Consider the following 56,721-nt stretch of genomic DNA (forward strand, 5'->3'; position numbering starts at 1 on the left):
CCTACGAACAGAGTAGGTATATATGTACAGGACCTGATCAGCATTTCAGAAAAACTGAAATTCATGGCAGGCATACGTTACTCTTACCTGCAAACAGAATCGCCGGTAGCTTACGACTTCAAAGGTGGTAAAACAGTGGGAAAATCAAGATATGATCAGGCATTTTCTCCACGTCTGGGATTAGTGTACAAGCCTATTGCCACAACTGCTGTATTTGCCAGTTACTCTACGTCTTTTACACCCAACAGCGGACAGGATATATATGGTCAGAATCTGCAACCATCTCTCATCACACAATATGAAGCAGGTGTTAAAAACGATTTCCTGAAAGGGCTGTTGTCTGTAAATGTAACTGCTTACCGCATCAGGAACAGTAACTATACGCAAACAGCACCATTTGACAAAAACGGCGCTCCAAACAATAATACCAACTTTAAAGCATTGATCGRCGAAACACTGAGTCAGGGTGTTGAAGTAGATATCGCAGGTCATCCTTTGCCAGGACTGGATGTAATCGCGGGTTATAGCTATAATAGCATGACTATCGAAAACACACCAGGTGTAAAAGGTAGCTCTGTAGAAGGAGAGCGCCTGGTAGGAAACCCTAATCACACCGCTAACGCAAGCGTATTCTATACCCTGCAGCAAACAAAGCTGAAAGGCCTGAAAGTGGGTGCGGGTTATTATTACCTGGGTCAACGTTTTTCAGGATGGAACAACACCATCGGTCAAACACAGACTTATAACCGCCTCATCTCCGTACCTGGTTTCTCTACTCTCGATCTGAGTGCCGGCTACAACTTCAAACGCTTTGGTGTAATGGCGAAAGTATCCAACGTTACCAACACCTACAACTATTACGTACACGAAAACTATAGCGTTAACCCAATACCGCCTACCCAGTTCACCGGAACGGTATCCTATAAGTTTTAAGTTGTCATGTTATTCATAAAGGCAGCAGCCGGCTCTCAAAAGGGGCCGGCTGTTCTTTTTGTATCACTCAAATCCCGATTTGAGTGATAGGTTTTTATGCGGGTTGCTGCATTCACCGCAGTTTTGCAGGTATAAAAATTTCGCATGAGAAAACGGATGCTATCATTGTTATTATGCCTGTTTACATGGATATACGTACACGCACAAACGAACCTCTCCCAACAACTTGACCCGGTTTTATCTGCCGCTATCCCACCACTTGATCCCGGTGTAGCCGTATTGGTGGCCAAAAAAGGAAAGGTCATTTATGAAGCGGCTTTCGGTAGCGCCAACCTGGAACTGCAGGTACCACTGAAACCCGATATGGTGTTCCAGATAGGTTCTGTTACCAAACAGTTTACCGCTGTAGGCATTCTCCAACTTGCGGAGCAGGGGAAAATATCCCTGCAGGATAGTGTACAGCAATATGTAAAAGACTTCCCGGCTAAAGGCGCTGCTATTACTATAGAAAACTTATTAACGCATAGTTCCGGCCTCACGGAGTATGCCTCTATTGAGAGCAACGAGCCTTTTATTGAAAGAAGGGATTTTACCCCGGAGTTTATCATCAACTATTTTAAACAGGCACCACTGGAGTTTATTCCGGGCAGCCGTTACGGATATTCCAATTCCAACTATGTCCTGCTGGCGTATATCATCGAAAAAGTAACCGGGATATCTTATCACCAGTATATCACGGAAAAGGTGATCAAAGCTGCAGGTTTGGAGACTACCCGTTTTGCTGAAGAAAAAACCGTTGTACCGCTGCGGGTGACTGGTTATACCAGGGATAATGGTTTTTATGAACACTGCGCCTATCAAACCCTTTCCATGGGTTATGGCTGCGGGGATCTGCTTTCTACTGCGCAGGACCTCAACAAATGGAACGAGGCGCTGCTGGCAGGGAAGTTAATCCGTGCTGCTACCCTGGAAAAAGCATATACGCCATACCGGCTCACCAATGGCACCTTTTCTTCCTACGGTTATGGATGGTTTATTGACCAGGAAGCGGGTAAAAAATGTATTCACCATGAAGGACAAACCAGCGGGTTTATTAGCATGGAAAAATATTTTCCCTCACAAGAGATGTACATCGTTATTTTAACCAACGTGAAATCGGGGGAAGATAAAACTGATTTCAGTGACCGTCGCTTCAAACTGTTTGCACAAATCACTGCATTGGCACTCGGCGAAGAAGTACCGTCCGCCATTAATGTAGGCAGCCAACAGCTTGACAGCTACACCGGTACCTACCAGGCAGGAAAGCAAACAATAGACATCCGTAATAAGAAAGGGATACTTTTCTGTCATGCATCGATGGAGGGTAGTTTTAAACTGTTGCCGGTGGGACCGGATAAATTTATTATCCCGGGCGTAAATCCGGTTTCCGGCATTGAGTTTATAAAAGATAAGGAAGGCAATGTAGTGGAACTGATTTCTTTACAGCAAGCTACGTTTGACTGGTGGAAGGTAACAGGCGATGATGCCGTGGTCAATGAATCATTGCAGGCATATGTAGGCAAATACCAATTGCCAACAATGAGGAATACCTTTACTACCATTACCATTCATGATAATAAACTGATGGCATCTTCCACCACGCCTTTGCCGGATGCGGAATTATTACCGGTGGCTCCGGATAAGTTTAAATATAATACTCCCGGAATTGATTTTCAATTGGAGTTTGTAAGACAGCCTGACGGGAAGGTACAAATGGTACGGATTACGCAGGGACCGGTTCATTGTAAGAAGATCCGGTAAGCATTTATCAGGCTCCGGATCATCCGGAGCCTGATGAAAATATTATTTACACGCGCCTTCTTCCAGCGGAATACTATCAAATTTCAACTGGCTATCGTCAATAGGGAATACCGGAAAGCCTTGCTGATCGATACTTTCTGGTACTGCTTCAAATGCCTGTTCTTTGGTGACTTTAAATATCACCCGTCTGCTGCTTTCCACGCCTTCGCTGAAGAAAGTGTATTTACCACGGATAATACCATGATGAACAATCCCCCTGAATTCGCCGGTATTTTTATCTTTCTCGAAGAAATTATACACCAGTTTACCGGAAGCTACACTGTCCTGGTAGGAGAGGGTGAGCTGTATGGTATCTCTGCCCAGGACTTTTTCATAGCAGTTTACCTTTTTTTCGGTTTCTGCCGGTAATGAATCTGTTACTACACTATTTTGTTGTTGTTGCCCCTGCTGATGGCAGGATACGAGGATACCAGTCCCCAGCGCCAGTACTATATAAGGTATTTTCATGTACTGAAATTAAACAAAAAGCAGCATACTGCTTTTGCCGGAGGTCCCTTTTTATTTCGAAAAAAAGATTGTAATTATGTGTGATCACAGTGAAGCGTGAGTTAACAATCAATTAATTTCCGAATAAAAGCTATTGTAGGTTACTTTGTGAACAATGTAATTATTGCTAATTGTTGTTTTGAACAAATCAGACCACATACAACCAGGATCCACGGCCGCTTTTGAAAAGATGTATTACGAGTTTCATGAAAAACTGTATTACTATTTTCTTAAACGCACCGGTTCCGCAGACTTTACGCAGGAGCTGGTACAGCTTACCTTTATTAAGGTATGGCGGTACTTTGGTCATCTCGATGAAAATATTCCCCTCTCCCGGCAGCTTTTCCGGATTGCCCGGACTACATTAATAGATGTACTCAGACAAAAGGCCCAGCAGAAAATGGTACCGGTAGATCCGGAAATGCCATCAGCCGAGCCGGATATGTCTACTGCACTCATTCACCGTGATAACATGCAATTGATCCATCGTGCCATGGAATCGTTGCCGGCAGAAAGGAAAAAAATATTCCAATACCGGATTAATGGTCTCACGAATAAAGAAATTGCCGAACAACTATCCCTTTCCGTTAAAACGGTGGAAAACCAGGTCAACCGCGCTATCAAGCAAATCAAAGAGGTGCTGGTGCTACTGCTTATTATCTCCCAGTTATAACACCCCCAAAATTATTTTAGGGTGATGCGTGGGTACAACGCTTTTTTCAAACGTAATATATACTGAACTGCCTGATATTTTTGAATATGGAAATAACTCCCGCCCTGATCCGGCGTTTCTTAGCGAATGATTGTACTGCTGCGGAGGCGGCCGCAGTAGCCGGTTACCTGGAACAGCATCCGGAAGTGCTGGAACAATGGATGCCGGAAGAGGAGTTCGAGGAATTTGAAACAACGGAACATCTTTCACCTGCCCTCAGCGAGGCCATGCTGCAGGAGGTGAAACGGGAAATGCCCGTAGCGCCGGTAAGAAGGATGTATACAAAAATAGGATGGGTTGCTGCGGCCGTGGTAGCCGGTTTGCTGACGTTTGTTTTCTGGCCTTCCGGTAAAGAAAAGCGTACGTCCCGTGAATCTGCTGCTGAGATAGCGTCTACAGCACTCCCGCCGGAAAGGGTAATAGTAAATAAAGATCAGGACAATGTTCATGTATTGTTGGAAGACGGCTCTATCGTGGAACTGGGGCGCAACAGCGAACTGAAATGGCGGCCCGGCCAACGGAAGGTACACCTGGAAGGGATGGCGCGTTTTACTGTTACCGCCAGCGCCGCACATCCTTTTGTCGTGTATACGCAACAAGTCACCACTACGGTACTGGGTACGGTGTTTGAAATCAATGCCCGCACAGCCACCCATATCAAACTGGTATCGGGAAAAGTCATGATCCAGCCGGCAGCAGATACGTCCATGGCAAATATTGTTTACCTGGAACCCGGTCAGGCAGCAGATTTCAGGGCAGCAGCAAAAACCTTTGATGTACAACGCCATAAAACGGAACCAACGCCTGCGCCTGCACCCATCATGGGTACTGTGGAAGAAACAAGTGATGCATTTGTATATACTAAAGTGCCACTGCCACAACTGCTGGCAGGATTAGAGAAACAATATAATATCCATATTAACTATTCATCCGCCCGGTTGAAGAAATATTATTTCTCCGGACAACTATTGAAAACAGAATCACCGGCCAATATTTTAAATACTATCGGATTATTGAATAAACTCAGTGTAACGCAAGACAGTACTGGATTCCATATTTATAAGTAAACTTTTCTTCTACATTTTTCAACAAACATGCTTCATCAGCCAATGATGAAATTAAAAACGTATTGCCTAAAACCTGGTATATGATCACCGCTAAAAAGCAAACTATTTTTCTTTATCTGACCCTGGTATGGATGCTCCTGACTATTCCTTACTTATCCCTGCAGGCACAGTCACACGTGAGCGTAACTGGTATCGTGAAAGATGAAAAAGGCGAAGCACTCCCCGGTGTAACCGTGGCCGTTAGGTTAAACGGTAACGCCACTACGAAAGGAATGCAGACAGACGAAAAAGGGCTCTTCCATTTTAACAACCTGGAAGCCGGCGGCCCTTACAGTTTTATATTTACCTATGTTGGCTATGAGCCTCAAACACTGGCAGGATACCAGCTCAAACAAGGCGAGCAGTTATCACTCGTAGTGAAAATGAAAGAAATTCCTACTGCCCTGAACCAGGTAGTTGTAGTGGGATATGGTACACAGAAACAGGTAAATCTTACCGGCGCCATCTCTACGCTGGATATGCGCACCAAAGAAAATACACCTGTTACTTCCGCCAGCCAGGCACTGCACGGCGTATCCGGACTATGGGTAAATCAGGCCGGTGGCAAACCCGGACAAGATGGCGCGACCATCCGCGTAAGGGGAGTAGGTACCCTCAACAACAACAACCCACTCGTGCTGGTAGATGGTGTGGAATATGATATCAATGAGATTAATCCCGACTTCATTGATAACATCACGGTGCTCAAAGATGCCTCTGCTGCTATTTACGGCTCCAGAGCTGCTAACGGCGTGGTGTTGATCACCACCAAAAGTGGTAAGAAAGGAAAGATGGAAGTGAACTACAGCTACTCCTATGGCATTCAAAACCCTACCGCCCTGCCGGATGTAGTATGGGATCCTATACAGTATATGCAGATGAAAGACCAGGCCCTCCTCAATGAAGGGAAGTCTCCTGCCGCAGTAGATTACACGCCCGCGCAGATAGAAGAATATAAGAACGGCATGGCCACTAACCCATACGCCTATCCGAATATTAACTGGTTCGACCTGGTATTGAAAAATGGTAACCTGCAGCAACATAATCTGCGCTTCTCCGGCGGCTCGGATAATGTGCTGTATAGTATTGCGCTGGGCTATATGGACCAGGATGGCGTACTCATTGCCGCGAATCACGCTAATCGCTATACGCTGGATGTAAATGTGTCTGCCAACGTATCCAAAAGATTACATGTGGGTACCAGCATCATCGGTAATTACCGCACTTATACAGAACCTCCTTTCGGCGGCAGTGATGCCACCGGTTATTATTTTACCCGTCTGACCCGCGTACTGCCTATTTTTTCTCCCTATACAAAAGATGGAAAATATGGAAGCAGTGTTTTTACTACCCCTGGCAGAAATACCATTGAAAATCCGCTGATGCTGCTGAAAGAAGGAAGTAATTATCATGCGCCACAACGTATGCTGGCAAAGGTGTATGCAGACTACCAGCTCCCTTTTAATATCACCTATAACATTAATTTCGGGGTAGATAAACTGGATGGCTACGCACGTAGCTTTGTGCCTTACCTGGTGACCTATAATCCTAAAACAGGTGCGCCTAATAATTATAATATCAATCCTTCTTCGAATAGCTATGACGACAATAATCTCAATATTTCCTTTTACCAGACACTGAACTGGCAACATGATTTCCGCAGCAAGCATCACCTGAATGTGATGGCCGGTACCAGTTATAACCGTTTCGACAATGCCGGTACCACTGCGCACATCGAAGGCTATTTCGATAATACACTCACCGACCTCGATGCCRGTTCGCTGAATCCCACTGCCAACGGCAGGGTGACCCGCGATGTGCTCGCGTCTTATTTCGGCAGGGTGAATTATAATTTCGCGGATAAATATTTACTGGAAGCCACCGTACGTTATGATGGATCTTCCCGCTTTGCACCCGGCAACCGCTGGGGGCTGTATCCCGCTGTATCTGCCGGCTGGCGCATTGATAAAGAAGCTTTCTTTGGACAGTCCCGTATCATCGATCTATTGAAGCTCCGCGCTTCCTACGGTAAACTGGGTAACCAGGGCAACCAGGGAAATGATGCAGCAGATTTATACGGCTATATGAGTACGGTGAACCTGGGCCAGGATTATTCTTTTAATAATACCGTCAACCCCGGTGCGGCGGTGACCAAATTCAGCGACCCTAATATTTCCTGGGAAACCACCACCGCCTATAATGTGGGTGCAGATGCCAGCGCCTGGAATGGTAAACTGGCAGTCAGCGCAGATGTTTTTAAAAGACGTACAGAAGACATCCTGCGCCCGGTGCAGATCGCGCAACAGGGTGGTGGACTGGCCGGCCCTGTTACCAATGTGGGCACCGTGAATAATACCGGTTATGAAGTAACCGTTACACACCGCAATGATATCGGCGCATTCAATTATAGTATATCCGCTAACGTTAGTTATGTGCAGAATAAAGTGATTAGCCTGAATGGAGAATCTATTATCGGCACCCGCAGAATTACCAAGGCAGGAGCGCCTATTGATGCATACTACCTGTACCAGGCCATCGGTATTTATCAGTCGCAGGAGGAAGTGGACAACAGCGCCAAAATCAGTAATGCGGTAAAACCCGGCTATGTGAAGTATGCGGACCTGAGCGGACCAGATGGCAAACCCGATGGTAAAATAGATGCTTATGACCGTATCATTGCCGGTAGCTCTATTCCTAAATACAATTATAGCTTTAACATCAACCTCGGATATAAAGGGATTACGCTGAACGCATTTTTCCAGGGCGTGCAGGGCATCAACCTGTATCCTACGGTGAACCTGGCCATGCCCTTTAACAACGGCGCCGGCGTTACCAAAGAATGGGTAGACAACTCCTGGACACCGCAAAATCCGAATGCATCGCTGCCCATCCTTACCACCGCCACCGGTGCAACGGAAAATTTTCAACCCTCTACTTTCTGGTTGAAGAACGGATCTTATCTGCGCATGAAAAACCTGCAGTTGAAATATGAACTGCCACAAGGTTGGCTCAGCAGGCTGAAAATAAAGCGTGCGGCGGTATTTGCCAACGGTGAAAATCTGCTCACGTTTACGCCATTCAAAAATTTTGATCCGGAGAAAAATATCAAAGGAGATACTTTTTATGAGTACCCTTCTTTGAAAACGTACAGCTTCGGCGTAAACCTAACTTTTTAATCCAACCTGTAAATTATAGCCGATGAAACAACTGATTTTGATAGCAACAGGTATAATGCTGCTGGCAGCATGCTCGGACAAGGCATTGGATACCATGCCTAACGACCGTTATACGGATGATAGCTACTGGACTTCTGAAAAAAATGTGACTGCTGCATTAACGGGTTGTTATGCTGCATTAAGACTGGAAGGTGTATTGGGAGGAGATGCTACCGTGTTGTGGGAAGAAACCGCCACGCCTAACGCTTATAACTATGATGATTCCAGGGGATTTAACTCCATTGCGCTCGGTACGCAAACACCTACTAATGCTACTATCATCAATGCCCGTTGGCGTGATTGCAATGTGGGTATAGGGAGATGTAATAATTTCCTGGCCAGATCTCCGGCGGTACCAATGGATAGCGCCTTAAAAGCGCGTATGACGGGAGAAGCGAAATTTTTAAGAGCACTTTATTACGGCATGTTGTCCACCTATTATGGTGGAGTACCGCTCATACTGGATGCCCCCGATCCTGCTAAACAAGGTAAGCTGCCCCGTGATACCCGCGCCGCCGTAGTACAACAAGTGCTGAAAGATCTGGACGAAGCGGCTGCGGCCCTGCCGGTGAAATACAGTGGCGGGGATATTGGCCGTGCTACCAAAGGTGCTGCCATGGCGCTGAAAGCAAAGGTATTGCTGTTTGATGCCAGTCCGCTGAATAACCCTTCAGGTAACATCGCCAGCTGGAAGCTGGCCGCCGATGCTGCCAAAGCAGTGATGGACCTGGCTGGGACCGGCTATGGGCTATTTGCCGATTACAGAAGCCTGTTTTTGCCTGCCAACGAAAATAGCCAGGAATGTATTTTCGATATAGGTGCAAAAATTCCGGAACTGGGTAACTCTTTCGATCTGATCGATCGCCAATACAATACCAACGCACCTTTGCGCGATATTGTAGATGCCTATGATATGAAAGATGGTGCATCCAAAGAAGTGTCTCCGTTGTACAACCCGGCAAAGCCTTATGAAAACCGCGACCCGCGCTTCTATAAGAGCATGGTATTTCCGGGAGATACCTATATTGGATCGGTAACTACTCCCACGGCGCCTTTTAAGATCACCGGCTATGGTGTGAAGAAATACAGCATTTATGATAAAGAAGCCACTACTAACCTGATTAACCAGGCGCTAAGATCAGAAACAAACTATATGTATATTCGTTTTGCGGATGTATTGTTGATGTACGCAGAAGCACAGAATGAAGTGTCTGGTCCGGATGCCAATGTGTATGAAGCCATAAACCGGGTGCGTCAGCGCGGGGGACTGGTGCCATATGAAATACCCGCTACGCAAACACAAGCCAGCATGCGGCAACTGATCCGGCATGAAAGACGTATTGAATTTGCTTTTGAAGGCAGCTATTATACAGATATCCGCCGTTGGAAACTGGCGGAAACAGTAATGAATGCGGCCATTTTTAATTCTGAAAATCAACAGATCGTAAAAAGAACCTTTAACAAGCAAAGAGATTATTGGTGGCCCATTCCGCAAACACAGCGTGACCTGAACCCCAATCTTGCGCAAAACGATAATTACTGATGATGAAAAAACTATGGTATATATTCTCGGGTGTGAGCCTCCTGGCTATCGCCTGTTCCGGCAAAAGCAATGTAGCGCCGTCACCAGTGGTGAAAACAGATACGCCCGCTACGGTGGCCGCCTGCAGCAAATGTATGGTCGTGGCAGAGCAATCGCAGAACCGGATTGTGATAGCAGATATCAACTCCGGGGCGGTGATCTGGGAATGGAAACCTGAAAACTCCAATGTAAAACCGGAACATGTAAAGTGGTTTAGCAACCCCAGCGACGCAAAAGCCGTATACAATAATCAATATATCCTGACTAACGCCTCCGGTGGAGGCGTGGCCCTGATCAGGATAGCAGATAAAAAAACGGTGTTCTATGCCTATGCCGGTGGAAACACCCACTCCGCTGAACTATTGCCCGATGGCAATATTGTCAGCGCTTCCAGTACAGGAAATTACCTGATGCTGTTTAAAACAGATACGCTTCACTTCCCTGATGGCGTATATACGAAAAAAGTGCCCATTGACTTCGGGCATAACGTAGTTTGGGATGCCGGGCAGCAACGACTTTGGTCTGCTGCCATGGCTACCATCCGGTCGTTCAGGTATAATTTCAATTGTGCTGCCCCCGATCTGATACCAGATACCATCATTAACATCCCCGGTACGGAAGCACATGACCTGTTCCCGGTATATGGTGAAAATAACTTATGGCTGACCAATACCACCAACGTATATACGTTTAATGTGATCAGTAAACAACTGACGCAGGCTAATGTGCTGCAAGCCAATATTAAGAGTGTTTCTTCCGCCGGGAGCGGTTTTCCGGCACTCCTGGTAAGACCCAAAGAATCGTGGTGGACGGACGAAGTATTGGATGCGAAAGGGAACAGTATCTTCTCCCGAAAAGGGTGGAAAATTTATAAAGCAAGATGGGTAATACCCAATACCTTCAGCTATCCGGCCAATGATCAGATGCACCTGTGCCGGTAAAGCAGGCGGAGATTTGTCTTACCCGAACCCCCATCGGGTAAGACAAAATCCGTAAAAGGCAGGCCGCCTGCCGCCGGCCAAATTTAATTTTCGTACTTTTGCCCCCAAATGCAAAAAGAAAAATACTCATTAGGTAATATCCTTACCAATCTCAAGATCGATTCACTCAATGAAATGCAGCAGGCATCGGTGGACGCGAACAAGCAACACGCTGATGTAATTCTGTTGTCAGCTACCGGTTCCGGTAAAACGCTGGCATTTCTGCTGCCTATACTGGAACAACTGGACCCTGCCAATAAAAATACGCAGGCGCTTATAGTAGTACCTTCCCGCGAACTGGCCCTTCAGATAGAGAAGGTGTTCAAACTCATGGGAACCGGTTATAAAATCACTGCCTGTTATGGCGGGCACCTGAGGGAAACAGAAGAAAATAACCTCATACAGCCGCCAGCGGTGATTGTTGGAACACCAGGCCGCCTGGGTGATCATATCCGCAGGGAAAATATCACCGTAGCCGCTGTTGAAACGCTGATACTGGACGAATTCGATAAAACACTGGAACTCGGTTTCCAGGAGGAAGTGTCATTCATTATTGAATCCCTTCCCAATGTTAAAAAACGTATCCTGACCTCCGCTACCGAATCAGTGGAAATACCGGAATTCCTGGCCCTCAACGAGCCACAGAAGCTGGATTATCTCCCCGAAGAAGGCACGCCGGCAGCCAGACTGACCATTAAAGAAGTACTGTCGCCGGAAAATGATAAGGTAGAAACCCTGTTTCGCCTCATCTGCTCCCTGGGCAACCGCTCTACCATTGTATTCTGCAATCACCGCGAAGCAGTAGAACGTACCAGCAAAATGCTGTCTGAAAAAAGTATTATCAACACCTTCTACCATGGCGCCATGGAACAGCAGGAACGCGATGCGGCCCTCTGCAAATTCCGCAATGGCTCTGTAAACGTACTGGTAACGACTGATCTTGCTGCACGCGGTCTTGATATTCCGAATATCCGTTATATCGTACACTTCCACCTGCCACATACAGAAGATAGCTGGACACACCGTAATGGCCGTACCGCCAGAATGGAAGCCAGTGGTACTGCCATCGTGATTCTTTCTCCGGATGAGAAACTGATGCCTTACCTCGCAGACGAAATCGTGGAAAAGATTGAATTGCCAGCCACTTCCACTTTACCGGATAAACCAAAATGGACTACCATTTTCATCGGCGCCGGTAAAAAAGATAAAGTGAATAAAGTAGATATAGTAGGATTCCTCTCCAAGAGAGCGCACCTGAAACAGGAAGATATCGGCTTAATTGAAGTGAAAGATTTCTTCTCCTTTGTAGCAGTGGTGAAATCCAAAGTAGGACATGCACTGGAGCAAATCAAGAATGAAAGGATTAAGAATAAGAAAGTGAAGATTGATATCGCTAGATAACTATCTGTTTATATAATTGGAAAGCAGCGATCGATTGGTCGCTGCTTTTTTAATTTCCGGCAAAAAGAATTGGATAATTTGTTTTCTTTTTTACGACATTGGATATCGTAAGAATGCCCTTTTTTGTTAACTATTGATTTGTTATATTATTTATTCCGTTAGCCTTTATGAAAACAATGATCCTTATCCCGGTGCTGCAGATGTCTTGTTGTTTGAGGTTCATAGTGGATGATAGTCCTGATCGACATTGGCTATAATTTTCTAGTGACTGTTGTTTTAAATGCTTAAAGCAACGTGTCCCTGTACCAGCAATTGTGATAGGCCACCCCAAGGGCCTGTTAATTCCTTAAGACATTAAGACCAGATACAGTATGATAAAAAGTTTACTCCGTGCAGTAGTAGGTATAATGGCAATGGCTTTATATGTTGAAAGTGGACTTGCGCAATCTACGCCCCCCGAAATTTCGGCCATTCTGCCTCCGGTGACCCCTCCGTCGCCAAATGCAGCCTCTCTTGGTACATTTGGACAAGTACCTGTTTCTCTTTTCAATGGATTGCCTCAAATCTCCATTCCACTTGGCAATGTTACACTTGACGAGGTAAATGTGGATATCAGCCTAAGTTATCATGGTGGGGGCATTAATCCGGAGCAACATCCTGGCTGGGTGGGCCTGGGATGGAATCTAAATGCTGGTGGCGCCATTACCCGTAGAGTAAATGGAAGGGTGGATGAAAGCCTGGATCCCAATCCTCCGGAAACAAAATTCAATTATTACAATAACTTCAATCAACTAGATATCAGTAATTGGTATACATCCAATAATCTGAACCTATACGGGCCTTATAACCCCACAATTTTAGGCGATCCGGCTCCGGATGAGTTTATGTTCAATTTTGGGAACTACTCTGGTTCTTTTTACTATGATCATAAAGGAAAATGGCAGGTAAAATCGGAGAGCCCGGTGTACATGAAAGTAGAAGAAGTACTGGGCACTGACTTTATTTTAAAGGCATTAGAAACAACCATTTCCAGTGACCTTTCCATAAAACGTATTTTCTATAAATTTACCCTTACCACACCTGATGGTACTCAGTATATTTTTGGAGGAGATAAGGATGCCATCGAGTTTACCAGGAACGTGAACCCCTCTGGCGACGGGCTTTATCACAATAATGTTGTTGCCACCACCTGGTACCTGACACAGATCATTACTAAAGTCGGGCGGAAAATAAATTTCAAATATAAGCGGGAAGATATTATTGCTTCACAATCTTCTTCTTCGGTCATCTTTTCGTATAACGAAAACGGCGCCAATGTGAAAAGCTCTACTAATCCATCCGCCAAAAGCATTAGTGTCATCAACCCTTGTTATCTCAATGAAATAACGGCGCCTTCACAGAGAGTTGCTTTTGAAATGGACCACAGTATAGAATTACCATACAATTTTGAACAGGCAACACTGGATCTTTTAAAAGGATATGAGGATTTTAAAAATACCCGTGTCAATGTAAATACCCTATTTAAATGGAAGCAATTGGAGATCATAGAATTTTATTCTACTGGTAATACGTTGCTGAAATCAGCGATCCTCCGGTTTTCCAACGATGCAAATTCCCGCCTGATGTTAAAAGGCGTTGATAAGACCAATACCCATTACGATGCAGTGGAATCCTATCAGTTTGATTATGACACCACATCGCTGCCACCCTATAATGCGCAAAAAAATGATCACTGGGGATATTATAACGGCGTGAATTTCTTCAATAGTAAGCCCAATACGTATACCTATACGAAAGCAGATATACCAGATTATATTGCCAGCAGAGCACCGAATGCTACACTGATGAAGGCAGGTGTATTAACAGGTATCAGATATCCCACAGGAGGCTATACGAAGTTTGAGTACGAACCTCATGCCTATCATCTCGTTGCAAAGCGTTACCCCTTTACTGTTGATAGTGTGAACGGCAACCTGCCATGCGGGGGATTGAGAATTCGAAAAATAACAGATACCGCATTTCCTGGTAGTGTACCGGTTGTAAAAGAATACTTCTACGTAAAGGATTATAACCTGGGAGGAAACGTATCCAGTGGTATTTTGGCAGGCAACCCGGTGTACCTGGATGAAGGAAGTAAAATAGTCAATGGTAAAACCATCAGCTATTGGTACTGGTATGATTATGCCATACAGCCATTAAGTAACACCAATGGTAACCACATTACTTATAGTGAAGTAGTGGAGAAATCGGCAGATGGGAGTTATGTTATCAATAACTACGCTAATCATGATCAGGCCCAATATCTGGATCAAGCTATGTTAGGTGGCATTTATCCAATATCGGATGTATGGAACCTGGATCCCAATACCAGCATGTCACTAGATAGAGGGAAGGTGCTAAGAAAGCGGTATTTTAAAGCGAACAAAACATTGATAAAAGATACTAAGTATGAATATGATGAGTCAGCCGCCCGGTATAATAATAATGTACGTATTATAAATCTGTCTCTCCGGAATTACGGATTTGCACGCGATTTCAGAGCCACCGCTTACCTGATTTACACGTTCCCAAGATACCTGACAAAGGAAACTGATATTACCTACGACCAGAATGGCGCCAACCAGGTAAGTACAGTCAACAGCTATACATACGATAACCTGTACCGGTTGCTGAAATCGTCTACGCTGGTTGATAGTAAAGGTCATAGCCGGACAAATGTCTATAATTATCCACCTGATTATGCCCCTCTTCAATCAGATAATCCCACCGTTTATACAGAGATGTTGAATCGGAATATGATATCAACTCCTATAGAAACGAGTAGTGCTGTTAATTATAGCGGAAGCAATAAAGTAACGGCGGCCCGGTTACAGTTGTTTGCAAAAGATGCCGTATCAGGGGATATTCTTCCGGCAAAAATATTGTCGTTGAATATCAGCAATCCGATTACGGATTATACGCCAACAAGCATCAATACCTATACAGAAGTAATAAACGGAGTGACCAAAAAAACAGAGAAACTGGTATACGATAACCGGTTTGACACGATCATATACTTTGATAAATATGATACCAGCGGCAATCTGCTACAGATGCACAAATCAGGAGACCAGAACATTTCTTTTTTATGGGGATACAATGGACTATATCCTGTTGCAAAAGTAAGCGGAAGCGATTATACCACTATAAGCGGGATGGTGAATAGTGATACGCTGCAAAACCCTCCGGGAGATCTGGTACTGAGAGATAAACTGAATAATATACGTAAGAATATACCTGCGCCGGCCATGGTATTCACTTACACGTACGCTCCGATCACCGGCGTAACCAGTGAAACAGATCCTGCTGGTAAAACCACCTATTATGAGTATGATAACTATCAACGATTAAAGCGGATAAAGGATCACGATGGGAAAATCCTGAAAGAATATGATTATCAATACCAGGCCACATTGACTCCCAACTGGAAAACTACCGGCAGAAAAAACTGTATAACAGGAACGGGCGGATATTTAACCGGTGAACAGCAGCAGGAAGAGCAGGATATTAATCCATATAGCTATACTTATGACTCTCTTCGATGGACAAAGAAAGCCAGTCCTGATTGCCCGGTGGTGGCTGATTGGCGTGCTACAGGCGTTAAACGCTGCGCGACGGATGGATTTGATCATTATACAGGAGAGGAACTGGCAGAACAAAAAGACCTGAATCCTTACAGTCCCACCTATAATACCACTAAATGGCTCAGTAATGGTCAAACTGCTGCCTGTAACATTACGCCCAACTGGCAGCCCACAGGTAACTACAGTTGTTTACTGGACGCCTGGGGAAGCAATACGGGCAATCAATCCGTACAGCAAAAAGACATGAATCCTTTAAGTGTTACCTACAACACTACCCAGTGGGTGACCAAACCCGGGGGTAGTACCTGTCCTGTAATACAGGGATGTGTGGGATTAGGCTACAGAGCAATAAAGAATGTCTGCGAACATGGTACCGTCACCGTCAGTGGTACTATTATCCAGGATGTTCCAAGAAAATGGAAATGCACATTTACTATAAAGTATAGCTATGGCCCTAATGAAACGGTAGAAACCTTCAGTTCCGATGAATGCAGGGTAATAGAAGACTAAATGCATGATATTATCATTCATCGTATTTAAGGCTAATTCGTTATAGAAAACATTATAAAGTATTTGGTATGTCAGGAAATAAGATATCCGCTTTATTTATAATTATCTTGCTGCTGCCTGCCAGGTTGTTGGCGCAGCAACCCAGTACTACTCCCCGTGTCACAGGTGTGCCGGTAACTGCACCGGCAGCCTATACTAATATGGTTCTTAACTATGTGCGTGTTTGGGAACCCAGTATGCCAACCGCCGACCCGGATGCAGTAGAACAGGCAAATGATATTAAGAAGGTGAAGCAAACGACTCAGTTTTTTGACGGTCTGGGACGCCTGATACAAACTGTTAGTAAAGGAGTTAGTATCAGTGGTAAAGATCTGGTGAGTCCTGTCGTATACGATTCGTTGGGCAGAGAACAGTTTAAGTACCTGCCTTACATACCACAAAGCGACAGTAGCAGCGATGGAAGGTTTAAAAACAATCCCTTTGTTCGTCAACAGCAGTTTTATCAAAATAAGACTTTGATGCCCGGTGTCGACGGTGAATCTGTTTATTATAGTCGTATTGATTATGAAGCATCCCCCTTAAATCGTGTGATGAAAACATATGCGCCTGGTAACAGTTGGGCAAAAAATGATTTGTCTACCGTAGAAAGAGGAGGGAATCATCCGGTTGAAAACCAGTATATGGTTAATACCGCAGCAGATTCCGTAAGACTGTGGGATCTGTCAGCCACTGGCCTTATTCCCACCAGCGACAGCATATACCGGCCAGGAACATTGTATAAAAATATCCTGATTGACGAAGCGGGAAATCAGATAGTTGAGTTTAAAGACAGGGAGGGTAAGATACTATTAAAGAAAGTACAGTTGGTGACTACGCCTGGCGCTGCCCATGCAGGATGGTTGTGCACCTATTATACATATGATGATATGGGGAATCTCCGTTTTGTCATTCCCCCCAGGGCGGTAGAAGCCATATGGAGCAATTGGATAATCAGCAACGCTATTGCTGCAGAACTTTGCTTTATTTACCGTTATGATGGTCGTGGACGAATGACGATAAAAAAAGTGCCGGGAGCAGATTCTACAGAAATGGTATATGATCGGAGAGACCGGCTGGTATTCTCCAGAGATGGTAACATGAGATGGCAGAATAATTGGATGACCACCTTCTATGACGATGCCAACCGGCCTGTGATGACAGCATTATATAAGGCGCCAGGCAGTACCCGTAGCAGCTTACAAACAACCATGAACACAGCCGCTGCCGCAACACAATCTATCCCCTATACTTTGCCAGGCGTAGCAGATCTGGCATTGAACGCCTATGATGGAAAGCCTCTTTACGAGGCTACCAACAGCATTGTTTTACAGGATGGATTTGATACAGGCACAGGGGCCGAAACAGTCCTGCAGATTAACACCAGTCTGAAAGGAGGAGTCATTACCGTGGCTGCTACCAATCCCTTACCTAATATTCCCCCTGCCGCTTTAACGCCACTTAGCTATACCTTTTATGATAATTATAGCTATTGGGGCAAATTAAACTATGATAATAGTGATATTGCTAAAGTGCAGGCCGGTAGTAATCCTTATCCTGAACCACTACCTGCCGTGGAAAGCAACATGACCAAAGGCAGGGTTACCGGAGGAAAGGTGTATGTGATGGGAGTCAATCAATGGTTAACCACCTCTACTTACTATAATGACAAAGGCAGGGTTATACAAACGTTATCTGATAATCTTGGTGGAGGAAAAGATGTTTCGAATACGCTCTATGATTTCAATGGAAAAGTGTTAAGTACCTATCTACGGCATAAAAACCCGCGTAGTGCCGGTACGCCACAAATTACCCTGTTGACCATGCTGCATTATGATGCAGCCGGCAGAATGGATTCCGTTAAAAAAAGAATCAACGACCAGGATAGCTTACTGAGAACCATCGCATTGAATAGCTATGATGAGCTGGGGCAGCTTAACAGTAAGCGTTTGGGAGTTAACGCGGGTGCTGAGATGGAAACCCTGAGTTATGAATACAATATACGCGGTTGGCTGAAAGGAATCAATAAAGGGTATGTGAATACGTCAAACAGCAGCAGCAATTGGTTCGGGGAAGATTTGAATTACGATTATGGATTTACCGCGGACCAATTTAACGGCAATATAGCTGGTGCAAAATGGAAAACTCCTTCCAGCGGTATTGCACGTGCCTACGGTTATAGTTATGATAAAGCCAACAGGTTGACAGTGGCAGATTTCTACCAGAATACCAGTGGAACTGTTTGGGACAGAAATGTGATAGATTTTTCTGTGAGTAATCTTACTTATGATGCCAATGGAAATATTCGTAGCATGACCCAGAAAGGAATGATTGGCACCAGCTCCAGTGTCATTGATCAACTTAGCTATACTTATGCGGCTAATAGTAACAAATTAACAACGGTATCTGATCCCACCAATACCGCCTCAGAAAAACTGGGTGATTTTATTGATGGCAATAAAACGGGTGCCGATTATCGTTATGATACCGTCGGAAATCTTATTCAGGACCTGAATAAAAGTATTAATAGTATCACCTATAATCATTTAAGTCTGCCGGATAGCATTCTTATTACCGGTAAAGGAAAGGTGAGTTATTTGTACGATGCAACAGGTCGAAAGCTGAGAAAGACGGTTACAGACAATACCGGCTCCCAGCCCAAAGTAACCACCACCGATTATATAAATGAAATGGTATACAGCAATGATACCCTGCAATTTATAAATCATGAAGAAGGACGTATCAGGACAGTGATGAGTACAGGGAAACCAGTTGGTTATGCCTATGATTACTTTATAAAAGATCACCTGGGGAATGTTCGAATGGTGCTGACAGAGCAAAAGAATCTCAGCATTTATACTGCCTCCATGGAGCCTGCCAAAGCTCCTGTGGAAACAGCGTTGTTTAGTAATGTGACAGAAACACGGGTAAACAAACCGGTAGGATATCCCTCAGATAATACTACCGGACAGAATGAATTCGTAGCCAAACTGAATGCCAGGTCAGACAGTAAAAAAATCGGCCCTTCCCTGGTATTGCGCGTAATGGCAGGAGATACTGTCCAAATAGGAGCCAAGGCCTTTTATAAATCCGCCGGTCCACAAAATGAGAATGCTTCTTTAGTGCCGGCAGAGGCTATGCTGGCAGACCTGCTACAGACATTTTCCAGTGGTATTCAGTCTGGATCAGATCATGGCGCTACCTCCGCGGATGCCCAAACACCCTTCAACAGTAATTTCTACAATAATGACTACCAACGCCTTAAGGACAAAGATCCAGACAAGCAAAGAACCGATAAACCTAAAGCATACCTTAATTTTGTTTTGTTCGATGATGAGTTTAAATTAGTAGAACAGAACAGCGGTGTTAAACAGGTAAAAGGAGAACCGGATCAGTTACAAACACTGGCTCAAGATAAAATGGCGATTACCAAAACGGGCTTTCTGTATGTATATACCAGTAATGAAAGCACACAGGATGTATTCTTTGACGATGTAACGGTAATGGATATCCCAAGCCCGCTTCTGGAGGAGACGCATTATTATCCGTTTGGGCTGACCATGGCTGGGATTAGTTCCAATGCGTTGAAGGGAGCGAATTATGCGGAGAATAAATATAAGTTTAACAAAGGATCAGAATTGCAGAGTAAGGAATTCTCGGATGGTGCTGGTCTGGAACTGTATGCAACGCCGTTGAGAAGTCTTGATCCTCAGTTGGGTCGGTGGTGGCAAATTGATTCCAAGCCTGATTATGCACAAAGTGTTTACTCGGCTATGAGTAATAATCCAATTTTGTTGAACGATCCATTGGGTGATTCGTCAGTCATTCCCTGGTCAGCGAAAGCCAGCCAATCGCCTGTTAATTTATTGAAACCTTTAGGGACAGGGAATAGCATAGTTAAGAATGGAGCAAACGAGGAGAATAAAGCAACTATCCGCACTAATAATAGTGGAACGATTGGTAAAGATGTTTCAACAACCGTGAAGCAAACCGGGGATGATGGCAGACCTTTAATAGGCAATACAACCACACATAAGGTGGTAACCAAGGAGGCAACTTTGTCATCTGGCATACTTGGGGATAAATTTACATATGCCCATTCAGGGGGGATGGTTTCTGGTAAGGATGGACGTATTTTTTCGACGGACTTGTCTACCAATAAGGGGGCACCGGATGGGGCCTCTATGACCTTATTCAGTACAGTTACGCTGGGCGCGAGTACTGATCTTTCACTTTCAGCAGGGGTCAGTGTTCTAGGATATGAGGCACATTTGAGCATTGGTGTGGGCGTTGGCTTAGGGCAAATAGGAGGCGGGGCAAGCCATACAGACGAGAATAATTTTGTTTCTGGTGGAGATTTAACGTTGCGTCCAGGTTTGGGGACTTTAGGCGCAATATTTCTTGTGCCAAAATTTGTTTTTTAAATGAAAACTGATTGATATTTTATGTTGAAAAATAAAAGAGACGTTGTCCGTGCGATAGCAATTGTGCTCGGAATTTGCTTTTTAGGCTTTGCTATATTTAATCTTATAATGAAAGTCGAACACTCATCTGCAGATAATCCTGTGCATACATATTCAATTAAACCCAAAGATTATGATTTAGTCAACAATAAGTACGTGAGCGGGTTGCAAGGAGGTATAGCTTATCAAAGTAGCAATAGAAATCCAGTTACTCTCATCCCTTTTGGTAAATCTTATTCTTTAATTAGCTATAAGATTGATTTGATTAAAGGTACATCATGGAGCAATGTATTGGATGTTACTTTAAAAAGTGTAGAGCGTACTAATATGGAAGTATATACAGTAATTAGCGAAAATATTTTTTACCGCTTTGAGTATCATGATGCACCGACAAAATCGGTTTCCAAAGTTTATTTAACTCTTTCAGGAGATTCATTGCGGACTGTGGTGACAAATGACAGTATAGTAAGTTATCATTTGTTATGCAATAATTTCTCGATAAAATATAGTGAAAATGAAGCTGTTGATATTTTTGTAGTTGGGAATGAGAAAGCGTTTGGTGCTACAACTGTTATTCCTATGGATCTATTATTCCTGAAACGGGATAATGCAGTATATTTAATGATTATGACTCCGAATGACCCTAAGTCAGTCATATCACCTGAGCTATTGTATAATCTTGTTACAGGAAAAGGATAATCTTTATTCGAGGAGCCGCTATTATTATCCGTTTGGACTGACGATGGCGGGGATTAGTTCATTACAAATTTTAAAGTGATGAAAGTTTTTAAATGGCTTATTCTAGCTCTAATTCTATTTATTATAGGCGTAAATTTTTATTTAACGATTATTGGGAATAGACCCTTTGATAAAATCGGATTCCTAGTATTGTTATTGATTATGATTGTGATTGTGTTGCAGAGAAGAGGAGGGGTTTATTGGTGGTTAGGTTTTTTAATATGTTTTTACGGGCTATATAATTTAATGTTTATAAGCGTTAAGGCAGCAGAAGCAACTTCTATGGAGTTTACAGCATCATTGAATTATTTAATCTTCAAAAATAAGATGGGTTTTTTAGTGCGCCATGTAATTAGGCTAATACCCTTGTTTTTTTATTGTTCATTTTTACTTTTTTTATTGTGTAAGCCTGGGAGGAGGTATTATTTTGATAAATCTATTACATCCTAATGATTTACGCGCGGAACGAGAGCGAAATAAATGTGGTTTGCAACAAAAAAAAGGAGAACTGATAATCCAATAAGATTTATGGCTCCTTGGTTTCAAGAAAGTAGCTTACTGCATCATATTTTCTCTTTGTAATAAGACTGTGTTACCTCAATCACACCCACAATATGATCATTGAACTCCTCCAGTTCTTCTGCAGGTACCCATAATTCATTATGTATTTCTCCGCCTACATTTTCAACGGCATAACGTTGCAGGAAATCACTGTCTACCGAAAACTTCGTAACAAAGCCTGCATCATACGCCGGTACATTCCATTCCACAGATATCTGTATGGCATATGCCTCATTCATAACGGGATAGAAAATGGGCTGATCCGGTCTTCTGGGAGGAAATCGCTTCCAGCCTGATTGTTCTATTAACACCAGTTCATCTGGTCCTACGGGTCGGTAAAGGGTGGTTAACTTCATTGGTATATTTTGTCTAATTTTAAAGACGAATATAGGCAAATGAGCACAAAAATCAGTAAACCCGAGATCCCGCAGTATGTGTTGAACGACTTCCGTCACCTGCACCGTAAGGAAGACGATACTTCTGACTTCGGGTATAATAACCTGGAAGCAGCCAAACGTATTCCGGGATTTGAAGTGTATTCCAGCGAAGGATTGCGGCCTGCATTGGGGCCGCTCAAATCCGATTTTTACCGGATCAGTATTACATTAAGTGGTAGCGTGGATGTACAGTTGGGACTGGAAAAGTTTCAGCACAGGGCGGGCACGTTGAGTTTTACCTTTCCGGGGCAGGTATTCAGCAAGGATAATATCAGTGCAGATACTTTTGGCTACTATATTTTATTTAATGCCGATTTCCTGCAAGACATTATTCCTGCCGGTAAAATAYCGGTAGAATTTCCATTTTTCGACTATTCCGGTGTGCCTTTTATACAGTTGGATAAGGCCGCCATTACAGCAGTAGCGGATTTTGTAGGTAAGATAAATGAAGAATTACGGCATCATAAATCCGGATGCGAAAAGGCGGTGCGGATGTACCTGTACCTGTTGCTGCTGGAAGTAAAAAGGAGCTATGTAGCGCAGGAGTTGCACCTAACGGCTACAGATACACGAAATACCTACCTGGTGCCCCGGTTTAAGAAACTGGTCAGCCAGCATTTTCTCGCTAAGAAAAAGGTAGCAGATTACGCGGCTTTGCTGGGCGTTACCCCAAATCACCTGAACCGTACGGTGAAAGAGGTAACCGGGCATACGGCATCTGCTGCCATTGCGGATATGCTGGTGCAGGAGGCCAAAGCGGTATTGCGGTATACAGATATCGCCATTTCAGAAATCTCCTATCAACTGAACTTCAGTGACCCTGCGGGTTTCAACCGGTTTTTCCGGGAGCAGACAGGACAAACCCCGTTGTCGTACCGTAAAAATGCATAATTGGGTTAATACAATGCATAATACAGATAACATCGCATCGGCTTTTATGCCCCAACTTTGTGTACATAAAAGATAACAATATGTCTACCACATTTGAAAGTAAGAAAGTAATTATTGCAGGCGGTTCTACCGGCATAGGGCTGGCTACCGCTGCATTACTGGCCAACGAAAAAGCGAATGTAACTGTTACCGGTCGCTCTGCCGCCAAGCTGGCAGATGCAGCCAAAGCGAATCCCGGCATACAGACTGCGGCGATGGATAGTAATAACCGGAAAGAGCTGGATGCGTTTTTTAGTGCGCAGGGAGGTATTGATCACCTGGTGATTGCGTTGAGTGGCGCTAAAGGAGCAGGTAAATTTGCAGACCTGTCTTTGAAAGATTTACGCGAAGGCTTTGAAGGCAAGTTCTGGCCACAACTGAATACCCTGCAGGCGGCGTTGCCTTATATCAATAAGGGCGGCAGTATTACCCTGATTACGGCTATTTCAGCGATATCACAGGCGCCGGGCGTATCCGGTCTGGCGGCGATTAATGGTGCGTTGGAATTAATGATCCCTTCTATTGCCAAAGAAATCCAACCCTTACGTATCAACGCCGTTTCTCCCGGGGTCGTTAATACCGGCTGGTGGGATTTTCTGCCGGCAGATGCCAAAGCAGATACCTTTGAAACCTATGCTTCCCAAACACCGGTAGGCAGGGTAGGAGAGCCTGGAGATGTAGCAGATACGATCCTGTTCCTGATGCGGAATGGTAATATAACAGGTACGGTAATACGTTGTGATGGTGGGTTAGCGTTGTAAAAATTACCAGGTTACTTCTGCATAATCTTTATATAGTTTTCCAAAGCTGGGTTCACCATTTATCGCCTGCAGAATAGGATCATAAATTCTTGCTGCGGCATCATCCAGCATCAATGGCGGCAAAAAGCCTCTTTGTTCCAGTCTCGATTTCTTTTCAATCGGGTTACCGGTAGATACCCATCCCACATCTACGCTGTTCATATAAATATGTTGCGTTGCATAGTCAACAGCGCTGGTGCGTGTCATCATATTAAGTGCCGCCTTGGTCATGTTGGTATGCGGGTGATAAATGGTTTTCTGGGCATAACTGAATTGTCCTTCCGAAGAAGTAACGTTGATAATGAATTTATCGGGGAAAGAGGATTGCAGCATCAACGGCTTTAACCGGCTGTTCAGCATAAAGGGGGATATGTTATTCACCAGGTTGGCAGACAACACCTCTGCCGTATCTACTTCGTCCAGCTTCATGACCCAACTGTTGCTGCTTCTCAGGTCCAGTGGCTGATTAAAGAAATCAAGCTGTCCGGCAGGAAATAATTCATTGTTGCCAATGAGTGTGGGTTGTACTGGTGCGGGAGCTACAATTCTTGCCCGGTCTGCCTCCGGCAGTAGCGGAAGTTGCGCCGCCTTCTCCACTAAGGGCTGGTAATATTCCTGCGGATAATGAATCGTTTGTGCGGCATTGTTGATGATGATATCCAGTGCCGGCAATGTTTGGTAGAGGTATTGAATAAATTGTTCTACCTGTGGTAAACTGATAAGATCGAGTTCGTATATGGTGAGCCGGTCTTTCCATAAGGCATAATCCGGTTCTTTGGTATAATGCAGCAATGCATCCGCAGCAAAGCGGGTAGTAGCAATCACTGTGGCGCCATCCCGTAGTAGGCGCAGTGCGGTTGCATACCCGATTTTCATGCGGGCGCCGGTAACAATAGCTGTTCTACCGGTTAAGGATACACGCTGTGCCTTCTTTTCCAGGTGAATTTGTGCGCAGGTGGGACAAAGCCGGTGATAGTGATAATGTACGGTCGTATATGGTTGCCGGCATGAATAGCAGATACATGCATTTTCCAGTTCCTGCTGTACGGGCAAATAAATGGTGTCGGTGATGGTGTGATTTATGGAAGACTTTAGGCCCTGCTGAAACACAACGGTGTTCTGCAGCTTCTGCTGATCGGCCTGGTAGCGGCGTTCGCTTTCTGTTTGCCTGATTTCTTTGCGGGCGGTTTTGTAGATTTTTGTAACCAGTCCTTTTAAACGCTCGGTGTCAGGAGAATCAAAGGGATGTCTGCTGAGAAATTGTAATACCTCGTAAAATTTGTCCCAGTCGGCTGCTGAAAACTCCTGCATGATCTTATCGGTTAAATAGAAAGAAAGGCGGCAGTAATCAGACTCGAACTGATAACTCCCTACTGGCAGTCGGGTGCTTTTCCAATTAAACCATACTGCTGCCGCAGCGAAAGTAATAAATCAGGCGTATATACGGAAACGTTATGGGGGAAGAAGATAAATTGGCAAAAGTGACCGGAGTCGAACCAGTGACCTCAAGCTGTGGGGCAAGTGCTCTTCCATCTGAGCTACACTTTTACCGCGGCGAAGATAATGAAATTATATACGTTGCAGTTATAATAAAATTGGTAAAAGCGACCGGGATCGAACCGGTGCCCCCTTGCGTGCAGGGCAAGTGCTCTTCCATCTGAGCTACACTTCTACCGCTGCGAAGATAATATATACATTACCATTATACTCTCAAAGATTTCATGACAAGTTGAAAGGTTTGTTTCAGCTTGTCATCGCTGAGCGTGAAAGGTGCTCCCGACATAGTGGAATTATCCAGGTGAAATTTGATAAGGGTATAAAAAGTGCCATAGGCTACAGCCCAGAAAATTTCTGTGGGCAATGATACAATTTCTCCTTTTTGCTCTGCATTCAAAATAAACTGCAGCATGGCTTTTTTGAAGGCATGCTCCTCCAAAAAATTCTGCTTTTCCACGAGGGGAGAGTTCCGGAACAATTCCCAGAAGCGATGATGCAGCGGATACCGCAGAATATACTGATAGCGGTTATGCCACTGTTGCCATAACCCCGCTTCAAAATCCATATCAGGACTAAACCCTTTCATCATTTGTTGCATGAAAAGATTGCCGGTTTCTACATATAATTGATTCAGCAGGTCCTCCCGGTTTTTAAAATAGGTATAGATGGTAGAGACAGATATTTTGGCCGCTTTGGCCAGTTTATGCATACTCATACCATCAAATCCTTCCTGAACAATCATCTCCATAGCTTTCTCCCGGATGACGAAGGCTTTATTTTCATCTTTTGCACGCATGTGGCAAAGATAAAAGAATGATTGTTCTTTTAAAGGATTGGGTTACATTTTTATTTCAGGGTGCTGAGGGAACTACCGGCTGGCAGTTCATACGGCTCTTTGCCCACTTCAAAAATGCGGGCGCTCAAATTGCCTTGCAGTGTTAAGTGGGTATCATGTGCGTAGATCCAGCTACCTTCTCTCAGTCCCAATACCGGCGTAGTGTTTTGAGTAAGATATTCCCTGATACGGGTTTCCCTGGTTTCTCCCATATGTTGGGAACCTGCTATCGGATCGAGGTAATGGGGATTCAGGTTAAAAGGGATCAGCCCCATGGTGTCGAAACTGGCCGGATATACAATGGGCATATCATTGGTGTTTTTCATGGTTACACCACCTATATTGCTCCCTGCACTGCATCCCATATATGGTGCGCCGCCATTCACGGCATCACGTAATATAAACATCAGTCCCTGGTCATGTAGTGTTTTTACCAGCAGAAAAGTATTGCCTCCCCCGGTAAAAAAGCCCTTCGCATTTTTAATGGCTGTTGCCGGATCATCAAATGTATGCAGTCCCCTTACTTTTATGCCGATAGCTCCAAATGCTTCCGCTGCCTTGCTGGTATAGTCATCATGGGAAATACCACCCGGACGGGCAAACGGAATAAATATGATTTCATCTACGCCTGCGTACAATACTTTCATGGCCGGTTGCAGATAAGCCAGATAGGTTTCTCCAAACAAGGTGGAGGTACTTGCCAATATAAAATGYTTCATAGTCCCAAAAAATTACAGCGCAAATGTAGGTCATCTCCCTAAAAATATAAATGATGCTGTTTCTGATTATAAATTAGCAGATACTGATCCTTATTTGTCATCTCTATGTCGATGTTGCGTCAAAAGAAATGCTTTGTATAATTTCCTGTGTCATATAATTATCACGTTTTGTTTTGGGAATATGACGTAGCAACTACGCTTATTACTTTGTGGATGATAGTGGACAACAATGAAACAATAGTTTAGTATTCAACCAAATTTCAAAAGCATTTATTAGAACCAGAATCGTAACGCACTGAAGATTTCCCTGTAAACAAATAATGATCGGTTTGACTGAGAGATGAATATCTTTTTTGTTTGGCTGTAATCCGTGTATACCCGATGTTTTTTGCTTTGATGGACCCTGTTTGTCTACCGGCGGAGCTATGATCTTAAACGGCTTATTTCTCATATAAACACACGAACAATGAAAAATTTATACCAGTATTCCACGGGAAGGGACCTTCCTATGCGTAATTTTTACGGCCATTTTTAAACAGATTTTATTAGCAACAAATAGCTGAAATAACGGCGGTATTCTGTTTGTGCACAGACATTGAAAAATGCCTGAACGGAATGCTATTGCCCGGAATGAATCACTTCAAATATTAATGAACAATGAGAGATCATCTATCCACGCGGTTGTCCGGAAAAAAGCGGCGCTGGATCCTTTCGCTGATAGCAGCCTGCTGTACTATGCATGTTACCTTATGCATTGGCTCGCCACACGCTATGGCAGCGGATTACGGCAAGCCTTTTTTAGCATTGGATTCTGTTCCCAACGAAGAAAAAGATACCACCGTTATTTCCGAGTATGATGTGATCAACACCATCAACAGGAAATGGGTAAATGCAGCATTTAAAAATAATGATACCCTGAACGTACAGCATGTTGCCCTGTTTCCTTATACTTCGCTGCAGCAAATGGTGAAAGGTAGCATCAGGGGCCTTTATACACAGGAGCCCAGCGGAGAACCCGGCACCGAACAGTTCATGTATATACGTGGTTTGTCTATGCCACTGCTGTCAAAAAAAGATGTTAGCCAGGTACAACCCGCCGTGTATTTAAATGGCGTGCCCATGATCCAGGACAATAGCCTGGTGTATGATATCCAGAACTCCGATCAAACCAGGCTGGGACCAGCTACCAACCTGCTTTCTATCGTTAACCTGGATAATGTGGAAGAAGTACAGGTATTCAAAGATGCCGCCGCTATCAGTTTGTTTGGACCGAGGGGCGCCAATGGCGTGATTAATATCATCACTAAAAATGCTACTTCAGGTAAACGAAAAATCAGCGTGAACAGTTACTTCGGTGTCAACCTGTTTGATCCGGTTTATACTACCAATGCACAGTATGAAAACCGCTTCCGCAGGCCATTCTATCAGCAGTACGCCACTACAGCAGATTCACTCAGTTTCCCATCTTACCTGCGTGATTCCTCTAACCAGGGATATTTCGGTAACGCCAACTGGAGCGATCTGTACTTCCACAATACTACACAACACAGCATTAACGCCAGTATTTCCGGCGGTTCTGAAAGAGCCAATTTCCGTTTCTTTGGCGATAAAACACAGGCAAATGGTATTGCAGATAATACCCGCCTCGATAAATACACCGGCTCCTTTATTGTAAATATGTCGCCCATTAAATGGCTCATGGCTTCTGCTATGATCAATGCCAACAGAATGGATCGTGTCAGAAATACTTCCATGCAGGACCGCTTTCTGGAAACAGCATATATCCCTGACCTGTCAAACCCGCTATCCCCCGGTAAGGACGCGTATGGCCAGTATCGGGATGCCTTCCGTAAAGGGTTCGACAGAAACCATGTAAACAGTATACAGGGAACATTCTCGCTTGTATTTGCGTTTAGGCAACTACGTTATACCACGCGCCTGTTATACGATTACAATGAAAATCTAAGAGATGTCTTTTATCCCTCTACCTTAATGGATGGCGCCAACTACGCATCCAATTATTTTGGTAACAATCAGCGTACTGGTTTTGAAAACGTCATAGACTATGCCTGGGCTCCTTCCAGTGATCATCATTTTAATTTTGAAGCAGGACAGTCATTCCAGGCCGATCTCCAAAAGTATAACTACGAGCGCGCATATAAAGGTATCAGCGACCGCGTAAAGGTGAATATTGTGGAGAGCGATGCGGGTAAAGGCAACTACTTATCACCACTGTATTTTGCCAACCAGTTGGTGTACCGTTTTATTGATGCGGAGAAACAGCGGCTGTTGTCTTTCTATGGTAATGTAAAATATAATTACCGGGATATTTATCGCGTCACGCTAACATTACGCAATGATGCCTCTTCGCTGGTAGCGCCATCCAAACGTTGGTTACTTACACCTTCGGTTAGCGGAGAGTGGAACCTGAAAAATCAGTTTATAACGCATACGCCTATACTTAGTGACTGGACATTGCATGCTTCCTGGGGACGTATTGGCAGGATGTATGGTGACGATCGTTTCGCTGCCGGCCCGCAATATAAAGTGGATATGGGCTGGTCTGGTAACCCCAACGCCTACTCGTATACCGGCGTTGCCGGTTTGTCCAGACCCTATTCCTATGGTTGGGTAGGAGACGATATTGGTTGGTCTTATACAGATATACTTACGATCGGTACCGATGCTGCTTTCTTTCATAACCGGTTGCGTATTTCAGCAGATTATTATTCAAAAGATGATCGCAATATGCTGCTGCCGATGCCGGTAGTAGCGGAATCTGGTTACGCCAGCGCATATATGAGTGGCTTGCATGTAAATAACCGTGGTATTGAAGCGGGCGTGTCGGGCGATGTGATCCGCACGGCAAAGTTCCAGTGGACCCCATCGATCAGCGGCGCATGGAATGTAAATACCCTGAAGGCTTTACCTGGCGGTGTGCAGTCATTCGTTACCGGTGATCGCAGGTTTGAAGTAGGCAAGGCCGTGGACCAGTTCTGGGTGTATGAAAATACAGGCGGATACAGCAAAGTGGCAGACATTCCCATCAACCCAAAAAACAACGAACCACTTAATTTCAAAGGCGTAGCATTTAAACCCGGTGATCCGGCATGGAAAGACAGGAACGGCGATTTTATTGTAGACGACAAGGATAAAGTAATGAAGGGACACAGTATGCCTGTATATACCGGTAGTTTCGATAACAACTTCCGGTATGGCAATTTAAATCTGTCCTTCAGCTTTTATTTTGCCGGCGGCATGAATATCCTGAACAGCAAAACTGCGGTGCGTTACGATTTTGTAAACCACGACGGACAATCCAACCTGGAGTCTGTAAAAGATATCACTTACTGGCAGCATCCTGAAAATATGAAAACATATCCGCAGTATAATCCATGGAGCGCTGTGATTCCGTATCGTGCGGATCAGGACCTGTTCCTGGAAGACGGCTCTTTTGTAAAACTGCGCACCGTATCCCTGGGCTATGATCTGGCGGGTACCAGGTGGATGAAGCGACTGGCGCCGGGCATCAGCAGGTGTTATGTATATGCTACCGGTAACAACCTGCTTACGTTTACTGCTTATACCGGCGGAGATCCTGAACTGACTTATTACAATGGCTATGATAACGGTTATGCGATACCCATTCCCAAAACATACACCATTGGATTGAAACTGGATTTATAATCATTTGTCATTTCATTAAGCATGAATAATATATTTCGATTAGTAACAAAAAAGGCGCTGGTGTTGGCTTTGATCACCATGTGCATGTCCTGCAGTAAAATGCTGGATGTAAAATCCACGAGGCTGGTGACAGACAAGGATTACTGGTCATCTGTGGAAGATGCCCGTAGCTCCCTGATAGGGGTGTATGGACTTACCCGCGCTGCGCTCACGGATAATGCTGCGTTCTGGATGTATGGGGAGTTCCGCAAGGGTGACTTCCTGCCTACCTCCCGTGCCGATCTGAAAGCAGTTGTAAATAATGAATTAAATGTTTCTTTCCCGCAACTGCAATCGCTTAAAAGCTGGCGCAGATTTTATGCGGCCATCAATGCGGCCAACCTGTTCATAGAAAGATCGGGTGACATACTCGGGAAAGATGCCTATTATACCAGGTTAAATCATCAGTTAGATGTGGCGCAGGCAAGGGCTTTGCGCGCATTCCTTTATTTCTATATTGTTCGTATATGGGGTGATGTGCCGCTGATCGTATCTTCTTATGATGGACAATTCCCGCAGTTGCCGCGTACACCACAGGCAAAGGTGCTCGATTTTGCAGAGAAAGAATTGATAGCTGCTGCAAAGGACCTGCCTTTCATTTATAACAGTACTGATCCGCAAAGTCCCGGTTTTTATTTTAACCAGGGATACAGTTTCTGGGCCGGTACCTTGTTTAATAAGATCAGCGCATATGCTGTGTTGTCACATATTGCAGCCTGGCAGCAACACTATACGGACGTAATGTCTTACACCCGTTTTATCCTCGATAACTACACGCGTGCGGATGCTTCCTTTACACCGGAAACGGATATACTCTGTGCCAGCGATAGCGGCTTTTTTGCGCGCAGAGGACCGAGTCAGATCCTGAATTTTTCATTCGATTATCTGAATGCAGAAGGCATTACCGCCGGTCACCTGGAAGAATATACACTGGCGCAGCCCATTACCAGCAACCAGTTGCCGGCTATGTATATTCCAAGGGATTCTATTCTTAAATATTTCGAATGGAACGGGGATGAACGCTTCAGTATTGATCTGACCACAGGTTACCCGCTAACAACTTATTACTTCTCCAATTACACCACCAATACACCGGTGTTCAGCAAGATCAAAGTGATTGAAGATGGGAAAGCTGACAAAGGTACTTTCCGGTTGTACAATGGCACCATGATGTTCTCCCGCCTGGAAGAGCTGGCGCTGTTAAGAGCGGAAGCTGCCACCGTATTAAATGATCCGAATGAAGCTATGCAGTGGTTGTCTACTGTAATGGTGAGCAGGGGGATCGTAAGTCCTTCTTTTAAGGGCAAAGATCTGTTGGTAGAAATTTTTAAGGAGAGAAGAAGAGAGTTGATGGGAGAAGGCTGGCGATGGTACGACCAGGTACGGTTTGCCCGCCTGCGTCCTGGCAGCAGTGAGCTGGGACCATTGCTGCGCAACGGAGGTATCTACTGGCCGATTGCGGATGAAGTGCTCAGCGCCAATCATCAGCTTGTTCAAAATGCTTACTGGAATAAATAATAGCAGCTATGAAAAAGATACATGCTTATACCCGAATATATTGCCTTCTGTTGTTAATGGCTGGTGCATTTTTTACCGGCTGCCAGAAGGATGGAGGATATAAATCATACACCAAGGGTGCTACCCAGATAGATGCCAACATGTACGATTATCTTAAAAGCCAGGTGGGCGTTTTTGATTCTATGGTGGTGGTCATCGACCGGCTTGGCTTAAAGCGGGTAATGAGTAATACACAGCTTACTTTATTTGCGGTCACCAATACCAGTTTTAAAACAGCCATGCGTAACCTCAATGTATTGCGGGAAAAGGAAGGACTGGCCTCCTTATCCCTGGCCGATCTGGATCAGAAAAACCTGGATACGTTGTTTTGCCGTTACGTGGTGCCGGGTGTATATCCAACCGATAGTTTGTTGTTATACCCCGATGGCCGCGGCATCAACTCCATCAAATACAGCCGTGAAGTAAACCTGCAGCTATATACCCAAACTGCTTCGGGTTATACAGGCGGCGGACCGGCATACATCATCTACAGTGATACAAAAGGTTCCTTTTACATCAGCAAATGGATAAGGGCCAATACCATGTCGATGGATACTTATTTGAGGAACGGTGTGATGCACATCCTGGCCGAAGACCATGAATTTGGATTTAATGAATTCATCAACAGATTTAACAAATAGCTTTTAGCTGAAGCCGATAAATAATTGTACAATGAAAAGATCATTTCAGTTGCTGACAGTTTTGGCCGCCTCCGGATTACTACTGTATGCCTGCGTAAAAGTGCCGGCTGACGTGGATTTTATCAGTTCAGGAGCTAACTACACCCAAACTACGTTTGAACCGGTGCTGGGAAGAACTTCCCTGTTGCCGCAAGATCCTGCCACCAATATTTTCAACGCAGACAACTCTACCAGTCCACTCACTTTTAAAATCATGAATATGAGAAGTGTGGATGGCGGATCCGCGGACATCTTTAATAAAACTTTCCCGGTACTGGTATGGAAAGAAGCTTATACCGGTCTGGAAACCACCCGTGAAGAAATAGAAAAGAAGCGTACCATTGAACAGCACCACCTGTTTGAAGTACGGGAGCACTCCGGGCAATTTGTTATGTGGGCGCCTACCGATCTGCAATACCTGAACGCTATCAAAATGCAGCCGGATTCCGGGTATAAATTTGATGTGGAAGTATCCAACAGCGGCGGTAGTAAAATGATCCGCAACCTGGCATTGAAGCCGCTTCGCCCGCAGCCATATGCACCCAGCTCTATTGATCCGGTAACCGRTAACGCCAACGGATATACCTATGCTTACCTGGTATCTGGTGTAAAGAACTATAACGATGAAAGTTACATTGGTAACTCAGGGGTAATAACGGTATTCTACAAAGATCCGAATGCCACCGGTAACTCCCTCACATTTGAATTCCGCGATTCTTCCTATAATCCTATCAACCCTGCGTTGTTTAAACATACTAAATGGGAAGACGTAGTGCATCACTTCGGGCAGCCAAAATTTACCCCGGAAGGAGTAACCTATGACGTGGCGTATCCTATCCCGCTGGCTTTACGGCAAACAAAATATACCAATGGCATTGGAGATCGTGCAGTAGCCACTTTTAGCTATGATCGTGTTTCCAATGGCGCATTGAGAGTAACCGCGCAGGTAGGAACACAATTCGCCATCTATCAGCCGGGCGTCTGGAAAATTGTATTCTGGTTCTGGAAAGGAAATCCCGATTTCAGAGATAACTGATCAAAACAGATGTCATTGGCAGGAAAATAAAATCATCAAATGAAAAAATCAAACCTTCATGTATAAGTATAACACTATACCAGGGAAGATAAAACCACTTATCGCGCTGTTGATAGCTGTAATGCTCGCTGTTACAGCTTCGGCGCAGGATCAGACGGTAACGGTAAAAGGAATCGTGTATGAGAAAGGCGGCAACTCTCCTGTACCGGGCGTGGTCATATTCAGCGGTAAGCCACCTAAAGGAGTAGGCGCCAGCGCAGGGGACGGCAGTTTTTCTGTAACTGTACCGGCAGGAGCCGATATCAGCTTCCAGGCATTGGGCTTTAATACCATTGTCCAAAAAGCCAAAACTGGTGAACTGATGCGGATATATCTCACGGTAAAAGAAAATAAACTGAATGAAACGGTGGTGATCGGGTATCAGAAAAAAACAAAAGAAACCACTACCGGATCTACTGTGTTAATCAGTGGTAAACAATTGCAGGATGTACCGGTATCCAACGTACTGGAATTGTTGCAGGGTAAAGTAGCGGGTTTGAATATCCAGAATAATACCGGCGCACCAGGTTATGCAGGTACTATCCAAATGAGGGGGTTGTCTACACTGAGCATCACCGGTTCCGGCAGCAATGCTTTCCTGGCACCTACCTCGCCATTGTTTGTGATCGATGGTATCCCCGTTGATGCCAATTCCAATTACCAGTATGGATTTAATCAGGCAGGCCCGGGTTTGAATCCGTTATCACTGATTCCACCCGAAGACATTGAAAGTGTACAGATTCTGAAAGATGCCCAGGCTACTGCATTGTATGGATCGCGTGGCGCTTACGGCGTTATGCTGATCAATACCAAACGCGGTAAATCAAAAGTGCCTATCGTACAATATTCAGGTAATTTCTTCGTAAGTATTCCGCCTACCCTGCGGGAAGTAATCGGCGGTAACGGCGAAAGGCAGCAACGTATTTCGCAGATCCTTACTTATACGGATTCATTAAAGTACGCACAGGCTGATATCAATGCCACGCCTTTCCTGGCAGACAGCCTCAATCCTTACTATAACAATTCTACCAACTGGCAGGGATTGTTCTATAAATACACCTATAACCAAACGCATAACGTCACCGTTTCCGGTGGTGATGACCGCTTTAACTATAAAGCCAATCTCGGTTATTATAATGAAGAAGGAGTAGTAAAGAACACTGACTTTAACCGTTATACTCTCAGCACCAACATGCAATACCGGCCCACACCACGGCTGAAGATTTACGGTGCGGTGACTACCAGTCTCGGACAAAACAGTAAGGGTAGTGGCAATGGTATCACGCAAACGGATGTAGGTAAAGCCGGAGGTCAGTCTTCCCTTTTGCCGGCGCCTTCTTTTTACTCTGCTTCTGCCAACGCAGTAGCAGCCTTGAGAAATGATAACGTGAATAAAACAGCGAATGTAACCACTAATGTGGATATAGACTATGAAGTGCTCACCGGTTTACATGCCACCAGCCAGTTCAGTTTTGGTAATACCACCGGTACAGAGGATAACTTTATTCCCGCAGCTATCAATAACAACTATTCGGAAGTAAGGGCTTATAATGATCGTTCTACTAATTTATATAGCCGTAGCAGTCTTTCTTATTACAAGTCGGTAAATAATAAACATAACTTTAGCGCTTCTGCTTTTAATGAGCTGACTAAAACCACTTTTCAGGCTACCATGCTGCGTCAGCGTGCTACGCCAAGTGATCATGTATTGGGACCCATCGGATCCGGTGGTGCATTCGATGCAGGTGGTGTACTGAATGGAAGTTCCGACAACAGGATGGTTTCTATTGCGGCTTCCTTCTCTTACAACTACATGCAAAAATATATGCTGGATCTTACCTACCGGCGCGATGCATCTTCCACTACCGGGAAAGCTACTCCGTATTCCAATAACCCTTCTATCGGTGTCCGCTGGAATTTTAATAAGGAGAACCTGCTGAAAGATAAAACCTGGCTTGACTATGGTTCGTTTCGCGCTACCTGGGGACGGAATGTAACGCCACAGGGTACCATTTTTGATGCTTATGGTGTGTACGACGACCGTAACGGTGGTAAATACAATGACCGTTCTATGAGTGGTATTTCCTACGATCAGTTACCGAATGCCAATATGAAACCGGTTACTACTACCCAGTGGAATGGTGGTTTTGATCTCGGATTATGGAAAGGTAAATTGTCTACCGAAATGGACGTTTACATTAAAGATGTAAGCGACATGTTGATGGAGCTGCAACTCCCTACCAGTAGCGGATTCAGCAAAGTGAAAACGAACGATGCCGCCATGAGGAATATCGGGATAGAGTTTAACATTACCTATCGCCCTTTACCTGCTACCAGCAAATTAAACTGGACCATTACTGTTAATGGCGCATTCAATAAAAATATCCTGACCCGCCTGCCAAATGGTAAACGGGAGTATATATGGTATGATGAAACGGCCAAACAAAATATCCTGTACCGTGTAGGTCGTAACAGTTTAACCAACTTACTGCTGAACAATACCGGCGCGTATTCCAATCCAGGCAGCGTACAGGTAGATCCTGCCACTGGCAGGCCGCTGCTGGTGTCTTCTGCCGATGGTAAAAATTATTATTATGCAGAAGCCGGCGATCCCAGGTGGACAGACCGTGATGGTAACTATATTATCAATGATGCAGATATCATTTATGCCGGTAACTCTCAGCCACTCGCTACCGGAGGACTTAGTTCATTTGTGCAGTACGGCCCCTGGTCGCTTAATATTACCGGCAGCTACACGGCTATCCGCGCTATATTAAATAACGCCGTACAGGACCGTTTTAACAGCTTCTCCAATCCATTTGGATATGATGCCAACGGAAGACCCACCGTACCTGGCGCCCTGGTGCCACTGGATCAATACGATTACTGGGTTAAGAATGGAGACAATGCGAAGTATCCTAATCCGTACGATTATCAGCGCTATAAGAACATAAGGCCGTATCGCGTAGAACAGACCCTGTTTGAAGAAGATGGTTCTTATTTGAAGATACAGTCTATCACGCTGGCCTATACTATACCGCGCGACAAAACCATCCGCTGGGGTATTACCTCCTGTCGTCCGTATTGCACGTTGGGTAATCCTTTCATGTTCAGTAAATACAGCGGCCCTAACCCGGAAAACGTATCTGCACTCGGAAGAGATCAGACAGGTGGATACCCGGTGAGAAAAACCGTGACAATGGGTTTGAACGTGCAGTTCTAGGATATAAACAATCAATGTATTAAGCAATTAAACTGTGATATATGAAGCGTTTAGTTTTTGCGATAGGAATGGCCGCTTTACTTTGCACCAGCATGCCGGGGTGTAAGAAGTTCCTGGAAACGACTACCACGGACAAGGAATCCGGCTCCACTTTCTGGCAAACCAAAGCCGATGCGGAAAAGTTTACCAATAACCTTTACGGAGAGATCGCGGATGTACTGCTGACCAACTCTTTCTTCCTCGCAGCAGAGTTCCGCTGCGGTATATACCGTCAAACATCCACTTCCCGCGCCATCTGGGGACGCCCGTACTACGACTTCCTGGTGTACAACGATTTGAAAGGATTAATGAAAGAGGGTTACTGGAATGGCTTTTTCCATTTTAACGATATTCCTAACTGGCAGGGATATTACCGGGTAATACAATCGGCTGCCATCCTGATAGACCGTGTGGACGATATTCCCGACACCCAGATATCGGCTACGGATAAACGAAGATATAAAGCGGAAGGAGTTTGGGTGAGAAATTTCCTGTATTTCCTGATGGTACGCCTGTATGGAGATGTGCCTTATTACACAAAGCCATACTTCAATGAAATCATTGGCCGTACTAAGTTTACTGATGTACTGAATTCCTGCCTGGCCGAAATGGCGAAGTACAAAGATGATCTGCCCTGGGCTTACAGTGATCCTAAAATGAAAGCCGTGCGTCCCAGCCGTGGATCAGCACTGGCATTGATGATGCATATGAACATGTGGAACGCGGGCTTTGATGAAGCCAATAAAGACAAATACTATAAAGCTACTGTGGCACTCGGCAAAGAGCTGATGGAACAAAATGGCGGCGCGCATCGTTTGCTGACCACCTCAGAATTCCGCCGCCTGTACAGGGGAGGATCTGAAGAAGGGTTGTTTGAGCTTACGCAGAATGTAAACTATGGAGAAGTACGCGGACTGGGTTATCAGTACCTGAACGATAATGTATTGGAGCATGGCGCCGGCAGCGGCTATTCTTACGTAAACTACGTAGGCAAGTTCCTGGAGAAGATGTACCCGTTGGGCGTAGCGGATAAAAGAAAAGACCTCTGGTTTGACGCCAATACTATGTATCGGGAAGGCAACCTCGTAGAGTTCCGGAAGTTCATCGGCAACTCCGGCAGTAACATTGCATTTGATGGTAACCTGATCGTATTCCGTTATGCGGATGCTATTCTGCTGGCGGCAGAGGCGAATGCGGAGTTAGGCGCTGCCAATCAATCTGAGGCGATCCGTTTATTGAATCTCATTCGTGGCCGCGCAGAAACAGCTTTTTATGCCGGTTCAGATGCTACTGAGCTGAAGGATGCTATTTTCTGGGAGCGTGCCAAAGAAATGATGGGAGAAGGACATGCTTACTATGACCTTGTTCGCACGCACCGTATCCTCAACCAGGAATACTGCACAGCGCCCATTTCCCAATCGGCTTTCCAACGCGGCGCCTGGACCTGGCCTATCGCAGAAAGTGCGCTTACCAACAATGCTTTAATGAAACTCAATGAATACTGGCGTTAACCTAAAAACTGCTGAACATGAAAAATAAATATTTATCGCTCCTGGCAGGTTTCACCTTGACTGTGATGCTGTTCGCCGCCTGCAAAAAAGATTATTACCAGGATACCGGTCTAGCAAAAGGAAAATTCAATGGTACTGTGCTGGAATATCTTCAGTCAAAACCTGAATACTTCAGTAAACTGCTGCAGGTGATCAGTATGACGAAAATGGAAAATGTTTTCAAAAATGAAACCATCACCTTTTTTGCTCCATCTAATCCCTGTTTTGATAGTACAATCTCCCTGGTAAACCAGGTGCTGTTCCTCACGGGAAAGGATACCATCACCAAATTATCACAGGTGCCAGCGCCGGTATGGCGGGAAATGCTCTCCCGTTATATTTTCAAAGGAAAGTATATGCTGAAGGATATCCCACAGATAGATCCTGCCCAGTATAAAACATATCCCGGCGTGTTTATGCGCTCTTACGACAGCATACCCATGAACCTCGGCGTAATATATAACAACGAAGGCGGCGCGCAATATGCCGGATACCGGCAGTTGATGATCTCTTATACACCCGATATCTCACAGCCACCATTTTATTGGTTCCCGGCTCTTGTAGCTTCTGCCAACATAGAGCCCACAAACGGTGCCGTGCATGTACTGGTTTTTTCAAAACATGATTTTGGGTTCAGTGTATCCGAATTCTATAGCCGCTGTTTGCAGTATGGCCTGGACTTACATTAATTACTCCCTTCACAAATTATTCAGATGATGCAATTGTTCAGACAAAATATATGGTTACTGCTGCTATCGCTGGCAATGGTGGCTGGTTGCAAAAAAGATGACGGGAGTGTATTCCCCGATCCGTACGCAGGAGGGAAGCCTCCATTGGGCGTAAAGTTCAGCGATGAACTACCCAATCCTTCACAGGGATCTTCCGGCGACCTGGTAACATTTAAAGTAACGGGGCTGATGGCTTATAAAGACTCCCTGCATTTTTTTCTGTCAGGTCAGGAGGCGCAAATAGTGTCGATTTCAGATGGGGCCATTACCGTAAAAGTGCCGCCAGCCAGTAGCTCTGGAAGTCCATACATAAATATCGGGTTGCAGGTGTTCCATGGACCGGTGTTTAAAGTAATCGGAAAGGTAAAGCTGGATAATACTTTCAAAGCCGGTACCGGTGCAGATGGTATCATTAATTACCTGTTGCCTACTTCTGATAACCGTTACCTGATGGTGGGCGGTTTCAAAACTTATAACAGTAATGGCGTAGGTAATCCGCTGAATGGCATTGCGCTGATAGAGAAACACGGACAGTTTGTAAGTGCCTTCAAAACAGATTCGGCAGTAAGCATGTCCGGAAGTATTTCCGGCGCAACGCAGCTCCCCAACGGTAAATTTGTACTGGGTGGTTTCTTTACCCAATATGGCCGCATGAAGGGAATGACGAACCTCACCCGCATCTATCCCAGCGGACAGGTAGATACCACCACCGTGCAAATCATCCCAACGGAAACGACAGGTGGCAATGCGCACGAGGGCGATCCCAATGAAGAGGAGAAGAACTCATTTGATACCGTCCCTGCTTTCAATGCCGGCGTATCCGGTGTAGTGCAGAAAATATTTTATACCAACAACCGCGTATTGGTATTAGGCACCTTTTTTAACTATCTGCAGTACTACTATAAAAATTCTACGAAAACCGACAGGTCGATCGATGTAAGATATGTGAACAGTATCATGGCATTGGATATGGACGGCAACCTCGACTCTTCCTATCATTATAACCTGGCCATTTCAAAAGGATTCAGCGGTGCTGCCGGCAGTATCCTGGATGCGATTGTATTGCCTGATGGCAGGGTAGTGATGGGTGGTTCCTTTAACAAGTTTGATGACATCAGCGCGGGAAATATTGTATGCCTGGATCAGAACGGACGAGTAGACCCGGCTTTCAAATCCGGTAGTGGCGCAAATGACCGGATATTCTCCATAAAGTATAATGCGGTGACAAAAAAGATCATTATCACCGGCGCTTTTAAATCGTTCAACGGCATCCCTTGTGATGGTATCATGATGTTGAATGAAGATGGATCTGTAGTAAGCACTTTTAAACCTAAACTGTTTAACTCCGGTTCCCCTGCGTATGCCTTACAACTAAACAACGGACTAATAGTAGTAGCCGGAACTTTCGATAAGTATGATAATTATGTAAGAGAAGGAATGGTGATCATGAATGCCGATGGTTCGCTGGCCGCTGGTTACAACAACACCGGTAAGCTGGCAGGATTTGTTTATGGGATGACAGAAACCGTGTCGGCAGAGGGAGAGCCAGCCGTGATTGTGTACGGTTCGATTTCTTCATTTGATAATACAGCGGTAGGAAATATTTTCCGTATGGTTATCGCCAAGTAAAAATAATCATCACAATCAGTTAATCATAGTATGAAAAAGATTATTTCGCTTTTGGGAGTTGCCGCCATCTTTACGTTGTTTGCCTGTAATAAGGCGAGCGACAGTAGAATTGAGAGGAAAGTATACCCCAATGATCCGGGCAAAATGTCCGGCACGCCTAAAGTACTTTGTCTGGTGATAGATGGTGCCAGGGGAGAAACCCTGAAGTCGATGAAACCGCCCGTGATCTGGAGTATGCGCGATAGTTCCGTGTTTTCCTGGACCGGTATCGGTGATGCATCCGGCGCTGACGGAGCCACCTGGGCAGATATGCTCACAGGGGTTACAGGTGCACAACATGGTGTAACAGGTGATGATTATACCAATAAAAACCTGGGCACTTACCCGGTATTTACCAAATATCTGAAAGATGCCGGCGTCATATCGCGTAGCGCTGCGTTCTGTGCTTCGGCAACCCTGAGTCAGGAGTTGATCGCTAACAGCATGGATGTAAATAAAACATTTACTTCAGACATGGATGTAACCACCGCTGTGATCAACGAACTAAAAAATGATAGCGCGTCAGTAGTGTTTGCGGAGTTTAATAAAGTAGAAACCGCCGGCAAACAATATGGGTTCGATGAATCTGTTCCACAATACAATCAGGCGATCCTGGATGCAGATAAAAATGTAGGCAGCATCATGGCGGCATTGCGTGGCCGTAAAAACTTTGCCAATGAAAACTGGTTGGTGATCGTTACCTCCAATCATGGCGGAACATGGCCAGTGGCGCCGGAAGATAATGACGGCACCCCTTTCAGCAATCCTGTGCAGAATACTTTTACGCTGTTCTTTAACCCCCGCTTTGAAAGCGAAGTAGTGGTAAGACCAGAAAATATCCGCGTGCCGTATGAAGGCAGCGCCGTGAGATTGTATGGCCCCCCTGATAGCTACGTGCGTGCAGAGAACGCCGATGGGCAGTTGTATAATATCGGATCAGGATCAATGACCTTTGAGGCAAAAGTGAAGTTTAATAAAGGCCCTAATGGAAATTATACTTACAGCTATCCGCCATTTTTTGGAAAGGTAGCCGCCCGCAGCGGCACCACACCTGGTTGGGCATTTTTCCGCAATGGTAGTAATATTTCCTTCTTTATAGGTGATGGCAGTACTAAAATCGAGATCAGACCATCCGTAGGATTCACAGATGGAGACTGGCATACGATCACAGGAACCGTGACTAAAGTAGGAGCCAGCTATGTAGCGGCTGTTTTCCTGGATGGGGAAAACAAAGCGACTGGTTCAATGGCCAGCAATGTAGCCGGTATCACCAGTTCAGCCAACACTATCATGGGGTATTTTACCGAAGTATTTACCGACCAGTATGTGGATATGTACATGAGTGATGTTCGTATATTCAATACCGTAGTATCTGACGAAGTTATCAAACAATGGGCTCCGCGTACTTATGTGAACAAATCACATCCTAATTACGCTAACCTCATTGGCTACTGGCCATGCCTGGATGCACAGGGCGGTGTGTTTGCAGATAAGAGCCCGTCCGGGAAGAATTTTTCTCTCAAAGGAAATTATAAATGGGCGCCTTTTAGTGATGTAAGTGGTTACCTGTTTCCTGTGATTCCTAACCAGGAAAGATATGTACCCAACCCGGTAGATATTCCCTTTATGATCCTGAACTGGATGAAGGTACCGGTACAACCGGAATGGAACCTGGTAGGAAAATCATGGCCTGCGAATTATCGTGATTTCCCATCTACCATTCAATAATCATGATGTTTAACTTAAAAAACAGTGCAATGAAAATATCATTTATCAGGTCTGTCGTAGGGTTAACACTGCTGGTGACTATGCAGACAGCCTGTAAAAAAGATTATGATTACAAAGATGGCTATGACAAGCCACTGGTTGTCGATACATCCGGCGTTGGAGCGATCGATACCAGTATGTCCAAGATCGACAGCAGCGGCTTTGCAGATGCGCGTAAGTTTCCCGGCCTTATTTCTGTTGTCGAACCCCGTTTGTATAATGTACCGGTAACACTTAACCTGGACTTTAAACTGGCCTCGCCCAACATCCGGATCAGTGTAGTTCCCGGCGCGTGGCTGAGCACCGGCTATTACGCTGCGCCCGGCGAACTGGTGAAAGTAGTAGTGCCTGAAGGTATGGAAGGAATGGCCGTGCAAATAGGATCACATACCGATGATGTAAACGGTAAGTTGCCCCAGTTGCGCGCGGGGGTGATCACCACCCGTAGTGTGGTACTGCCGGGCGTAAACTATATCCGCAATATCTATGGTGGCCTGGTATATATGATTCCTGCGCTGCCATCTAAAAAAACAGTAACTATTAGCCTCAGTAATGTTTGCAAAGCGCCTGACTTTGTATTGGGAGAAACAGATCCTGTTGCGTGGAAAGATCAGGTACGCCGCTCGCAGGTGCCGGTGCTGGAGTTGAGAGGCAAACGGTTTATACTAACGGCCTACCGCAAAGTATTACTGGGCCTGCTGGATAAATTTGATGCAGGTGCCGTGATGAGTAAGTGGGACGAGGTAATAGAGAAAGATTATCACGAATGGTATGGTTTATCCGATAACCCTGCGGATCCGGTTGACCAGGCGCCGGGTACACCGCAGCGTTTTGTACTGGACATACAGATTTCGCTGGGCAGTGGTCATAATGGTTATCCCTGTATGGCGTATCTCGACTGGCACAGTGATTTCCTGGATGTGGCAGAGATCAACAAAGGAGCCAGCTGGGGACCTTTCCATGAGATAGGTCATAACTTCCAGATGGGTAGCATGTGGAGCTGGAGTGGAGCGGACGGATTGGGAGAAACTTCCAATAACCTGTTTGTATTTAAGATAGCGCAGCGTTACGGTACCAAACCTCCACGCGTATACGATGAAGAGCAGAATTTTGTGCAGCCAGCACTGGATTGGGCTGCCAAAGCCGTTGGGAATGGTAAACACTTTTCAGATGTAAAAGATGTTTTCCAGCGACTGGTACCTTTTGTACAGTTGTTCCAGCGTTACGGTTATGGTATGATGGGATATATCTGTAAAGAGGCCCGCCATGAAGAGCGTATTTCCTATATCAATGAGGTGAAGAAAAACTTCTTCTTTGTGAAGGCCAGCAGATATGCAGGTGTAAATCTCAAACCGTTTTTTGATCAATGGGGCATTGCTGTTTCGGCTTCCGCGGTGGCTGATGTCGCCGATTTGCCGGTACTCACGGAACAAGTATGGAAAAATGATATCAGATGATCATCTCCCAACAGTCAGCCAAAATAAAATTATTATGCGCATAAGATCCTTACAATATATACTGGGTTGCACACTTACAGCAACAATACTGCTGACAGGGGCCTGCAAAAAAATAGGCATGGTGTCGGATGACAATACGCCGCAACCTAAATTTTCAGATAAGAGCAAAGTACTGTTGATAGTAGTAGATGGCTTATCGGGTCTTGAATTGAAAAAGATCAAACCTCCGGTTATCAAAAGCCTGATGCCGCATAGCACCTATAGCTGGGACGCTATTGCGGATTCTATTACTACCGATGCTACGTCCTGGGCCAGTATTATGACCGGAACAGGCGTTGAAAAGAATAATATAAGAGATAGCAGCATTACACCGGGATCTGCCAGCGGCGCCCGTTTTGCGTCCTTTCTTACACTGCTGAAAAATTCCGGCCAGCGAAAACTGAAAACGATTTCCGTAACCGGATGGGATCAGTTGAATAAAACATTATTGGCAGACGCCACTGTAAAAGTAACTACGAATGATGATGATGCGGCCGTGAAAAATGCAGCAGTGACTCACCTGAAAGCAGATAGCATGGACCTGATGATTACGCATTTCAGTGGGGTTAACAAAGCCGGTAAATCTTCCGCATTCAGTGGGGACAATCCTGTTTATGTAGCTGCTGTGAACCAGTTGGATACCTATATCGGTGAATTGCTGGATGGGATGAAAAGCAGACCTGATTTTGCCAATGAAAACTGGCTGGTTATTATACAATCCACTCACGGTGGAATAGACAATACATATGGCGCCGACTCAGATGCAGAGCGCAACGCGTTTTCTCTCTACTATTGCCCGGATTTGTATCAGCATGAAATAGAAGTACCGCTGGCCATTAAATATGGTGTACACATGTACGACCAGGGAAGCGGTGCTGTAAATGCTATTCTGCAGGATAACAGTATGTACAATATTGGTAGTACAGGTAACTATACCATTGAAGCAAAAATGCGGAACTATACTCCCAACTTCTCGGTTAACTACCCGGCATTCCTCTCTAAACGCGCTTCGTTTGATGGAGGCGTGGTTGGTTGGTGTTTTTTCCAGGAAGGAAATGTATGGCAGATAAACTTTGGCCAGAAAGGGAAGAACAACATTCAGTGCAAAGGAGGGAAGATGAATGACGGTAACTGGCATCAGCTCTCAGCAGTCATTTACATGACGTCCAATAATAAGAGATGGGTGAAAACCTATACTGACGGTGTGCTGAATAATACAAAGGAGATCACTGCCAATGGAGATTTTAATACCACGGCGCCACTTACCATGGGATACATTCCCGGTTCTATCGGTACTCCGGAAAATATGTACATGTCTGATGTGCGTATATGGGGCGATTCACTCACCAGTGATGTCATTGCGAAATATTCCTGCACCAATCAGATTGATGAAACACATCCCAATTATAATAAGCTGATTGGTTATTGGCCTTGTAAAGAAGGGAAAGGTAATTTACTCAGAAATCAGGCACCTGGCGCCACTGGGAAAAACTTTGAACTGAAAGGTGGTTATGCCTGGGATGTACTGAACTATGTATTGCCCTGTGCAGGTAATTCGGAGTTGCAAACGCCTCCTTATACCAAGGAAGTGTTTTACCAGATAGCTTACTGGCTTAATCTTCAGATCGATACTAATTGGGAAATTGAGGGTCGCTTATGGCTCAAATTTTTCTAACAGTACGTGCATTTTTTTCTTTCTTAAACGAATGCTTTATGCAGAAATTATTATCAGGATATATACGCGGAGGATTGATAGCGGCTGCTATCATATTTGTAGCGGGTATAAGCGCCTGCCGGAAAGAGTTTCCGGCACTGTCTAAATACGATACCGATACCGCAGGATTGAATTATGGTGGCGCTAAATTCAAGAAGAGAAAAGTGCTGTTGATCGGGATAGATGGTGCGCCCGGCAAGCTGGTGGAAAGTTTTAATCCAACAGTAATGACAGGATTGCTCACTAAGAGTGTGTACACCTGGGAAGGGTTGAATGATACCGTATCTACCGTGGCAGCCGGCTGGACCGGACTTACTACCGGGATGCCCTATCTCAGTCACCAGATAGGCGACAGCACACTGATTCCAAAATCGGTGCAGGGAAGTCATGCAGATATCAAGTATTACTTCAGCTTCATCTACTATCTGAAACAGGATAATCTCAATACCAAGGTAACTGCCATTACGCAATGGGATGACCTTAATAACTTCCTGCTCAATAATGCAGATAAAGTGGTGGATGTGAGCAGAACAGCCGGCGACAAGGGGGTAGTGGACGCAGCAGTAACTGAGCTGTCATCGTCCAGCCCGGATGCGCTGATTGTAAACCTGAGTGGGCCTGCCAAGGCTGGTTTACAGGCCGGGTTCAGTGATAATGCTACCTATCGCCAGGCCATTTCAGATGTGGATGCCAATGTAGGCAAACTGCTGGATGCCCTCAAGGCGCGTAAGGATGCTGATAAAGAAGACTGGTTAGTAATCATACAGTCTACCAGTGGCGGCTATATGAAACAAATGGGCGGCAAATCAGCGATGGAGCGTAATACCTTCTCTATCTATTACAGCCCCCTGATCACACCCGGAAAATTCGTTGGCCCCAAAATATTTGACTATGGCATCCGGTTCCATGGAGGTGATCCGGGATACGTACGTGCAGAAAATTATAACGATATCTACAACCCCGGCACAGGAGATATTACGATTGAGGCAAAAGTTAAATTTGCGAGAGGACTCAACGGCGATTTCGATTACTATTATCCGCCGTTCCTTACCAAGTGCAGAAACGTGGACAGTGCCGTAGTAGGATGGTCATTTTACCGCAGTGGGAATGATGTGGTGTTTGTAGTGCATGATGGTACCAATGCGTTGGAAATCACCCCAACAAAAGCGATTGTGGACGGTAACTTTCATGCTATTGCAGCCACCATTACCCATACTAAAGATGCCGGCGGGGGAAATACCTACAAGGCCAATGTGTATGTAGATGGGGAAGGCAAAGGCTCCGGCACCATTACAGACGGAGAGTCATCTATCGTGTCGCCCAGCCCGCTGGTGATTGGTTACAACCCTACTGTATGGTACGATGATAACGTGGTGGACATGAACATGGCGGATGTCCGTATCTGGAATACGGCAATGCCGGACGATGCGATTAAGAAGTACGCCTATGTTTCTGATATAGATGCCACACATCCCTATTACAAGAACCTGATAGGCAACTGGCCGGGCAATGATGGCAGCGGTAATAAACTGGTTGACAGAAGTGCTTCCCACAGCGATTTTACGATTGTAGGTCCGTATTCATGGGATTTCATAGGTGCGCCGATCACGCTTTCCGATGATGCACCTTCTATACATGACGTGGTGCCTTCCATGATGACCTGGATAGGCATTACCCTGCAGGGCGATGATAAGCCGCCGGGAAAGAACTGGCTGCAGGTGATCGGTATTAACTAAAGGTCGATTATAGTACAGTATATCAGGGGATGCCGGCAACGGTGTCCCTTTTTTATTCTTACAGAAGAATAGATGAGGTGTAATCCTTTACTATGGCTAGTTATTGATGCAATAAATATTTTTTCTTGCTTTTTAATTGTAAATGTGACAATTATTTTGTTCTTTTGAATTGTCACTGCAAATCAAGGTTGCGGGACAGGATATTTTAAAACCTCGTTATGAAAAAACAATATCATTATATCTGTACAGGTATTATAGGGCTGTTGCTTTCCACGCAGGCCATGCAAGCACAAAATACGGTTACCTTCCGTTCTGATGCGCCCACACAAACGATCAACCGCAATATCTACGGACATTTTGCGGAACATCTCGGCAATTGTATTTATGGTGGATTTTATGTGGGCGACACTTCCCATATTCCCAATACGAACGGGGTCCGTAAGGATGTTATCGCCGCCCTGCGAAAAATGAAAATTCCCAATCTCCGCTGGCCGGGTGGTTGTTTTGCAGATACTTATCACTGGAAGGATGGTATAGGCCCGAAAGATAAAAGGCCGGCCATCGTAAATACCTGGTGGGGAAATGTAACAGAGAACAACAGCTTCGGCACACACGACTTCCTGAACATGTGTGAAGAGCTGGGCGCAGAGCCTTACCTCTCTGGCAACGTAGGCAGTGGTACGGTGCAGGAACTGGGGGACTGGGTGCAGTATGCCAACTTCGGTGGTAAAAGCCCGATGTCTGACCTGCGGCAGCAAAATGGCCGGCAGGCCCCCTGGAAGGTTCGCTTCTGGGGCGTAGGTAACGAAGCGTGGGGCTGTGGCGGTAATATGCGTCCTGAATATTATGTAGATCAGTACCGCAAGTTTGCCACCTTTATGAATAGTGATTTGAAGGATGGAATTTTCCGGATCGCCTCCGGCGCCAGCGATGCGGATTATAACTGGACCGAAGTATTGATGAAAAATATTCCACTGCATTTGTTGCAGGGCGTGGCCGTGCACCATTATTCTATCATAGACTGGAACCGCAAAGGGGACGCGGTTGATTTCACAGAACAGCAATATTTTACAACGATGAAGTCGGCCCTGCTGACCGATACCCTGATCCGTAAACATACGGCCGTAATGGACAAGTATGATCCGGCAAAAAAGGTAGCCCTTGTAGTAGACGAATGGGGTGGATGGTATAACGTACAAGGAGGCACGAACCCTGGCTTCCTGTTTCAGCAGAACACCATGCGCGATGCTATGATCGCAGGTTCCACCCTCAACATCTTTAATAATCATTCCGATCGTGTACGCATGGCCAACCTGGCACAGGCGATCAATGTACTGCAATCGGTTATCCTTACTAAGGGAGACACCATGGTATTAACGCCCACCTACTACGTGATGGAGATGTACAGCGTACACCAGGATGCCACCCTGATCCCTGTTGATGTTCACTGCAACGACTATACGCTTGGTAATGAAAAATTGCCAGCAGTTACCGTTTCTGCTTCGAAAGATAAAAATGGCGTCACGCATATTTCCCTGGTAAATATTGATGCCCATAAAGCACAGGAAATTACGCTGGATACCCGCAGCCAGGCCTACAAATCTGTCAATGGCCGATTACTTACCTCCGCTAAATTGCAGGACTACAATAGTTTTGCAAAGCCAAATACTATTAAGCCGGTAGATTTCAAAGGCGCATCGCTTAAGAACAATGCCATCAGCGTAAAACTACCGCCTTTCTCAGTGGTAATGCTGGAACTGAAATAAGAATTACGAATTACGGAGTTGTGAGGAGATTTTACAGGAGATATTCGTATAAGTCTCCTCACAACTCCGTAATTCGTAATTTCTTTTTTATAAGTGTCAATGATACATTAAATATGAATTCATCTTACGTTATAGGAGTAGATTACGGCACCGATTCCGTCCGTTCCATCATAGTGGATGTACAAAACGGTCAGGAAATAGCAGCAGCGGTATTTTATTATCCACGCTGGAAAGATGGTTTGTACTGCAACGCTGCACAGAGCCGTTTCCGTCAGCACCCGCTGGACTATGTGGAAGGACTGGAAACCACCATCAAACAATGTTTGCAGCAGGCAGGGAGTACTGTGGCGGCTAACATCAAAGCCATCTCCGTAGATACTACAGGTTCCAGCCCTGTGGCAGTAGACGAAACAGGTACACCGCTGGCGCTTACGCCCGCCTTCCATGATAATCCTAATGCCATGTTTGTATTGTGGAAAGATCATACCGCCCTGAAGGAAGCAGCTGCCATCAACGCTACGGCAGCCACCTTTGAAGAGAACTATCTTCGCTTTGTTGGCGGCATTTATTCTTCTGAATGGTTCTGGGCTAAATTGCTGCATATTCTTCGTGCAGACGAAGCCGTTAGGAAAGCCACGTATTCCTGGGTAGAGCACTGTGACTGGATACCTTTTCTGCTTTCAGGAGGCAAACACGTAAGTCAGTTGAAACGCGGTGTTTGCAGCGCCGGCCATAAAGCCCTTTTTGCAGAAGCATTTGGCGGGCTGCCACCCGATGCTTTTTTTACGGCCGTAGATCCATTGTTACAGGGATTCACACAACGCCTCTTTAGCAAAACATATACCGCCAGCGAAGCCGCCGGACATCTGTGTCCGGAGTGGTCGGAGCGGCTGGGACTTCCCACCAGTGTGGTCATCGGCATCGGTGCTTTTGATGCGCATATGGGCGCCGTAGGCGGACAAATAGAACCGTATCATCTCAGCAAAGTAATGGGTACTTCCACCTGCGATATGCTGGTGGCGCCCATGGAAGAGATGCAACACACCCTGGTGAAAGGCATCTGTGGTCAGGTACCGGGATCTGTGATCCCCGGTATGATGGGCATGGAAGCCGGACAGTCCGCTTTCGGAGATGCTTACGCCTGGTTCAGCAACGTACTGGCGTGGCCGTTACAACAGCTACTGCCTTCCTCTTCCCTGATAGACGCCGCCACCGCAGCCAGGTTAGCGGAAGAAACCAGTGGTAGAATGATCACTGAGCTGGCCCGGCAGGCCGCGCAGATCGCACCGGAAGAGCATAGTGAACTGGGGATCGACTGGCTGAACGGTCGTCGTACCCCCGATGCGGACCAGTCGCTCAAAGGTACCCTCACCGGACTGAATCTCGCTACAGATGCTCCCCGCATTTTCCGCACCGTGGCAGAGTCCACCTGCTTTGGCGCCAAAGCCATTGTAGAACGTTTCGAAAGGGAAGGCGTACCCGTAAAAGGATTGATCGGTATCGGCGGTGTCGCCAAAAAGTCGGCCTTTATCATGCAGATGATGGCAGACGTAATGAACATGCCTATTCGTATTCACCGCTCCGAACAAACCTGCGCACTGGGCGCCGCTATGTTTGCTGCTACCGCCGCCGGCATATTTACCCGAGTGGAAGAAGCCATGGAAGCCATGGGGCAGGGCTTCGAAAAGACTTATCAACCGGATGCGCAACGGGCAGGAATATACGAAAACAGGTACCAGAAATATAAAGCTTTAGGCGCCTTTACTGCCGCCATCACCATAGATTAATAGTTGTATGCAACAATATCAGGATATCCGGCAGGCCGCATATGAGGCCAATATGCAGTTGCCTGCATTAGGACTGGTGATCTTCACCTTTGGTAATGTAAGTGCAGTTGATCGCCGGCAAGGTGTATTTGCCATTAAACCCAGCGGTGTGCCATACGCTGAACTGACACCGGAAAAAATGGTGATAGTGGATTTTGATGGCAGAACAGTGGACGGACAACTACGCCCGTCTTCTGATACGCTGACCCACGCCGTATTATATAAACACTGGGAGCATATTGGCGGTATAGTCCATACCCACTCTACCTATGCCACCGCATGGGCACAGAGTCAACGCGATATTCCCATTTATGGCACCACGCATGCCGACCATAACACGGTAGACATTCCCTGCGCACCGCCCATGTCTGACGAGATGATTGCCGGTGACTATGAATACCAGACCGGCTTCCAGATCATGGACACATTGTCGCAGCGCGGACTCACTTACACCGATATAGAAATGATCCTGGTAGGCAACCATGCACCCTTTACCTGGGCTGCCACACCTGCCAAAGCAGTATATAACAGCGCCGTGCTGGAATCAGTAGCACAGATGGCGTACCTCACCGAGTCGATCAACGGCAACGCTCCCCGTCTGAAAGACGCACTTATTAAAAAGCATTTTGAACGTAAACATGGCCCCAATTCCTATTACGGGCAGTAAACCAAGCAATATGATTAATCTGAAAACATTTGAGATCTGGTTTGTTACCGGTAGTCAAAATTTATACGGAGAAGAAACATTAAGACAGGTAGCCGCACATAGCCAGGAAATAGCCGCCGCACTGAATCAGGATAAGCGCATACCCGTTACCGTAGTATACAAGCCTACGGTGAAATCACCGGAGGAGATTTACGCTGTATGCATGGAAGCTAATGCTGCTACCAATTGTATAGGTATCGTTACCTGGATGCACACTTTTTCTCCGGCCAAAATGTGGATACGTGGGTTGAAAGCATTGGCCAAGCCAATCTGTCACCTCCACACCCAATACAACCGCGATATTCCCTGGAGCGAAATAGATATGGACTTCATGAACCTGAACCAGAGCGCGCATGGCGACCGGGAATTCGGATTTATGATGAGCCGCATGCGCATCAACCGCAAAGTAATCACCGGCCACTGGCAGGATCCGGAAGTACTGGACGAACTGGGTGCCTGGGCCAGGGTGGCCGCGGGCTGGCACGACTGGCAAGGAGGACGCTTTGTGCGCTTTGGAGATAACATGCGCTTTGTAGCCGTAACAGACGGTGATAAGGTAGAAGCCGAATCCAAACTGGGCTTTTCCTGTAATACCCACGGCATAGGGGACCTGGTGAATGTGATCAACGGTATCTCCGATGCCGCCGTTGCCTCCCTGGTGAAGGAATATGGCGATAGCTACACTATTTCATCTGCACTGTTGCAGGATGTGGCGTTGAAAGATGCCGCCAGAATTGAGCTGGGCCTGAAAGCATTCCTGGAAGCAGGCGATTACAAAGGATTCTCCGATACGTTTGAAGACCTGCATGGCATGGTGCAATTGCCAGGTATTGCCGTACAACGTCTCATGAAAGCAGGCTACGGTTTTGCAGGGGAGGGCGATTGGAAAACAGCTGCACTCGTGAGAGCCATGAAAGTAATGGGCAGCGGTTTACCCGGTGGCAACTCTTTTATGGAAGATTATACCTACCATTTTGATCCGGCTAACCCCCTGGTACTCGGTTCGCATATGCTGGAAATCTGTGAGTCGATTGCAGATGGTAAACCTTCCTGCGAGAAGCATCCGCTGGGAATAGGAGGTAAGTCAGATCCGGTAAGACTGGTGTTTAACTCCGCTGCAGGTCCTGCTATCAATGCGTCTATGGTGGATATGGGGAACCGTTTCCGTTTGCTGGTAAACGAAGTAGAAGCCGTTGCGCCGCCACAGGATCTGCCTAAGCTCCCCGTAGCCCGCGTATTGTGGAAACCTTATCCCGATATGAAAAAAGGATGTACCGCCTGGATACTGGCAGGTGGCGCACATCATACCTGCTATAGTCAGAACCTTACCGCCGTACATATGCAGGACTTTGCAGAAATGGCCGGCATAGAACTGGCGCTGATAGATAAACATACAGACCTGCGTGAATTTAAAAATGAACTCCGCTGGAATGATGCAACATATTGAAAATAGCTTTTRGCCGTTAGCTTTTAGCTTTTAGCAAAATGCAGCGAAGGGGATGTTATGTTATTCTTCGCTGCATTTTGCTAAAAGCTAAAAGCTAATGGTTAAAAGCTTAAAAACCCTCCCGTTATGAAAAATATACTCTCCACTGGCGACATTCTCGTCTTTATCATTTACTTCGTTGTTGTATCTGCGTACGGTTACTGGATATATAGCAAGAAGAAGAAAACCGCTACTGATACCAAAGATTTTTTCCTGGCAGAAGGATCACTTACATGGTGGGCCATCGGTGCCTCTCTGATTGCCTCCAATATTTCTGCAGAGCAGTTTATCGGCATGAGTGGCGATGGTTATTTTGTAGGAATAGCGGTAGCCGCTTATGAATGGATTGCAGCCATAGCGCTCATCATCATTGCAGTGTGGTTTATTCCCATCTACCTGAAGAATAAAATTTATACCATGCCACAGTTCCTGAAAACACGCTACAATGAAACGGTAGCGTTAATCATGGCAATTTTCTGGCTGTTTTTGTATGTGTTCGTTAACCTCACTTCTATTTTGTACCTCGGCGCACTTGCTATCAATGGCTTGCTGGGAGGGGAATACCTGCATGTTGTAATGATTGCCCTGTCTGTTTTTGCTGTCATCATTACATTGGGAGGTATGAAGGTAATTGGTTATACCGATGTGATACAGGTGAGTGTACTCATCATCGGCGGACTGGCTACCACTTATATGGCCTTAACGCTGGTGAGTGAAAAATTTGGCCTGGGGCATAATGCCATGGCTGGTTTCAATGCCCTGATGAAAGATGCACCGGATCATTTCCATATGATATTGGCTAAACCCGATGCCGCATCTTCGCAGGAATATATCAATAAATATTTAGTGTTGCCGGGTATCCTGATGTATGCAGCAGGACAGTGGATCGTGAACCTTAACTACTGGGGTTGCAATCAGTATATTACACAACGTGCGTTGGGGGCTAATCTGCAAACCGCCCGTAATGGAATTCTCTTTGCAGGCCTGCTGAAAATTATGATGCCTGTCATCGTTATGTTGCCGGGTATTGCAGCTTATGTGTTGCAGAAAAATGGTCACCTGCCAGGTCTGGATAGCAAAGATGGGGCATATGCAGCTATTCTCGGTTTTCTGCCTTCCGGGCTGAAAGGCTTGTCTATTGCCGCTTTAACAGCTGCCATTGTGGCTTCACTTGCAGGCAAAGCGAATAGTATCTCTACCATTTTTACATTGGATGTATACCGTAAATATATCAGCAAAGACGCCTCTGAAGAAAAGCTGGTATGGACCGGCCGTATCACAGTTATCGTTGCGATGGTGTTAGGAATCCTCTTTACCTGGAATGATCTGCTGGGAATTGGCGGTGAAGGTGGATTTACCTTCATTCAGAAATACACCGGCTTTATCAGCCCCGGTGTATTTGCCATGTTCCTGCTGGGCATGTTCTGGAAACGCACTACCGGCGCTGCGGCAGTAGCAGGTATCATTACCGGCTTTACGCTCTGTGTTTTCTTTAACCAGTTTGCACCAACGGTATTAGGTCATGAAACCATTTTTTATACGGCCTATCCCAATGGAAAAGGAGGGTATGAAATTCCTTTCCTCATCTGTATGGGCCTGGCTTTTATGTTTACCATGATAGTGATGATTGCCATCAGCTTCGCCGGACCAAAAATAAATCCCAAAGCATTTGTACTGGATAAAGCGATGTTTAAGATCAGTCCGGCTACCACCGTATTGATTGTTATTACGCTGTTGTTGCTATCGGCTTTGTATATACGCTTTTGGTAAAGCGTGGATTTTGTCTTTGTTCAGTATAATCCTGAACAAAGACAAAGCTCCGCTTAAATTTGTACTTTCACTGACTAATACATCGTTATGAAAAGATATTCGCAGCAGACGAGGTTGTTATTTGCCGTTGACTGTATTATATTTGGGTTTGATGGGCAAGAGCTGAAACTGCTGCTGATACAGAGAGGTTTTGAACCTTGCAAAGGGCAATGGAGCCTGGTAGGGGGCTTTGTACAGGAGAGTGAAAGTGCGGAAGATGCGGCCAGCAGGGTGCTTAAAAATCTGAGTGGACTGGATGGTATTTACATGGAACAACTGCATACCTTCAGTTCGCCTTCCCGGGATACTGTAGAACGTACTGTGTCTGTAGCCTACACTGCCCTGATAGATATCCAGAAGTATAAGCAACAACTGAACGAAGATTTTCACCCCGTATGGTTTCCTATTAATCATCACCCGGAACTGATCTTTGATCATAAAGCGATGGTAGACCTGGCGAAGGAAAAGCTTCGTTATAAAGCAGCGTTGCACCCGTTATTGCTGGAACTACTGCCAGGTAAATTCACAATCCCTCAATTACAGCACCTGTACGAATCTGTGTATAATATCTCTTTTGATAAAGGCAATTTCAGCCGCAAGATCCTTTCTACCAAACTGCTGGTAAAGCTGACTGATAAAGATAAACTAAGCTCTAAAAAAGGCGCCTTCTACTATAGAATAGACCGCAAAAAGTATAACGCTAACTTCCACGCGTTCCTCAACTTTGTTCCTGACCCCCATGTGC

The 56,721-nt window shown here is 45.4% G+C and carries 36 protein-coding genes and 3 tRNA genes; 31 read left to right on the forward strand and 8 right to left on the reverse strand.

Annotated features, from left to right (window positions below; genetic code table 11):
• On the forward strand, positions 1-933 hold a 933-nt coding region (locus tag AC1DP6_RS31565), incomplete at its 5' end, for a TonB-dependent siderophore receptor (protein ID WP_477058437.1).
• Between the two features lie 144 nt (positions 934-1,077).
• A complete protein-coding gene (locus AC1DP6_RS31570; RefSeq protein WP_477058438.1) occupies positions 1,078-2,733 on the forward strand; it encodes a serine hydrolase in 1,656 nt (551 codons plus the stop codon).
• 42 nt (positions 2,734-2,775) lie between these two features.
• On the opposite strand, the gene AC1DP6_RS31575 is transcribed toward AC1DP6_RS31570, so the two are convergent.
• Positions 2,776-3,240, reverse strand: coding sequence for a hypothetical protein (locus AC1DP6_RS31575; protein ID WP_477058439.1), 465 nt, complete (start codon positions 3,238-3,240; stop codon positions 2,776-2,778).
• 178 nt (positions 3,241-3,418) lie between these two features.
• Between AC1DP6_RS31575 and AC1DP6_RS31580 the strand changes: the two genes are divergently transcribed.
• From AC1DP6_RS31580 to AC1DP6_RS31620, 9 genes are all read left to right on the forward strand, one after another.
• Positions 3,419-3,952, forward strand: a complete 534-nt coding sequence (locus AC1DP6_RS31580; RefSeq protein ID WP_477058440.1) for an RNA polymerase sigma factor — start codon at positions 3,419-3,421, stop codon at positions 3,950-3,952.
• 86 nt (positions 3,953-4,038) lie between these two features.
• On the forward strand, positions 4,039-5,058 hold the full coding sequence (locus AC1DP6_RS31585; protein ID WP_477058441.1) for a FecR family protein: 1,020 nt from the start codon (positions 4,039-4,041) through the stop codon (positions 5,056-5,058).
• A gap of 80 nt (positions 5,059-5,138) precedes the next feature.
• Complete coding sequence (locus tag AC1DP6_RS31590; RefSeq protein WP_477058442.1) at positions 5,139-8,273, forward strand: SusC/RagA family TonB-linked outer membrane protein; 3,135 nt, start codon at positions 5,139-5,141, stop codon at positions 8,271-8,273.
• A gap of 22 nt (positions 8,274-8,295) precedes the next feature.
• Positions 8,296-9,855: a RagB/SusD family nutrient uptake outer membrane protein gene (locus AC1DP6_RS31595; protein WP_477058443.1), complete on the forward strand. Its 1,560-nt coding sequence runs from the start codon at positions 8,296-8,298 to the stop codon at positions 9,853-9,855.
• Positions 9,855-10,835, forward strand: coding sequence for a DUF6528 family protein (locus AC1DP6_RS31600; RefSeq protein WP_477058444.1), 981 nt, complete (start codon positions 9,855-9,857; stop codon positions 10,833-10,835). The genes AC1DP6_RS31595 and AC1DP6_RS31600 overlap by 1 nt, the downstream gene beginning before the upstream one ends.
• A 108-nt stretch (positions 10,836-10,943) precedes the next feature.
• Entirely contained in the window at positions 10,944-12,275 is a 1,332-nt protein-coding gene (locus AC1DP6_RS31605) for a DEAD/DEAH box helicase (protein WP_441574178.1), read from the forward strand.
• Between the two features lie 371 nt (positions 12,276-12,646).
• Complete coding sequence (locus AC1DP6_RS31610; RefSeq protein ID WP_477058445.1) at positions 12,647-16,408, forward strand: RHS repeat domain-containing protein; 3,762 nt, start codon at positions 12,647-12,649, stop codon at positions 16,406-16,408.
• A 68-nt stretch (positions 16,409-16,476) separates the two neighbouring features.
• Positions 16,477-20,868, forward strand: coding sequence for a DUF6443 domain-containing protein (locus tag AC1DP6_RS31615; RefSeq protein ID WP_477058446.1), 4,392 nt, complete (start codon positions 16,477-16,479; stop codon positions 20,866-20,868).
• 21 nt (positions 20,869-20,889) lie between these two features.
• Positions 20,890-21,606 (forward strand): hypothetical protein, encoded by a 717-nt coding sequence (locus AC1DP6_RS31620; RefSeq protein ID WP_477025584.1) that lies wholly within the window; start codon positions 20,890-20,892, stop codon positions 21,604-21,606.
• Positions 21,607-22,208: 602 nt separating this feature from the next.
• Here the strand turns inward: AC1DP6_RS31620 and AC1DP6_RS31625 are convergent.
• Positions 22,209-22,562 carry an ADP-ribosylation/crystallin J1 gene (locus tag AC1DP6_RS31625; RefSeq protein ID WP_477058447.1) on the reverse strand — a complete coding sequence of 118 codons (354 nt, stop codon included), beginning with the start codon at positions 22,560-22,562 and terminating at the stop codon, positions 22,209-22,211.
• 39 nt (positions 22,563-22,601) lie between these two features.
• Between AC1DP6_RS31625 and AC1DP6_RS31630 the strand changes: the two genes are divergently transcribed.
• Positions 22,602-23,534 carry a helix-turn-helix domain-containing protein gene (locus AC1DP6_RS31630; protein ID WP_477058448.1) on the forward strand — a complete coding sequence of 311 codons (933 nt, stop codon included), beginning with the start codon at positions 22,602-22,604 and terminating at the stop codon, positions 23,532-23,534.
• Positions 23,535-23,614: 80 nt separating this feature from the next.
• The gene (locus AC1DP6_RS31635; RefSeq protein ID WP_477022745.1) at positions 23,615-24,334 is read left to right on the forward strand and encodes an SDR family oxidoreductase; all 720 of its coding nucleotides are present in this window, start codon (positions 23,615-23,617) and stop codon (positions 24,332-24,334) included.
• A 3-nt stretch (positions 24,335-24,337) separates the two neighbouring features.
• Here AC1DP6_RS31635 and AC1DP6_RS31640 read toward each other — a convergent pair whose 3' ends face one another.
• From AC1DP6_RS31640 to pepE, 6 genes are all read right to left on the reverse strand, one after another.
• A complete protein-coding gene (locus tag AC1DP6_RS31640) occupies positions 24,338-25,684 on the reverse strand; it encodes an SDR family NAD(P)-dependent oxidoreductase (protein WP_477058449.1) in 1,347 nt (448 codons plus the stop codon).
• Positions 25,685-25,712: 28 nt separating this feature from the next.
• Positions 25,713-25,783, reverse strand: a tRNA-Gly gene (locus AC1DP6_RS31645).
• A 63-nt stretch (positions 25,784-25,846) separates the two neighbouring features.
• Positions 25,847-25,921, reverse strand: a tRNA-Trp gene (locus AC1DP6_RS31650).
• 48 nt (positions 25,922-25,969) lie between these two features.
• Positions 25,970-26,045 (reverse strand) — tRNA-Ala (locus tag AC1DP6_RS31655).
• A gap of 30 nt (positions 26,046-26,075) precedes the next feature.
• On the reverse strand, positions 26,076-26,666 hold the full coding sequence (locus AC1DP6_RS31660; RefSeq protein ID WP_477058450.1) for a TetR/AcrR family transcriptional regulator: 591 nt from the start codon (positions 26,664-26,666) through the stop codon (positions 26,076-26,078).
• Between the two features lie 50 nt (positions 26,667-26,716).
• Positions 26,717-27,424 carry a dipeptidase PepE gene (gene pepE, locus AC1DP6_RS31665; RefSeq protein ID WP_477022742.1) on the reverse strand — a complete coding sequence of 236 codons (708 nt, stop codon included), beginning with the start codon at positions 27,422-27,424 and terminating at the stop codon, positions 26,717-26,719.
• A 657-nt stretch (positions 27,425-28,081) separates the two neighbouring features.
• On the opposite strand from pepE, the gene AC1DP6_RS31670 reads away from it, so the two are divergent.
• The 18 genes from AC1DP6_RS31670 to AC1DP6_RS31755 all read left to right on the forward strand — a co-directional run.
• The gene (locus tag AC1DP6_RS31670; RefSeq protein ID WP_477058451.1) at positions 28,082-31,111 is read left to right on the forward strand and encodes a SusC/RagA family TonB-linked outer membrane protein; all 3,030 of its coding nucleotides are present in this window, start codon (positions 28,082-28,084) and stop codon (positions 31,109-31,111) included.
• Positions 31,112-31,132: 21 nt separating this feature from the next.
• Positions 31,133-32,668 carry a RagB/SusD family nutrient uptake outer membrane protein gene (locus tag AC1DP6_RS31675; protein ID WP_477022740.1) on the forward strand — a complete coding sequence of 512 codons (1,536 nt, stop codon included), beginning with the start codon at positions 31,133-31,135 and terminating at the stop codon, positions 32,666-32,668.
• A gap of 8 nt (positions 32,669-32,676) precedes the next feature.
• Entirely contained in the window at positions 32,677-33,348 is a 672-nt protein-coding gene (locus AC1DP6_RS31680; protein ID WP_477058452.1) for a hypothetical protein, read from the forward strand.
• A gap of 31 nt (positions 33,349-33,379) precedes the next feature.
• Positions 33,380-34,423, forward strand: coding sequence for a DUF5007 domain-containing protein (locus AC1DP6_RS31685; RefSeq protein WP_477058453.1), 1,044 nt, complete (start codon positions 33,380-33,382; stop codon positions 34,421-34,423).
• A 58-nt stretch (positions 34,424-34,481) separates the two neighbouring features.
• Positions 34,482-37,685, forward strand: a complete 3,204-nt coding sequence (locus AC1DP6_RS31690; RefSeq protein ID WP_477058454.1) for a SusC/RagA family TonB-linked outer membrane protein — start codon at positions 34,482-34,484, stop codon at positions 37,683-37,685.
• Between the two features lie 41 nt (positions 37,686-37,726).
• A complete protein-coding gene (locus AC1DP6_RS31695) occupies positions 37,727-39,235 on the forward strand; it encodes a RagB/SusD family nutrient uptake outer membrane protein (protein WP_477022736.1) in 1,509 nt (502 codons plus the stop codon).
• 17 nt (positions 39,236-39,252) lie between these two features.
• The gene (locus AC1DP6_RS31700; RefSeq protein WP_477022735.1) at positions 39,253-39,963 is read left to right on the forward strand and encodes a fasciclin domain-containing protein; all 711 of its coding nucleotides are present in this window, start codon (positions 39,253-39,255) and stop codon (positions 39,961-39,963) included.
• 24 nt (positions 39,964-39,987) lie between these two features.
• Positions 39,988-41,631 (forward strand): DUF5008 domain-containing protein, encoded by a 1,644-nt coding sequence (locus tag AC1DP6_RS31705; RefSeq protein ID WP_477058455.1) that lies wholly within the window; start codon positions 39,988-39,990, stop codon positions 41,629-41,631.
• 30 nt (positions 41,632-41,661) lie between these two features.
• Positions 41,662-43,398, forward strand: coding sequence for a DUF4983 domain-containing protein (locus AC1DP6_RS31710; protein ID WP_477058456.1), 1,737 nt, complete (start codon positions 41,662-41,664; stop codon positions 43,396-43,398).
• Positions 43,399-43,427: 29 nt separating this feature from the next.
• On the forward strand, positions 43,428-44,894 hold the full coding sequence (locus tag AC1DP6_RS31715; RefSeq protein WP_477058457.1) for a M60 family metallopeptidase: 1,467 nt from the start codon (positions 43,428-43,430) through the stop codon (positions 44,892-44,894).
• A gap of 34 nt (positions 44,895-44,928) precedes the next feature.
• Positions 44,929-46,608 (forward strand): alkaline phosphatase family protein, encoded by a 1,680-nt coding sequence (locus AC1DP6_RS31720; protein ID WP_477022731.1) that lies wholly within the window; start codon positions 44,929-44,931, stop codon positions 46,606-46,608.
• A gap of 38 nt (positions 46,609-46,646) precedes the next feature.
• Positions 46,647-48,383 (forward strand): LamG-like jellyroll fold domain-containing protein, encoded by a 1,737-nt coding sequence (locus AC1DP6_RS31725; protein WP_477058458.1) that lies wholly within the window; start codon positions 46,647-46,649, stop codon positions 48,381-48,383.
• Positions 48,384-48,601: 218 nt separating this feature from the next.
• On the forward strand, positions 48,602-50,149 hold the full coding sequence (locus AC1DP6_RS31730; protein WP_477058459.1) for an alpha-N-arabinofuranosidase: 1,548 nt from the start codon (positions 48,602-48,604) through the stop codon (positions 50,147-50,149).
• A 113-nt stretch (positions 50,150-50,262) separates the two neighbouring features.
• Positions 50,263-51,936 carry a ribulokinase gene (locus tag AC1DP6_RS31735; protein ID WP_477058460.1) on the forward strand — a complete coding sequence of 558 codons (1,674 nt, stop codon included), beginning with the start codon at positions 50,263-50,265 and terminating at the stop codon, positions 51,934-51,936.
• A 7-nt stretch (positions 51,937-51,943) separates the two neighbouring features.
• Positions 51,944-52,642 carry an L-ribulose-5-phosphate 4-epimerase gene (locus tag AC1DP6_RS31740; RefSeq protein ID WP_477058461.1) on the forward strand — a complete coding sequence of 233 codons (699 nt, stop codon included), beginning with the start codon at positions 51,944-51,946 and terminating at the stop codon, positions 52,640-52,642.
• A gap of 10 nt (positions 52,643-52,652) precedes the next feature.
• A complete protein-coding gene (gene araA / locus AC1DP6_RS31745) occupies positions 52,653-54,128 on the forward strand; it encodes an L-arabinose isomerase (protein WP_477022726.1) in 1,476 nt (491 codons plus the stop codon).
• Between the two features lie 126 nt (positions 54,129-54,254).
• Positions 54,255-55,937 (forward strand): sodium:solute symporter family transporter, encoded by a 1,683-nt coding sequence (locus AC1DP6_RS31750; protein ID WP_441574154.1) that lies wholly within the window; start codon positions 54,255-54,257, stop codon positions 55,935-55,937.
• An 87-nt stretch (positions 55,938-56,024) separates the two neighbouring features.
• A partial coding sequence (locus AC1DP6_RS31755) for an NUDIX hydrolase (RefSeq protein WP_477058462.1) occupies positions 56,025-56,721 on the forward strand: 697 nt, incomplete at its 3' end.

The organism is Chitinophaga sp. 01L420, assembly GCF_056399985.1.

Bases quoted from the DNA above. Each gene is read 5' to 3' on its own strand.
- AC1DP6_RS31620 (WP_477025584.1), top strand. From the start codon at position 20,890: ATGTTGAAAAATAAAAGAGACGTTGTCCGTGCGATAGCAATTGTGCTC.
- AC1DP6_RS31690 (WP_477058454.1), top strand. From the start codon at position 34,482: ATGTATAAGTATAACACTATACCAGGGAAGATAAAACCACTTATCGCG.
- AC1DP6_RS31570 (WP_477058438.1), top strand. From the start codon at position 1,078: ATGAGAAAACGGATGCTATCATTGTTATTATGCCTGTTTACATGGATA.
- AC1DP6_RS31610 (WP_477058445.1), top strand. From the start codon at position 12,647: ATGATAAAAAGTTTACTCCGTGCAGTAGTAGGTATAATGGCAATGGCT.
- araA (WP_477022726.1), top strand. From the start codon at position 52,653: ATGATTAATCTGAAAACATTTGAGATCTGGTTTGTTACCGGTAGTCAA.
- AC1DP6_RS31600 (WP_477058444.1), top strand. From the start codon at position 9,855: ATGATGAAAAAACTATGGTATATATTCTCGGGTGTGAGCCTCCTGGCT.
- AC1DP6_RS31750 (WP_441574154.1), top strand. From the start codon at position 54,255: ATGAAAAATATACTCTCCACTGGCGACATTCTCGTCTTTATCATTTAC.
- AC1DP6_RS31680 (WP_477058452.1), top strand. From the start codon at position 32,677: ATGAAAAAGATACATGCTTATACCCGAATATATTGCCTTCTGTTGTTA.
- AC1DP6_RS31735 (WP_477058460.1), top strand. From the start codon at position 50,263: ATGAATTCATCTTACGTTATAGGAGTAGATTACGGCACCGATTCCGTC.
- AC1DP6_RS31700 (WP_477022735.1), top strand. From the start codon at position 39,253: ATGAAAAATAAATATTTATCGCTCCTGGCAGGTTTCACCTTGACTGTG.
- AC1DP6_RS31595 (WP_477058443.1), top strand. From the start codon at position 8,296: ATGAAACAACTGATTTTGATAGCAACAGGTATAATGCTGCTGGCAGCA.
- AC1DP6_RS31625 (WP_477058447.1), bottom strand. From the start codon at position 22,562: ATGAAGTTAACCACCCTTTACCGACCCGTAGGACCAGATGAACTGGTG.
- AC1DP6_RS31695 (WP_477022736.1), top strand. From the start codon at position 37,727: ATGAAGCGTTTAGTTTTTGCGATAGGAATGGCCGCTTTACTTTGCACC.
- AC1DP6_RS31575 (WP_477058439.1), bottom strand. From the start codon at position 3,240: ATGAAAATACCTTATATAGTACTGGCGCTGGGGACTGGTATCCTCGTA.
- AC1DP6_RS31615 (WP_477058446.1), top strand. From the start codon at position 16,477: ATGTCAGGAAATAAGATATCCGCTTTATTTATAATTATCTTGCTGCTG.
- AC1DP6_RS31710 (WP_477058456.1), top strand. From the start codon at position 41,662: ATGAAAAAGATTATTTCGCTTTTGGGAGTTGCCGCCATCTTTACGTTG.
- AC1DP6_RS31715 (WP_477058457.1), top strand. From the start codon at position 43,428: ATGAAAATATCATTTATCAGGTCTGTCGTAGGGTTAACACTGCTGGTG.
- AC1DP6_RS31660 (WP_477058450.1), bottom strand. From the start codon at position 26,666: ATGCGTGCAAAAGATGAAAATAAAGCCTTCGTCATCCGGGAGAAAGCT.
- AC1DP6_RS31705 (WP_477058455.1), top strand. From the start codon at position 39,988: ATGATGCAATTGTTCAGACAAAATATATGGTTACTGCTGCTATCGCTG.
- AC1DP6_RS31635 (WP_477022745.1), top strand. From the start codon at position 23,615: ATGTCTACCACATTTGAAAGTAAGAAAGTAATTATTGCAGGCGGTTCT.
- AC1DP6_RS31720 (WP_477022731.1), top strand. From the start codon at position 44,929: ATGCGCATAAGATCCTTACAATATATACTGGGTTGCACACTTACAGCA.
- AC1DP6_RS31605 (WP_441574178.1), top strand. From the start codon at position 10,944: ATGCAAAAAGAAAAATACTCATTAGGTAATATCCTTACCAATCTCAAG.
- AC1DP6_RS31740 (WP_477058461.1), top strand. From the start codon at position 51,944: ATGCAACAATATCAGGATATCCGGCAGGCCGCATATGAGGCCAATATG.
- AC1DP6_RS31675 (WP_477022740.1), top strand. From the start codon at position 31,133: ATGAATAATATATTTCGATTAGTAACAAAAAAGGCGCTGGTGTTGGCT.
- AC1DP6_RS31670 (WP_477058451.1), top strand. From the start codon at position 28,082: ATGAGAGATCATCTATCCACGCGGTTGTCCGGAAAAAAGCGGCGCTGG.
- AC1DP6_RS31585 (WP_477058441.1), top strand. From the start codon at position 4,039: ATGGAAATAACTCCCGCCCTGATCCGGCGTTTCTTAGCGAATGATTGT.
- AC1DP6_RS31640 (WP_477058449.1), bottom strand. From the start codon at position 25,684: ATGCAGGAGTTTTCAGCAGCCGACTGGGACAAATTTTACGAGGTATTA.
- AC1DP6_RS31725 (WP_477058458.1), top strand. From the start codon at position 46,647: ATGCAGAAATTATTATCAGGATATATACGCGGAGGATTGATAGCGGCT.
- AC1DP6_RS31730 (WP_477058459.1), top strand. From the start codon at position 48,602: ATGAAAAAACAATATCATTATATCTGTACAGGTATTATAGGGCTGTTG.